Source organism: Vibrio sp. V04_P4A5T148, assembly GCF_963875605.1.
GTDB lineage: Bacteria > Pseudomonadota > Gammaproteobacteria > Enterobacterales > Vibrionaceae > Vibrio > Vibrio anguillarum.
The window spans coordinates 1-49,802 of sequence record NZ_CAWNMS010000034.1; the positions used below are offsets into that span (position 1 = coordinate 1).

General features: G+C 45.2%; 46 protein-coding genes and 1 riboswitch. Of the genes, 19 read left to right on the top strand and 27 right to left on the bottom strand.

The window, feature by feature from the left end; genetic code table 11:
- Positions 1-216 precede the first annotated feature (216 nt).
- The 3 genes from tsaB to AACT18_RS06635 form a co-directional block, all read right to left on the bottom strand.
- Positions 217-918 carry a tRNA (adenosine(37)-N6)-threonylcarbamoyltransferase complex dimerization subunit type 1 TsaB gene (gene tsaB, locus AACT18_RS06625; RefSeq protein WP_017047797.1) on the bottom strand — a complete coding sequence of 234 codons (702 nt, stop codon included), beginning with the start codon at positions 916-918 and terminating at the stop codon, positions 217-219.
- Between the two features lie 8 nt (positions 919-926).
- Positions 927-2,870: an ATP-dependent DNA helicase gene (locus AACT18_RS06630; RefSeq protein WP_038170106.1), complete on the bottom strand. Its 1,944-nt coding sequence runs from the start codon at positions 2,868-2,870 to the stop codon at positions 927-929.
- Positions 2,871-2,964: 94 nt separating this feature from the next.
- Positions 2,965-3,165: a hypothetical protein gene (locus AACT18_RS06635; RefSeq protein ID WP_013857222.1), complete on the bottom strand. Its 201-nt coding sequence runs from the start codon at positions 3,163-3,165 to the stop codon at positions 2,965-2,967.
- A gap of 187 nt (positions 3,166-3,352) precedes the next feature.
- Here AACT18_RS06635 and purU point away from each other — a divergent pair, with 187 nt between their 5' ends.
- Entirely contained in the window at positions 3,353-4,186 is an 834-nt protein-coding gene (gene purU, locus AACT18_RS06640; protein ID WP_010317194.1) for a formyltetrahydrofolate deformylase, read from the top strand.
- Positions 4,187-4,311: 125 nt separating this feature from the next.
- Here purU and AACT18_RS06645 read toward each other — a convergent pair whose 3' ends face one another.
- The gene (locus AACT18_RS06645; protein WP_094125715.1) at positions 4,312-6,315 is read right to left on the bottom strand and encodes an NADPH-dependent 2,4-dienoyl-CoA reductase; all 2,004 of its coding nucleotides are present in this window, start codon (positions 6,313-6,315) and stop codon (positions 4,312-4,314) included.
- A 212-nt stretch (positions 6,316-6,527) separates the two neighbouring features.
- Between AACT18_RS06645 and sppA the strand changes: the two genes are divergently transcribed.
- Both sppA and ansA read left to right on the top strand, forming a co-directional pair.
- On the top strand, positions 6,528-8,378 hold the full coding sequence (gene sppA, locus AACT18_RS06650) for a signal peptide peptidase SppA (protein ID WP_094125716.1): 1,851 nt from the start codon (positions 6,528-6,530) through the stop codon (positions 8,376-8,378).
- Between the two features lie 120 nt (positions 8,379-8,498).
- Positions 8,499-9,512, top strand: a complete 1,014-nt coding sequence (ansA, locus tag AACT18_RS06655) for an asparaginase (RefSeq protein ID WP_017044568.1) — start codon at positions 8,499-8,501, stop codon at positions 9,510-9,512.
- Positions 9,513-9,604: 92 nt separating this feature from the next.
- Here ansA and AACT18_RS06660 read toward each other — a convergent pair whose 3' ends face one another.
- The gene (locus AACT18_RS06660) at positions 9,605-9,889 is read right to left on the bottom strand and encodes a YeaC family protein (RefSeq protein WP_013857226.1); all 285 of its coding nucleotides are present in this window, start codon (positions 9,887-9,889) and stop codon (positions 9,605-9,607) included.
- A 101-nt stretch (positions 9,890-9,990) separates the two neighbouring features.
- Here AACT18_RS06660 and AACT18_RS06665 point away from each other — a divergent pair, with 101 nt between their 5' ends.
- Complete coding sequence (locus tag AACT18_RS06665; protein ID WP_013857227.1) at positions 9,991-10,815, top strand: DUF2989 domain-containing protein; 825 nt, start codon at positions 9,991-9,993, stop codon at positions 10,813-10,815.
- Positions 10,816-10,862: 47 nt separating this feature from the next.
- On the opposite strand, the gene msrB is transcribed toward AACT18_RS06665, so the two are convergent.
- Positions 10,863-11,267: a peptide-methionine (R)-S-oxide reductase MsrB gene (gene msrB, locus AACT18_RS06670; protein ID WP_094125717.1), complete on the bottom strand. Its 405-nt coding sequence runs from the start codon at positions 11,265-11,267 to the stop codon at positions 10,863-10,865.
- 337 nt (positions 11,268-11,604) lie between these two features.
- On the opposite strand from msrB, the gene gap reads away from it, so the two are divergent.
- The 5 genes from gap to AACT18_RS06695 all read left to right on the top strand — a co-directional run bounded on the left by gap (position 11,605) and on the right by AACT18_RS06695 (position 16,076).
- Positions 11,605-12,600, top strand: coding sequence for a type I glyceraldehyde-3-phosphate dehydrogenase (gene gap, locus AACT18_RS06675; RefSeq protein WP_010317219.1), 996 nt, complete (start codon positions 11,605-11,607; stop codon positions 12,598-12,600).
- Positions 12,601-12,755: 155 nt separating this feature from the next.
- Entirely contained in the window at positions 12,756-13,640 is an 885-nt protein-coding gene (locus AACT18_RS06680; protein WP_094125885.1) for a D-hexose-6-phosphate mutarotase, read from the top strand.
- Between the two features lie 119 nt (positions 13,641-13,759).
- Positions 13,760-14,581 carry a 23S rRNA (guanine(745)-N(1))-methyltransferase gene (rlmA, locus tag AACT18_RS06685; protein ID WP_094125884.1) on the top strand — a complete coding sequence of 274 codons (822 nt, stop codon included), beginning with the start codon at positions 13,760-13,762 and terminating at the stop codon, positions 14,579-14,581.
- 70 nt (positions 14,582-14,651) lie between these two features.
- Positions 14,652-15,575, top strand: a complete 924-nt coding sequence (locus AACT18_RS06690; protein ID WP_217898001.1) for a ChaN family lipoprotein — start codon at positions 14,652-14,654, stop codon at positions 15,573-15,575.
- Positions 15,576-15,725: 150 nt separating this feature from the next.
- On the top strand, positions 15,726-16,076 hold the full coding sequence (locus AACT18_RS06695) for a hypothetical protein (protein WP_017044563.1): 351 nt from the start codon (positions 15,726-15,728) through the stop codon (positions 16,074-16,076).
- Between the two features lie 22 nt (positions 16,077-16,098).
- Here AACT18_RS06695 and AACT18_RS06700 read toward each other — a convergent pair whose 3' ends face one another.
- Entirely contained in the window at positions 16,099-16,539 is a 441-nt protein-coding gene (locus tag AACT18_RS06700) for a YcgN family cysteine cluster protein (protein WP_017047805.1), read from the bottom strand.
- Positions 16,540-16,697: 158 nt separating this feature from the next.
- Here AACT18_RS06700 and AACT18_RS06705 point away from each other — a divergent pair, with 158 nt between their 5' ends.
- Positions 16,698-16,946: a YkgJ family cysteine cluster protein gene (locus AACT18_RS06705; RefSeq protein WP_013857235.1), complete on the top strand. Its 249-nt coding sequence runs from the start codon at positions 16,698-16,700 to the stop codon at positions 16,944-16,946.
- A 78-nt stretch (positions 16,947-17,024) separates the two neighbouring features.
- Here AACT18_RS06705 and recR read toward each other — a convergent pair whose 3' ends face one another.
- The 6 genes from recR to AACT18_RS06735 form a co-directional block, all read right to left on the bottom strand.
- Positions 17,025-17,624, bottom strand: coding sequence for a recombination mediator RecR (gene recR / locus AACT18_RS06710; RefSeq protein WP_013857236.1), 600 nt, complete (start codon positions 17,622-17,624; stop codon positions 17,025-17,027).
- Positions 17,625-17,659: 35 nt separating this feature from the next.
- Complete coding sequence (locus AACT18_RS06715) at positions 17,660-17,989, bottom strand: YbaB/EbfC family nucleoid-associated protein (RefSeq protein ID WP_013857237.1); 330 nt, start codon at positions 17,987-17,989, stop codon at positions 17,660-17,662.
- Positions 17,990-18,071: 82 nt separating this feature from the next.
- On the bottom strand, positions 18,072-20,216 hold the full coding sequence (dnaX, locus tag AACT18_RS06720) for a DNA polymerase III subunit gamma/tau (protein WP_094125882.1): 2,145 nt from the start codon (positions 20,214-20,216) through the stop codon (positions 18,072-18,074).
- 21 nt (positions 20,217-20,237) lie between these two features.
- Positions 20,238-20,783: an adenine phosphoribosyltransferase gene (apt, locus tag AACT18_RS06725; RefSeq protein WP_013857239.1), complete on the bottom strand. Its 546-nt coding sequence runs from the start codon at positions 20,781-20,783 to the stop codon at positions 20,238-20,240.
- Between the two features lie 157 nt (positions 20,784-20,940).
- A complete protein-coding gene (locus AACT18_RS06730; protein ID WP_094125881.1) occupies positions 20,941-21,306 on the bottom strand; it encodes a YbaN family protein in 366 nt (121 codons plus the stop codon).
- Between the two features lie 332 nt (positions 21,307-21,638).
- Positions 21,639-22,757, bottom strand: a complete 1,119-nt coding sequence (locus AACT18_RS06735; protein WP_094125879.1) for a response regulator — start codon at positions 22,755-22,757, stop codon at positions 21,639-21,641.
- Between the two features lie 265 nt (positions 22,758-23,022).
- On the opposite strand from AACT18_RS06735, the gene AACT18_RS06740 reads away from it, so the two are divergent.
- Positions 23,023-23,898 carry a LysR family transcriptional regulator gene (locus AACT18_RS06740; RefSeq protein ID WP_026027659.1) on the top strand — a complete coding sequence of 292 codons (876 nt, stop codon included), beginning with the start codon at positions 23,023-23,025 and terminating at the stop codon, positions 23,896-23,898.
- A gap of 61 nt (positions 23,899-23,959) precedes the next feature.
- On the opposite strand, the gene AACT18_RS06745 is transcribed toward AACT18_RS06740, so the two are convergent.
- The 3 genes from AACT18_RS06745 to fadI all read right to left on the bottom strand — a co-directional run bounded on the left by AACT18_RS06745 (position 23,960) and on the right by fadI (position 28,090).
- On the bottom strand, positions 23,960-24,508 hold the full coding sequence (locus tag AACT18_RS06745) for an NAD(P)H nitroreductase (RefSeq protein ID WP_094124687.1): 549 nt from the start codon (positions 24,506-24,508) through the stop codon (positions 23,960-23,962).
- A gap of 151 nt (positions 24,509-24,659) precedes the next feature.
- Positions 24,660-26,783 (bottom strand): fatty acid oxidation complex subunit alpha FadJ, encoded by a 2,124-nt coding sequence (gene fadJ / locus AACT18_RS06750; protein ID WP_094124688.1) that lies wholly within the window; start codon positions 26,781-26,783, stop codon positions 24,660-24,662.
- Positions 26,783-28,090: an acetyl-CoA C-acyltransferase FadI gene (gene fadI / locus AACT18_RS06755; RefSeq protein ID WP_019283104.1), complete on the bottom strand. Its 1,308-nt coding sequence runs from the start codon at positions 28,088-28,090 to the stop codon at positions 26,783-26,785. The genes fadJ and fadI overlap by 1 nt, the downstream gene beginning before the upstream one ends.
- Before the next feature lie 676 nt (positions 28,091-28,766).
- Between fadI and AACT18_RS06760 the strand changes: the two genes are divergently transcribed.
- From AACT18_RS06760 to cobO, 5 genes are all read left to right on the top strand, one after another.
- Positions 28,767-29,315 carry a sigma-70 family RNA polymerase sigma factor gene (locus AACT18_RS06760; RefSeq protein WP_094125258.1) on the top strand — a complete coding sequence of 183 codons (549 nt, stop codon included), beginning with the start codon at positions 28,767-28,769 and terminating at the stop codon, positions 29,313-29,315.
- Positions 29,308-30,033 (top strand): DUF3379 domain-containing protein, encoded by a 726-nt coding sequence (locus AACT18_RS06765; RefSeq protein ID WP_094125257.1) that lies wholly within the window; start codon positions 29,308-29,310, stop codon positions 30,031-30,033. The genes AACT18_RS06760 and AACT18_RS06765 overlap by 8 nt, the downstream gene beginning before the upstream one ends.
- A 221-nt stretch (positions 30,034-30,254) precedes the next feature.
- On the top strand, positions 30,255-31,553 hold the full coding sequence (locus tag AACT18_RS06770; protein ID WP_017050593.1) for an outer membrane protein transport protein: 1,299 nt from the start codon (positions 30,255-30,257) through the stop codon (positions 31,551-31,553).
- A 301-nt stretch (positions 31,554-31,854) separates the two neighbouring features.
- Positions 31,855-33,126, top strand: a complete 1,272-nt coding sequence (locus AACT18_RS06775; RefSeq protein ID WP_094125256.1) for an outer membrane protein transport protein — start codon at positions 31,855-31,857, stop codon at positions 33,124-33,126.
- 129 nt (positions 33,127-33,255) lie between these two features.
- Positions 33,256-33,861, top strand: coding sequence for a cob(I)yrinic acid a,c-diamide adenosyltransferase (cobO, locus tag AACT18_RS06780; RefSeq protein ID WP_026028813.1), 606 nt, complete (start codon positions 33,256-33,258; stop codon positions 33,859-33,861).
- Between the two features lie 61 nt (positions 33,862-33,922).
- On the opposite strand, the gene AACT18_RS06785 is transcribed toward cobO, so the two are convergent.
- The 3 genes from AACT18_RS06785 to apbC all read right to left on the bottom strand — a co-directional run bounded on the left by AACT18_RS06785 (position 33,923) and on the right by apbC (position 38,041).
- Complete coding sequence (locus AACT18_RS06785) at positions 33,923-36,049, bottom strand: AsmA family protein (RefSeq protein WP_094125255.1); 2,127 nt, start codon at positions 36,047-36,049, stop codon at positions 33,923-33,925.
- An 81-nt stretch (positions 36,050-36,130) separates the two neighbouring features.
- Positions 36,131-36,772: a uridine kinase gene (udk, locus tag AACT18_RS06790; RefSeq protein ID WP_010320672.1), complete on the bottom strand. Its 642-nt coding sequence runs from the start codon at positions 36,770-36,772 to the stop codon at positions 36,131-36,133.
- A gap of 192 nt (positions 36,773-36,964) precedes the next feature.
- On the bottom strand, positions 36,965-38,041 hold the full coding sequence (gene apbC / locus AACT18_RS06795) for an iron-sulfur cluster carrier protein ApbC (RefSeq protein ID WP_094125254.1): 1,077 nt from the start codon (positions 38,039-38,041) through the stop codon (positions 36,965-36,967).
- 155 nt (positions 38,042-38,196) lie between these two features.
- Here apbC and metG point away from each other — a divergent pair, with 155 nt between their 5' ends.
- Positions 38,197-40,263 (top strand): methionine--tRNA ligase, encoded by a 2,067-nt coding sequence (gene metG / locus AACT18_RS06800; protein ID WP_088721086.1) that lies wholly within the window; start codon positions 38,197-38,199, stop codon positions 40,261-40,263.
- Between the two features lie 216 nt (positions 40,264-40,479).
- Positions 40,480-41,292 (top strand): hypothetical protein, encoded by an 813-nt coding sequence (locus AACT18_RS06805; protein ID WP_017044551.1) that lies wholly within the window; start codon positions 40,480-40,482, stop codon positions 41,290-41,292.
- Positions 41,293-41,419: 127 nt separating this feature from the next.
- Here the strand turns inward: AACT18_RS06805 and udp are convergent, their stop codons facing one another.
- The 3 genes from udp to AACT18_RS06820 form a co-directional block, all read right to left on the bottom strand.
- Positions 41,420-42,178 carry a uridine phosphorylase gene (udp, locus tag AACT18_RS06810; RefSeq protein WP_010320675.1) on the bottom strand — a complete coding sequence of 253 codons (759 nt, stop codon included), beginning with the start codon at positions 42,176-42,178 and terminating at the stop codon, positions 41,420-41,422.
- 341 nt (positions 42,179-42,519) lie between these two features.
- Positions 42,520-44,814: a zinc/cadmium/mercury/lead-transporting ATPase gene (locus tag AACT18_RS06815; RefSeq protein ID WP_094125253.1), complete on the bottom strand. Its 2,295-nt coding sequence runs from the start codon at positions 44,812-44,814 to the stop codon at positions 42,520-42,522.
- Positions 44,815-45,100: 286 nt separating this feature from the next.
- Entirely contained in the window at positions 45,101-45,517 is a 417-nt protein-coding gene (locus tag AACT18_RS06820) for a CBS domain-containing protein (protein WP_013857256.1), read from the bottom strand.
- Between the two features lie 274 nt (positions 45,518-45,791).
- Here AACT18_RS06820 and AACT18_RS06825 point away from each other — a divergent pair, with 274 nt between their 5' ends.
- The gene (locus AACT18_RS06825) at positions 45,792-46,757 is read left to right on the top strand and encodes a sensor domain-containing diguanylate cyclase (protein ID WP_013857257.1); all 966 of its coding nucleotides are present in this window, start codon (positions 45,792-45,794) and stop codon (positions 46,755-46,757) included.
- Here the strand turns inward: AACT18_RS06825 and moaE are convergent.
- From moaE to moaA, 5 genes are all read right to left on the bottom strand, one after another.
- Positions 46,754-47,224, bottom strand: a complete 471-nt coding sequence (gene moaE / locus AACT18_RS06830; protein ID WP_038148363.1) for a molybdopterin synthase catalytic subunit MoaE — start codon at positions 47,222-47,224, stop codon at positions 46,754-46,756. The genes AACT18_RS06825 and moaE overlap by 4 nt on opposite strands.
- A 2-nt stretch (positions 47,225-47,226) precedes the next feature.
- Positions 47,227-47,472, bottom strand: coding sequence for a molybdopterin synthase sulfur carrier subunit (gene moaD, locus AACT18_RS06835; RefSeq protein ID WP_017050147.1), 246 nt, complete (start codon positions 47,470-47,472; stop codon positions 47,227-47,229).
- A complete protein-coding gene (moaC, locus tag AACT18_RS06840) occupies positions 47,465-47,965 on the bottom strand; it encodes a cyclic pyranopterin monophosphate synthase MoaC (protein WP_010320681.1) in 501 nt (166 codons plus the stop codon). The genes moaD and moaC overlap by 8 nt, the downstream gene beginning before the upstream one ends.
- A gap of 10 nt (positions 47,966-47,975) precedes the next feature.
- Positions 47,976-48,488: a molybdenum cofactor biosynthesis protein B gene (moaB, locus tag AACT18_RS06845; RefSeq protein WP_010320682.1), complete on the bottom strand. Its 513-nt coding sequence runs from the start codon at positions 48,486-48,488 to the stop codon at positions 47,976-47,978.
- Between the two features lie 66 nt (positions 48,489-48,554).
- Entirely contained in the window at positions 48,555-49,544 is a 990-nt protein-coding gene (gene moaA, locus AACT18_RS06850; RefSeq protein ID WP_026028246.1) for a GTP 3',8-cyclase MoaA, read from the bottom strand.
- A riboswitch (molybdenum cofactor riboswitch) is annotated at positions 49,533-49,676 on the bottom strand. It overlaps the preceding gene by 12 nt.
- Positions 49,677-49,802 lie beyond the last annotated feature (126 nt).

A 49,802-nucleotide genomic window follows, 5' to 3' on the forward strand; every position in this document is an offset into this window, starting at 1 on the left:
ATCGCGTGTGCGCTAAGCTCTTTTCGTCCCCCATTGGGACCCCCTTTCAATTCTTAATTAACTCTTGCAGTTGCCAGACCACAAGACGTTTTTATCAAATTGAAAGGGGTTATATAACTGACTTATAGCTGTAAGCTTTACGGAACCCCCAGCCTAGCTGGGGGTTTTCTCGATACAATTAGAGCAAGACGAATGCAACGCCTTGCCTTTCACTGATTATTCTCGGCCCGGTAACTTCTTCCAAGCCACGTTATCACGCAGGTAAACAGGGCTCGACTCTTCGACTGTTAGCGTGTTTCCTTTAGCAAACTCATACTGAGCAAGAAACACCATATCCTGTGCATCTGGGTACAATACTTCCCCCATTTGACACGAGATAGGCAACGTATCTAACTCTTCTTTATAAGCCGCCCAACCCGTTCCAGCGCAGCCCCAAGTGATGCTGTCAGCTTTGATTTGCTCAGCAAGAGTATTAGGAGCAATGACGCACTCTGCATCTATCTCTTGCCAAGAGCCATCTTCTTGACGTGTATAACGACCCCAGTAAATCTCACTCATTCTGGCGTCAATTGCACACGCCACCTGCTGGTAACCCTGTAAACGATAGCTGCCTTGCGCCATCGCTGCCAGGGTCGAAATACCTATCATAGGTAAATCAGCGCCGAATGCTAAACCTTGTGCAATTCCAATGCCAATCCGTACTCCGGTAAAACTGCCCGGACCACGGCCAAAGGCTAGCGCGTCTAGTTCCTGTAAGGTGATGCCCGCTTCTTTGAGGACGGAATCCACCATGGGTAGAATTTTCTTGGTGTGATCGCGAGGGGCAACTTCACTGCGAACGTACAGTTTGCCGTTCATCATTAAAGCAACAGAACAGTTCTCTGTTGCTGTGTCTAAGGCAAGGATCTTTGCGCTCATTACTGTCTCTAATTGTTGTTAATAGTTACGGGTGTCGTGACTGAAATTTGACTTAAGAAATCTTTTACTTTGTCCAAATCCCGCGTACGTGGAATGGGCGGTAAACTGGCAAGAAATAGCCCACCGTAGTCACGGGTGACTAAACGGTTATCACAAATGATCAGTACACCTTTGTCATGTTTATCGCGGATCAAACGCCCGACCCCTTGTTTTAAGGTGATGACGGCATCGGGTAGTTGTACTTGCGCAAATGGATCCCCACCGCGCATTCGGCAATCTTCAATTCGCGCTTTCAACAGCGGATCATCCGGTGCGGTAAATGGAAGTTTGTCGATAATAACACAGCTTAATGCGTCACCTCTAACATCTATCCCTTCCCAAAACGCCCCTGTCGCGACCAATAAGGCATTACCTAATTCCATAAATTCGGCCAACGTTTTTTGTTTACTCGTCTCCCCTTGCATCAGCACTGGCACGGTTAACACTTCTCGAAAACGTTCACCTAACTCGCGCATCATGCTGTGGGAAGTACACAAAAAGAAGCAGCGGCCTTGGTTTTGCTCAATCACTGGCGACAAAATACGCACCAATTTATCGGCAAGGCCTGGGCTATTGGGTTCAGGTAAATAGCGTGGTACACACAGCCGCGCCTGCTGCTGATAGTCAAACGGGCTTGGCAATGAAAACTGAGCTTGGGGCTTTAGTCCTAAACGCTGAGTGAAATGGCTAAAATCGTCGTTTACGGCCAAAGTAGCGGAGGTGAAAATCCATGCGCCCTGCTTTTGTTGCACCTGTTCGTGAAATTTATCGGCCACCGAAAGTGGGGTGATGTGTAAACTAAAATGACGCGGCGTGGTGTCATACCAATAGGAATAACCAGTAATAGAGACATCACACACTCGATCAATTCGTCCTTTGATTAAGTTGGCGCGCTCAAATGCGGTATCCAATAACTGGCTGCGACCTAACGCGAGTTTTAACACATCGATAGCAAAATCTAAGCTGTCTCGCAAACGCGCTAATTCTCGCGAAATCGATGGTGAAGCTAACGCCTCACGCCAGTTGCCTCGAAAACTGGGTTCACCCAACACAATGCGTAAATCCATCGCTGACTGCACCAGTTTATCGCCCACTTTCTGCAATTGGCGCATATCTTTTGCTTCAGTGCGATAGCCGATTTCAATATCTTTCGCCAGCTCTTGGACTTGGCGACTGGAGACTGATTGACCAAAATATTGGCTGGCGATATCCGGTAACTGATGCGCTTCGTCGAAGATAAAGACCTCGGCTTCGGGGATCAACTCACCAAACCCGGTTTCTTTGATCGCCAGATCGGCTAGAAAAAGGTGATGGTTGACCACGACAACGTCGGCATCCATCGCCTTTTTGCGCGCTTTAGAGACAAAACAGTCGACGTAACTTGGGCACTCTTTGCCAAGGCAATTGTCGTTGGTTGAGGTGATGGTTGGAATGACAGCACTGTCTTCAGGCAACTCTTCACATTCGCCTAAATCACCGCTTTTGGTTTCCGATGACCAACGACGCACTTTCACCAATTGAGTCAATAGCTGTGGATCAGATTGGTTGGTGTGGCTTTCCACCATTTGGCGGCTTAGCCTATCAAGGCACAGATAGTTTGCTCGACCTTTTAATAGCGCAACATTGCCATAGAAACCGAGCGCATCAATCATCAAGGGTAAATCACGATGAAAAAGCTGCTCTTGTAGGTTTTTAGAACCCGTACTGATAATGACTTTTTTACCACTGAGCAGCGCAGGCACCAGATACGCAAAGGTTTTGCCTGTACCAGTCCCTGCTTCAACCACTAATTGCGATTGTTGGGAAATCGCCTTAGCGACCGCTTCAGCCATGTCAATTTGCGCCTGCCGCGCTTGAAAACCGGCAATGGCTTTACCTAATGCGCCTTGTGAAGAGAAGGTTTTTGCAATCATCAAAAAGTGGAGGTAAGTGTTCGTTGCGGGGCATTATGTCAGGTTTGATGAGCTGGCGCGAATCCAAGTGCAACCCGCGCCAGTTAGGTGTGTTCTATTTGCGATTGAGGTAACGAGATAACCAAGCTGGTCCTTCGTACCCATTCTCCGTTTGGGTCATTGCTTTTGCCGCCTCGGCGGGTGACGCTCGGTTCTCCCACATGTCTTCCAAAATGATTTCGTCAATTTGATGGTCTCCCATCAATGCACTCACTCTTTCCATATACAGCTTTCGTGCGAGGAGTTCTCTATCCATAAATACCGCCTTAAGACACTCTGTGAGGAAGAAAATTAGTAAAAGCCTAACGGTGAACCCGTTTATATATTGAAACCAACTTAATAATAGATTAATTATAGCCCTTATATTGCGGGGCGCCTCACCGTTCACACGCTCACGAATTAGTTTTTAGAACGAAAAAAATCATGCACGGAAGTAATTAATAATGGAAAGAAAAACACTGCTCACTCATTGTAGTGATGCGCCTGGACTTATCTCTAAAATCACGAACATTTGTTATAAACATCAACTCAATATTATTCATAACAATGAGTATGTTGATAACATCAGTGGTCACTTTTTTATGCGTACTGAATTGGAAGGCTACTTTAACGACACCACCCTTCTAGCCGACCTTGACCAAGCCTTGCCTGCACACGCAAAGCGTAAACTGATTGATTCTTCGCGCAAACGCATCGTTATTTTGGTGACTAAAGAAGCACATTGCTTGGGCGATATTTTGATTAAGAATTATGATGGCAGCTTGGATGTCGATATTGCTGCAGTGATTGGCAATTACGATACGCTGCAAAATCTGACCGAAAAGTTTGATATCCCGTATCACCATGTTTCTCATGAAGGGCTAAACCGCGAGGAACATGAGCAGAAATTGTTAGAAGTGCTGGACCAATATCACGCCGACTATTTGGTCCTCGCCAAATACATGCGGGTACTCACTCCTGGTTTTGTCGATAAGTACCATCACAAAATTATTAATATTCACCACAGCTTTTTACCGGCATTCATTGGTGCAAAACCTTACCAGCAAGCATACGAGCGCGGTGTAAAAATCATTGGTGCGACGGCGCACTTTGTCACTAATGATTTAGATGAAGGCCCGATTATTAAGCAAGATGTGATCCCGGTTGATCACACATTCAGCGCGCAAAACATGGCGCAAGCTGGACGGGATGTTGAGAAAAATGTGCTGAGTAAAGCCTTGAACAAAGTCATCAACGATCACGTTTTTGTTTATGGCAACAAAACGGTCATTTTATAGCAAAGCGAAGAGTGTTCTTCACGAACATAGGAAAGACAAAAGGCGCGATTTGCGCCTTTTGTTGTTTTACGATTGCTGGCTGATCACTCCAAGTGATAACACCACCGACTAGCTTGGACCATAGATTATAACTTAATCGCCAGCTCTACCCCTTGACGAATCGCACGCACAGCATCAAGCTCACCAGCATAATCGGCACCACCAATCACATGCATCTTCTCACCCAATGATGCCCATTTATCTTCAAAAGGACGTACCGATTCTTGCCCAGCACAAATCACAATTTTATCGGCGTCTAACAGCAAAGGATTACCGTCAAGCGTGATATGTAAACCGTCAGCGGCAATTTTTTCATAACCGACACCACCCAGTATATTCACTCCACGCTTTTCTAAGGTGCGTTTATGGATCCAACCTGTGGTCTTACCGGGGCCTTTACCTACTCGTCCTTTGCGACGCTGCAATAGCCACACCGTTTTTTCACTCATACAATCGGGAAATGGGTACAAACCTCCGGGATAAGCAATCTCTTTATCGATGCCCCAATCATGCAGCCAATCATCAAGCGTATGCTCTGTCGGCTCAGTCAACATAGTGGCGACGTCGACACCAATTCCGCCAGCACCAACAATCGCGACTTTTTCGCCAACGGGTGTTTTTTCACGGATCAGCGTTTGGTAATCCACCACCTTTTCTAGGTTATCAATACCATCAATTTTTACTTTTCTCGGCTCGACACCCGACGCCATCACCACTTCATCGTACGGTTCGAGCATCTCAAAATTGATGTCAGTATCTAAATGCAGATGTACACCGGTTTGATCAATACGATTTGCAAAGTAGCGAATGGTTTCTCGAAACTCTTCTTTGCCGGGAATTTGCATCGCCAAACGGAACTGACCACCAATGCGATCATTTTTTTCAAACAGATCAACATGATGCCCACGCTCAGCCAATGTAGTCGCACAAGCAAGCCCCGCCGGACCTGCGCCAATCACCGCCATTTTTTTCGGCTGGGCTGCTGGGCGAATAACCATTTCCGTTTCATAGCAGGCCCGCGGATTGACGAGACAACTGGCTCGTTTGCCTTTAAATACGTTATCTAAACAAGCTTGGTTACAGCCGATACACGTATTGATCAGCGCAGCTTTTCCTTGCTCGGCTTTGGCAACAAATTCTGGATCGGCAAGAAACGGACGCGCCATCGACACCATATCCGCTTGACCCGTTGCTAATATTTTTTCTGCTTCTTCTGGAGTGTTGATGCGATTACAGGTCACGACGGGCACAGAAAGATGTGGGCGGATTTTTTCCGTTACCCAAGTAAAAGCAGCACGGGGTACTTGAGTCGCTATCGTTGGAACGCGCGCTTCATGCCAACCGATGCCCGTATTGATAATGGTCACGCCAGCTTGTTCAAGTGCCTTAGCGAGCATTAAAACCTCTTCAAAAGTACTGCCCTCTTCGACTAAATCCAGCATTGAAAGGCGGAAAATGATGATGAACTCTTTACCAACCACTGCGCGAATCGCTTTCACTATCTCAATGGGTAAACGGATACGATTTTCGTAGCTACCGCCCCAATCGTCGTAACGCATGTTGGTACGTTTACAGATAAATTGGTTGATCAAATACCCTTCCGAGCCCATCACTTCCACACCATCGTATCCTGCAAGGTGAGCTAATTCAGCACTACTGGCAAAGGCATCAATGGTTTTTTTTATCTGACGGGCACTCATTTCACTCGGTGCAAAACGCGCAATAGGTGCTTTAATCGCCGAAGCACTTTGAGCAAAAGGGTGCATTGCGTATCGGCCTGCGTGCAGCAATTGCAAGGCGATTTTTCCACCTTGGCGATGCACTGCCTCAGTTACAACTTGGTGTGCACGCGCATGTTTTGCCTTGCTAAATTCGGCACTGAAAGGGTGAAGTCGACCGCGCAAATTAGGCGAAAACCCGCCCGTCACAATCAGCCCAACCCCACCTTTTGCACGCTCTTCATAAAAAGCGGCCAGCTTATGGAGCCCTTCCTTGTGCTCTTCTAATCCCGTGTGCATTGATCCCATCAATACACGGTTGCGTAACTGAGTAAATCCTAAATCCAAAGGCTCTAACAGATGTGGGTACATGGCGACTTCACTTTTATAATTATGCGTTATGGTCTGACCAGAATATTATTGCCCACAAAAAAAATCAAACAAGTGTTTACATTTTTGTAACACCGATCAATCTTGCGGTTGTTTGGGTATACTAGATCACGTAGGATGTAAGCCATTAATATCTCAAGGTTAATCCCTTGATTCATTTAAACACGCTTGCGAATAGCCGCAGTGGAGAAACAATGAAATCACTATTTCGATTTATCGGTTTGATATTTAAAGGTTTTTGGAAAATCATTACCTTTATTCGTTTAGCCTTAACCAACCTGTTCTTTTTGCTCAGTATTGCACTGATTTATTTCTTGTATGTGCATGCCGATTCTCCCCTGCCTACCATAGAAAAAGAGTCCGCATTAGTAATGAACTTATCGGGACCGATTGTTGAACAGAGTTCTTACATCAATCCGATGGATTCAATGACTGGTTCATTTTTTGGCAAAGACTTGCCCAAAGAAAATGTATTATTTGATGTGGTAGAGACCATTCGCCATGCGAAAGACGATGCGAAAATCACAGGCATTGTGCTCGCTCTTGGAGAAATGCCTGAAACCAACCTCACTAAGCTACGTTACATTGCTAAAGCGTTGAACGAATTTAAAGCCACGGGCAAACCCATCTACGCGGTGGGAGATTTCTATAATCAAAGCCAATATTACTTGGCAAGCTACGCCGATAAAGTCTATTTGGCACCGGATGGCGCAGTCATGCTAAAAGGCTACAGTGCCTATTCGATGTACTACAAAACTTTGTTGGAAAAGCTGGATGTCAATACGCACGTTTTCCGTGTCGGCACTTATAAATCAGCCATTGAGCCATTTATTCGTGACGATATGTCCGACGCGGCAAAAGAGTCCGCCTCTCGCTGGTTAACGCAGTTGTGGGGAGCGTACGTTGATGACGTAGCGACCAACCGTAAGATTGACGGGAAAACGTTAAACCCATCAATGGATGAATTTCTGACGCAATTAAAAGCGACCGAGGGTGATCTCGCTGCTTTATCATTAAAATTAGGGTTAGTAGATGAATTGGCCACTCGCCAACAAATGCGCCTATCGCTCGCCGAAACATTTGGCAGCAATGGAGAAGATAGCTACAACGCCGTAGGCTACTACGAATATCAAGCCACCATTAGGCCACAGTTTAACGCTGATATGGACGATGTAGCCGTGATCGTGGCTAGTGGTACCATCATGGATGGAGATCACCCACGAGGCACAGTCGGTGGTGATACCACCGCCGCATTACTTCGCCAAGCGCGTAACGATGATAAAGTCAAAGCCGTCGTATTGCGTGTGGACAGCCCAGGAGGCAGTGCCTTTGCCTCCGAAGTTATTCGTAATGAAATTCAAGCGTTAAAAGACGCAGGCAAACCGGTTGTCGTCTCAATGTCGAGCCTTGCAGCGTCTGGCGGTTATTGGATTTCAATGAGTGCGGATAAAATTGTCGCGCAGCCAACCACGTTAACCGGTTCAATTGGTATTTTTAGTGTTATCACCACATTCGAAAAAGGACTCAATAAATTAGGGGTTTATACCGATGGCGTAGGAACCTCACCTTTTTCTGGTGTCGGTGTCACCACAGGGCTAACAAAAGGCGTAGCCGACGCTCTGCAACTGGGCATTAACCATGGTTACCAGCGTTTCATCAGTTTGGTGGGAGAGAACCGTGGCCTTTCATTGGCACAAGTCGATCAGGTCGCGCAAGGCCGCGTATGGACAGGACAAGATGCCATGGTTCATGGCTTAGTCGACCAAATGGGTGACTTTGATGATGCCATTAAGCTCGCAGCACAACTGGCAAAATTAGAGACCTACAATATTTATTGGGTAGAAGAACCCCTCTCACCCGCTGAGCAATTCTTGCAAGACATCATGAATCAAGTGCAAGTTCGCTTCGGTTTTGATGTATCAACGCTAGTGCCTGCGTCGCTGCAACCTGTAGCAAAACAATGGGTGCAAGATGCCAGCTTACTCAACCATTTTAATGATCCGAAAGGGCAATATGCGTTCTGCCTAAACTGCCAAGTTCAGTAGCAATATCAATCTGTAATGACTAAAAACCATTGGGGTGCTTTGTGTTGAGCGCCCCTTTTTATATTAAGTGAATACGCTATAATCCCCCGCTCTGTTCCCCTACACGAGTGATTTCTAGCTATGGCAAGAAAACATATCTACATCGCCTACACTGGCGGTACTATCGGCATGCTAAAATCCGACCATGGTTATGTCCCTATTGCGGGCTTCATGGAAAAACAACTCGCAAGTATGCCTGAATTTCAGCGCCCTGAAATGCCTGAGTTCACCATTCATGAATATGACCCTCTGATTGACTCCTCAGACATGACGCCTGAAGATTGGCAACAAATCGCCAACGATATTCGAGATAATTATGATAAATACGATGGCTTTGTGATTTTACATGGTACGGATACCATGGCTTACACGGCATCGGCACTCTCTTTCATGTTGGAAAACTTGGGTAAACCCGTCATTGTGACAGGCTCACAAATTCCGTTGGCCGAATTGCGCTCTGACGGACAAGCGAATTTACTTAATGCGTTGCACATCGCCGCTAATTACCCCATCAATGAAGTGACGTTATTCTTCAATAATCAGTTGATGCGGGGTAACCGCAGTGTCAAATCACACGCCGATGGTTTTAATGCGTTTACCTCGCCGAACCTTCCTCCGCTGTTAGAAGCTGGGATCAATATTCAAATCAGCAGTAACGTTAAAGTTGGCGAACAGCCGCAAGGAGCCTTCCGAGTCCATAACATTACACCACAACCGATCGGTGTGATTACCATGTACCCTGGCATCTCTCACGAAGTGATCCGCAATACCTTATTACAGCCAGTCAACGCGATGATTTTGCTGACTTTTGGTGTGGGAAATGCACCTCAAAATGCGCAACTATTAGCGCATTTAAAAGAAGCCTCAGAACGTGGCGTGATCGTCATGAACTTAACTCAATGCTTAGCAGGTAAAGTCAACATGGGGGGTTACGCGACAGGCTGTGCCCTTGCAGAAGCAGGCGTGATCAGCGGCTACGACATGACACCCGAAGCCGCTTTAGCCAAGCTTCACTATTTACTGAGCCAGAATCTTTCTTATGAAGAAGTGAAGCAGAAAATGCAGGAAGTATTACGTGGTGAAATGAGCTTATAGCTTTAAGCACCCACAATATATTTTCCCTTCATTAACAAAATCCCCAACTCAATGAATTGGGGATTTTTGTATTCTGTACAAGTCAAATAGACTCATTCGTGGTTTGGATTGACTCGAACAATATCGTCTTGTCCGTTTTGAAAGCGCTTTTTAAGCTCATTTTTTGACTTAAAACTGATTTCTCCACCGGCGGCAACTGTCATATGGTCCGCTTCTACATTATGCTTAGATTGATACAACATCACAGCTTGCATGCATGAATCTCGCTGTGTTTGTGAAAGTGGTGTACCTTCGGGCCACTTACCCGTTTCAACAGCGTGCATTAATCGCTTGTAAGCTTCGGGGGTGATGGCGTTAATGAGTTGATCGGCATCCATGGTCTATCCTTAATTAACGAATTCGTCACAAACATAACTTGCCATGATATTGAGTCAAGACAAGCCCAATAAATAAGTGTATTTGATCACAAGCTAATATTATGAATTTGATAAAAGTGCCCATGATTCTCAGCCTATCACTTCTTATAAGTGGCTGCTTTGAGAATAACAGAGATACCGACAAGCTATGTGCTGATAATCCTAATTTGCGCTGTGAAAGGCTCAATATAAATGATGGGCAATGTAGAGTTCCACGTACGGACCTCATCTGGCATCGATTTGAAGTACTTAAAAATCCAAGCGATAGCAACAAGATTAAAGAATACGGATTAGTTCAAGCTTATCGAAAATGTCTCGAGCTCGCTTCACAAATTCAAGCGATTGATCAAACGGAACTCAAACAACGTCGATTTTCAGCACTCGTCAATACAGGGAAAGATTTAGAGCAGATTGAAAAAGAGCTTCAGTCATCCAGCTCCGCGGAAACCTTATACTTTCTCTGGAGTCAGATTGGTGATAAAAGTGCACAAAGAAAATTCTTACAACGTGAAGGTAAACCCGAGCTAGATACAGCAGAAATGCAATACGCTCTCGCTACTTTTTATGTTCAACGGGATCGAGAAAAAGCAATCTATTTGCTCCATCGAACCTTAGAACTCAGCCCAAAAGGCAGTATCAATCTTGATGCTATAAAATCTCTTGCCAGTACCAACCAAATTCTCAAACAGAAAGAAAAAGCTTACATTTGGGCGATGGTAGGAAAAACATTCAATGTGCCGGTCGCTTCAGAAACTGAACTCAAATTGCTGTATGGGTTTGATCAAGAAAAATTTGATGCGCTCGACGATATCGCCGAAAAAATCGTTGACGCGATCAAAAATGGACAGTTTAAACCAGAGCTCATTCCTCTCGACTTTGCCAACTAACAAAATGTAATCATAAAACAAAGAGCGGTGATAAGTTCACCGCTTTTTCACTTTTTGTTGAAAATTAACGACACTGAATTGACACAAAATCGTTCACCTGTTGTTTGAGGGCCATCAGGAAAAACATGCCCTAGATGGCTATCACACACCGCACAACGGATCTCAGTTCGAATCATTCCATGCGTTAAATCTTCAAGATAGCGGATTGCAATATCATTGATCGGTGCATCAAAACTTGGCCAACCACACCCCGAATCATACTTATTGTTGGAGACAAATAACGGGCTGCTGCAACAGGTACACGCGTACACACCTGTGTCACGATTGTGTAATAACTTGCCACTAAACGGGGCTTCTGTACCGCGTTGACGGCAAACATAAAACTCATCATCCGTTAGTCTTTCACGCCAGTATTCATCAGGTTTAACATTATTCTCAATCTTCGATTTCACTTACAAAACTTCCCTTCTTCTCAATATTGCGCTGGTACTTTTTATGCCAAAAACTTGCATACTCCACTCTTTGTAGCACATACTTTCTCACCATGAAATGGTAGGTATGTAATTTCTAACTGCCTTAGAAGGCTAAAGTATTTTACGCCAACTGAAAGTAAACAGAAGCGGTATAAAGTTTAAAATTTAATCACTTACGATTAATTGTGAAAAAAAGCGACGCTTTTTTTTGACTTTAAACAAGTTAAGTCCGATTATCTGTTGCAGACATTTACTGGATTCTGTAATTTTACTACCAGTTATCTTTAATCAGAAATTAAGTTGTGGAGCAACTATAATGACTATCAAAGTAGGTATTAACGGTTTTGGCCGTATCGGTCGTTTCGTATTCCGTGCAGCGCAAGAGCGCAACGACATCGAAGTTGTAGGTATTAACGACCTTATCGACGTAGATTATATGGCATACATGTTAAAGTATGACTCAACTCATGGCCGTTTCAACGGTACTGTTGAAGTAGAAGCTGGCAACCTAGTTGTAAACGGCAAAACTGTACGTGTAACAGCTGAGCGTAACCCAGAAGATCTAAAATGGGATGCAATCGGTGTTGACGTAGTTGCTGAAGCAACAGGTCTATTCCTAGACGATGCAACCGCTCGTAAGCACATCACTGCTGGCGCGAAAAAAGTTGTTCTAACTGGTCCTTCAAAAGACGCGACTCCAATGTTCGTAATGGGTGTTAACCACGCTTCTTACGCTGGCCAAGACATCGTTTCTAACGCTTCTTGTACTACAAACTGCCTAGCACCTATCGCTAAAGTTCTTAACGACAAGTGGGGCATCGAGTCTGGTCTTATGACTACTGTTCACGCAACTACAGCGACTCAAAAAACTGTAGATGGTCCTTCTGCGAAAGACTGGCGTGGTGGTCGTGGTGCTTCTCAAAACATCATCCCATCTTCAACTGGCGCAGCTAAAGCGGTTGGCGTTGTAATCCCAGAACTAAACGGCAAACTGACTGGTATGGCTTTCCGCGTACCTACAGCGAACGTTTCTGTAGTTGACCTAACTGTTAACCTACAAAACCCAGCATCTTACGCAGAAATTTGTGCTGAAATGAAGCGCGCTTCTGAAAACGAATTCGCTGGCGTTCTAGGTTACACTGAAGATGCAGTTGTTTCTCAAGACTTCATCGGCGAGATCAACACATCTGTATTCGATGCTAAAGCTGGTATCGCACTAACTGACAAATTCGTTAAAGTTGTATCTTGGTACGACAACGAAATCGGTTACTCAAACAAAGTTCTAGACCTAATCGCTCACGTTTCTAAATAATCGTAGTGTTTAGCGAAGAAATTCGTTGAGAACAAAAAGGCGGCCATTGTGTCGCCTTTTTAGTATCTGTCCCTTCCATTAATGGGACTGCGTTAGACAATCCGAGCCGTTCCTCACTTATTTATCCGGTAGGAATGGTATGAGGTATCGAATTTATGGATCTGCAATCTCTCCCTACCCTGACTTATCTTTCTGACAACGTCACCATCGTTGAGAAAGAGGGCGTTAAAATTGTTCGCGTTATTCATGACAAAGCGACCGCCGGAATTACACTGCATGGCGGCCATGTCATCTCATTCACTCCTAAAGGACAAGATGAGCTCATTTGGATGAGTGACACGGCCATTTTTGACGGTAAAGCCGCTCTAAGAGGCGGGATCCCTGTTTGTTGGCCATGGTTTGGCCGTATTGCTGCACCAGCCCATGGTTTCGCACGCACCAGTGAATGGGCATTGATTGAACATAGAGAAAACGAGCAGGGCGTCATTATCGTGCTAGGGCTCGACCATTCGCCCCAAACACTGGCTATTTGGCCATTTCAATTCCAAACCCGTCTTTATGTTGAAATCGGTGACAAGTTAAAAGTCACTTTAGAAACGACCAATACGGATGAGAAAGCATGGACGTTTTCTGCAGCGCTGCACAGCTACCTCAAGGTTGGTAATATTACCCAGACCACTACTACAGGTATGGGCGTTGAATATATAGACAGCTTACAAGATGCAAAAATGTGTCAAGGTGGTTCAACACTGGTCCTCACCGATACGATTGATCGCGTCTATACCGCGCCTGAAGCACAAATTCAGGTCCAAGATCCTGTTTTGAATCGCACGTTAGTGGTTGAAAACACTGGACACAACTCTGCCGTCTTGTGGAACCCATGGGCTCAAGGCGCTCAATCAATGGCAGATATGCCTGACGATGGTTATCAAACGATGCTGTGTGTTGAATCTACACTGCATGCCCCTTGCTTGTCCGCAGGAAAAACCTTGCAACCAGGTGAAAGCCATCAGCTCGTCACGACGGTTTTTTCCAACTAAGCTTTTTTGGCGAATTTTCCGTCATCATACTCATGCTGAGGGCAGTGAAATCACGCTGTCCTTTTTATTTCTAGCCGCAGACGCTAAACTGGCGCCTTTGTTTTTCAAGCGAGATTTTCATGGCGTATCTGTGCCCCCTTTGCCAGCAACCTCTGTTGCAACAGCAGCAAATATTGAAATGTGAAAATAATCATCAATTTGATATAGCCAAAGAGGGCTACGTCAATTTGATGCCTGCACATCATAAACGCTCAAAAGATCCGGGTGATAATAAAGAGATGATGCAAGCTCGTCGCCGTTTTCTTGAAGGTGGACATTACGATCTGATGCGTCAGACGGTCGCTCAGTTGTGCAGTAAGTATCTGCAAGATTCTTCTTATCAGTTTTTAGACATCGGCTGCGGCGAAGGTTACTACACCCAATTTGTCGCTCAAACGCTTGCACAACACTCGACACAATCGGTCACCTATGGGTTAGATATCTCTAAAATCGCCGTCCGTTATGCAGCAAAGCGCTACCCTATGGTCAACTTTGTCGTTGCCTCCAGCCACAGCTTGCCCTTTGACGATGTTTCCCTAGCCGGTATATTACGAATTTATGCGCCCTGTAAAGCACAAGAGCTTTACCGCTGCATTAAAAAGCAAGGAGTGGTGATTACCGTTACACCCGCGGCAAGGCACCTCTATCAGTTAAAAGAAGGGATCTATCCTAATGTTCAACTGCATGATGAAACCGCAGAAGAGATAGCTGGGTTTACATTAGTAGAGCAACAAAAACTGCACTACACCATGGCATTAAGCGGTAACGATGCTTTTGATTTATTACAGATGACGCCGTTTGCATGGCGGGCCAGTGATGAGCTAAGAGCGCAATTAAAGCAAGCTGAGCAATTTAATTGTGAGGCCGATTTTATGATCAGCGTTTATCGCAAAGTTAGTTGATAATAATTCTCATTATATTGCAAATCCACAGTGTCTCCATTATTATGCCAAATTCAAAATGGAGACACTCATGCGCTTAGTTACTTCTCTGGCTCTACTATTACCACTTTTTGGCTGTGCTTCGCACCAGCCGAAGCCCATTGCTCACTTTTATGACTACCAATTATCTACCCCTAGCGGCAAACCATTGAATCTCAATTCGCTGCCGAATGAGATAAAAAATGCCGATATCATTTTAGTCGGTGAGTGGCATACACACCCAGCCATTCATCGCTTCCAAACCGAGCTATTGGCACAACTCAGCCGCGAAAACACCCATGTAGCCTTGTCTATGGAACAATTTTCACGCGATGAACAAGAGATACTGAACCGCTATCTAGCAGGAGAAATCGGCGAACAATACCTTATTTCTCAGACCAGAGCGTGGCCAAACTACCAAAGTGACTACCGCCCACTGGTTGAATTTGCAAAATCACAGCAGTTGGATGTCATTGCCGCTAATGCGCCTAAACCTTTCGTACGTTGTATCGGCAAAGTAGGGATCAAATACCTTGATAAATTAACGCCAGTAGAGCGGGCTCAGGTTGCACACCAAATTGACACCTCAACCTCTCCCTACAAAGCGAAGTTCATGGAATCAATGCACCACGGTTCAAAAGAGCAAACTGAAAAACAGTACGCAGCTCAGGTCGCTTGGGATGAAACAATGGCAGAAAGCATGGTGGATTATTTACAAAACCACCCGACAGCTCAGGTGATGCACATCGCAGGTAAGTTCCACACCGAGCAGGGTTTAGGCACGGCGCATTCTATCCTTAGTCGAAATCCTGATTTAAAGATTGCCATCATCACGCCCGTAGAGGATACCCAGGCATCGTACCCTGATTTCCAACTCACTGTACTGCCAATTCCCACCGCCTATGTTCAAGCAGAGCATCGCATGCAAGCCTATCAACAGATAAAGAATCGCAATACAGATCTCACTTGCGACTAATTAGCGGTGAATAACGGGCCTGCTTATTCTTTTCATATAAAGTAGGCGCGTTTTTTGCTTGTACATACTTCATACAAATTGCGAATTTTTTGCACAAGTTTTTCATAAATCTGTCGATACATTAACTGATGGCATTTATAGGAGAGAAGTATGACACCGGTAGGGACAAGCTCAGCGCAACTGCATTCACTCCAGCAAGTTAAGGCTCAAGCAAATTCTACAGCGGCATCCCCCCCCTCTGCCCCGCTCAAAGTGGAGCAGAATACCGTCACTTTGTCTGATGAAGGCAAAGCCTTGCTCGCAGCGCTGCAACAACTCGACAAAGAGAGTAAGTTAGAAAACAAAGAGAAAACCGTGACTGGCAAAGTGGAATCATTTGCTCATGGTGCTTTGGGATTAGATCATCCAGATAAAAAACCAGAAGAAGATGATAGCTCCTATTCCGCAGGGAAATATTTTTCCGCCGCGGCAACAGTAGGAGGTTTGTTACTGCTTCTCTAATTTTTTAGATTTCTATTGGATATTAATTGCGGTTTGGATGATTGATGATGTGGTCCTCCCAGTCGATAACATCAATCTCATAAACGACTTTGTTGCGAACACTTTCTTGCGCGGCGTGCATCGCCTCTTTGGAGCCGGTAATCAAAGGATGCCATTGCGGCAATGTTTTGCCTTCTGACAGTACACGATAGGCACACGTATCCGGCAACCAGTTAAATTCATCAATTTTATCACGCGTCAGTTTTAAGCACTCCTCACCAGAATTGAAACGGTTTGGATAATCCTTGCATGAGCAGGTATCGCTGTTTAACCAACTGCAAGCGACATTGGTGTAATAGACCTCATCACTATCTTCATCCATTAACTTGTGTAAGCAACACTTACCGCATCCATCACAAAGCGACTCCCACTCCGATTCCGTCATTTGTTCTAATTTCTTATTTTGCCAGAATGGTGTGTTCATGAGTCTCTATCTTACTTAACGAATGGGGTGCGTGTTATACCTCCACACCAACCAAAGTTCAAGGATAAAAACGGCTGGTTAATTTAGGAAGCTATTGCTGTACACTTCGGTCACATCTGCTAGGATCGTCACCCTTTTCTTTTTACTGGTACTCAATTATGGAATGCAGACTTGGTTGTGGTGCGTGTTGTATCGCCCCTAGTATTTCTTCCTCCATCCCGGGTATGGAGCAAGGAAAGCCAGCAGGTGTACGTTGCATTCAACTTAATGACGCTAATTTGTGCAAGTTATTTGGTAAGCCTGAACGTCCAAAAGTATGCCACGAATTTAAGCCTTGCCCGATGGTCTGTGGCAACACGAACCAAGAAGCTTTGAGCAACATTACCGAACTCGAAAAAATCACTTGATGGCACTGCTTTGTTTGCCATTAATTAATGGCGTCACTCAAAATTGCCCCAGCAGCTAGGGCAATGATTCGAAAGGTGCTACAGCTTTTGTCTGCCAAGCAAAGAATGTGATAGCGTCGTGCCATCAACAAGCTCAAGCTCACCGCCAACAGGCACACCATGAGCAATACGGCTCGCAGAGACTTGATGGGCGCGACATAATTCCGCAATGTAGTGCGCGGTGGCTTCCCCTTCAACGGTTGGGTTAGTGGCAAGAATGACTTCGGCAATGCCACCACGTTGCAAACGGTAATCCAGCGTATCTAAACCAATATCACTCGGGCCGATACCATCTAAAGGTGATAAGTGCCCCATCAGCACAAAATAACGTCCAGAATATTGGCCTGTAGCTTCAATGGCCGCAATATCAGCAGGGCTTTCGACTACACAGAGTTGGCCGTTATCCTGCCGTTTAGGGTTGCTACAAATATGACAAGTTTCTTCTTCAGTGAAAGTTCGACATTCACTGCAATGTCCAATTTCTGTCATGGCTTGGCTTAAAGCATCGGCGAGCTGTAAGCCGCCTTTTCTATCGCGCTGTAACAAATGAAAGGCCATACGCTGCGCTGACTTGGGACCCACCCCAGGCAGACAACGTAAGGCCTCCATCAAATGCTCCAGCATATGACTGGTACGCATTAGTAACCTATTTTGTTTGTTAAAAAGGTCGTTCGTTAAAACGGCATTTTCATACCTGGTGGTAATTGCATGCCACCAGTGACAGAAGCCATTTTTTCTTTTTGAGTCTCTTCCACGCGGCGCGCAGCATCATTGAAAGCGGCGGCAATCAGATCTTCTAGCATCTCTTTGTCGTCTTCCATTAAGCTTTCATCAATCTCTACACGGCGTACGCTGTGGCTACCAGTAATGGTCACTTTTACCAGACCAGCACCAGACTCACCAACCACTTCCATATTCGCAATTTCTTCTTGTAGCTTTTGCATGCGCTCTTGCATTTGTTGGGCTTGCTTCATTAGGTTGCCCATACCGCCTTTACCAAACATGTTTATCTCTCTGGTTGAATTGAGTGTTTCACATAAGGTGGGGTCATAACATATAGATTCAACCCCACACTCGCTTAATTGATTAAATCGGCCGCACACTGTCGCGATCAAGTTCCGCATCAAAACGTCGCTTGAAGAACATTACGTGAGGGTCGGCCTCCAAGCTGTTCAATGCTTGCTCTAATTTGAGTTGGTAAAGACGCTCTCTAAGCTCCAATGGAGTCTCACCTTGCTCACCAATTGTCACGCTAAGGTGGCACTCTTCAGCTAATCTCTCATCGAGCGCTTCTAACAACTCGCTTTGTGCTTTATCGGTATTAAGATGGGCCTGACTTGGCCGCAGCACTAGCTCAATTGATGAGCCCGATTTGTGGTAGACAGAATTAAGTGCTAATTGTTCCACTAACTTGGCAATATCGAGCTGGTGGATCAGAGCTGCCCACTCATCTTGTTCTATCGATTCTGCAAGTAACTTTTCTGCCATCTCTGGCGTTTTAATATGTTCTAGCGCTTGCTTAATTTGTGTTGGTGTCAGCTCTGTTTTTTGTTGTTCAACCACCACAGGTTGCAGCGTTGGACGCCACTGATAAGGCTCGTTGTCCAAGGTTGGGGCGGCTTCAGGAGCGGATGTTGACAAAGGCGACACTCGAGCTGATTTTCCATGCGAGGCAACACGCTCAAGCACAGATTCAGATTTAGTCGATGCCGCATTAGGCTTTTTTGTCTCGTTGCTCTTTGTTTCATTCACTCCTTTTGCTGACTGAGCAACCCCTTGGCGCTGTGAACGCAACTGGTGTCGCAGCCCTGCAATCGGTGAGGGACGTGGAGCTGAAGAAGGTGCCGGTGGTTGAGGAACTGGTGCAGGCTCATACGATTCTGGGGCATATTCCATTGCACTGGACATGTCATCATTCATATCCGCATAACGGTTATCGTAATCTTGAACGATGCCATAATCAGGCTGAGTATCCTCATGCCTTTGTGGCTCATTAACCTGACTGTCCGATACAGGAGCCACCGACGTTTGCTTAGGTTCAGTTAGAGGCGTTGCCGCTGATGCGGGTTGTAGTGAAGGAGTGCCGTGGCTTGGCACTGCCACATCTGAACTCACTTCAGTACTGAACGTATTCACCAACGATACAGAAGCAGGACGAAACGCCATCATGCGTAGCACAATCATTTCCAGCCCCGTTCGAGCGGTTGGCGAAAGTGCTAAATCTTCACGCCCTTTTAAAGCAATTTGATAATAGAGCTGCACATCTTGTGGGCTCAGTGCTTTGCTAAGCAGTTGCACTTTCTCTGAGTCAGGTTGGGTTTTATCCAGTGTTGCAGGCAACGCTTGATACATCGCAATACGGTGCAACTGCGCAGCGAGTTGTTGTAGTAATCCATCCCAATCCACACCATTTTGTGCTAAATGTGCAACGCTATCCATCGCCGTTTGAGGCTGTTTACTGCTAATGGCTTGCAGTAAATGGAGTGCTTGATCTGTGTCTAGCGTGCCAAGCATTGGGGCGACTACATCGGCCATCACCTGGTTATTACCTAGTGCTATCGCTTGATCAGTTAAGCTAAGTGCATCACGCATACTGCCATCGGCAGCATGAGCGATCATTCTTAATGCTCTCGCTTCACAAGGGATCTGCTCTGCCGCTAAAACATGCTCAAGCTGATCGTGGATATTTTCAACACTGATCGGCTTAAGATGAAACTGTAAGCAGCGCGATAAAATCGTAACCGGCAGCTTTTGCGGATCTGTCGTAGCGAGCAAGAATTTCACATACTCAGGCGGCTCTTCCAACGTTTTAAGCAAAGCGTTAAAACTGTGGCGCGACAGCATGTGAACTTCATCGATTAAGTACACCTTGAAGCGACCGCGAGCAGGCTTGTACTGCACGTTATCAAGTAATTCGCGCGTATCTTCGACTTTGGTTCGTGATGCCGCATCTATTTCTAAAAGATCAACAAAACGGCCTTGGTCAATCTCTCGGCAAGTATCACATTGGCCACAAGGTGTGGCCGTAATACCTGTTTCACAGTTTAACCCCTTGGCAAACAAGCGACCAATCGTCGTCTTGCCGACACCACGTGTACCGCTGAATAAATACGCATGGTGCAATCTATTTTGGGCCAACGCATTTTCTAGTGCAGTTAAGACATGTGCTTGCCCCACTACCTCATTAAATTTTGTTGGTCGCCATTTTCGCGCTAAGGCAAGATAACTCATGAGTACGTCCAGTTGATTAGCTTAGTGACCTTCAAATTCACAAATACTATAAACGTTCAGGCCCAAACCTTGTAAACGTTTGTCTCCGCCAATTTCAGGTAGGTTGATGACAAAAGCCGCGTGCTCGACTTCACCACCAAGTTGGCGGATCAATTTAGTCGTCGCTTCAATCGTACCACCTGTTGCCAGTAGATCATCCACCACCAGCACTTTATCACCTTGTTTGATCGCATCAACGTGAATTTCTAATGTGTCAGTACCGTATTCCAATTCGTAAGATTGGGCTAACGTTTCGCGTGGTAACTTACCCGGCTTACGTACAGGTACAAACCCCAAACCAAGCTCTAAAGCCAATGGCGCACCAAATAGGAAACCACGCGCTTCTGTACCCACAACTTTGGTAAAGCCCATGTCTTTATATTTTTCGACTAATAAAGCAATGGTTGCTTGATAGGCTTTTGCATCCTCTAGCAGGCTAGTTACATCACGAAACAAAATGCCAGGTTTTGGGTAGTTAGGGATGCTTTGAATGCTCGATTTGATCAAAGAGATAGTTTCGGTTGTCATAACTTACATTTACTTAGATTGGCTCTTCATTTCTCACGATACATTTACGTATCAGAATGATAGAGCGTGAGCTCTCAGCAACATAGATAAGCCACAATATCTTAGCCGCTGAAAAAACAAACGCCCATTCGAAGAATGGGCACACTTCCCCATAATGCTAGTGATTTTCTTGTTGGTTAGCAACCTGCTCATGAGTGGGAAGTCGAATAAACCAAGTGATCAGGACCACAAGCATAGTAAACAACATAATTTTGAGCCAAAAGTGTGGGACAACCCAGATGGAAAAAATAAAGCTTAGAATAATCCACAAACATCCCCGTTGTTTCACTTGCCGCGAAACAGCACCATGTTGCTGCCAATTATCCAGTATTGGGCCTAGCGTCTGATGTTGATGCAACCAAGCATGAAAGCGAGGGCTACTTCGTAAGAAGCAAGCGCTAGCAAGGAGTATGAAAGGTGTTGTGGGGAGTAGCGGTAAGAATATTCCTATCAAGCCTAACAGAAGGCAGAGCCCACCAGCCACCGTAAGAAGAAAATGACGAATATTGATGGTGAACTCCCAACGTACTATCCAACTCAGAAAGTTGAATAACCATTAAACACACGGATCCAAGTCAGTATTGCTGGCAATATAGGGATCGAAAGTACGGCAATAAAGCCTAAAAAATAAAAAATGTTGTAAGGTTCTTTAAAATTCTGCTCTTCCATCATAACTTCTCTAGTGTTGGATGACTCCGTTCGTTTTTGGCACCATAAACAAAGTTAATGCAACGTAAACGAATTGGGTGATTGTTGTTCTAGACGCGAACTATACCTCAAAGAAATCACCGCAAACACCGACTAAAGATAAGGTTATTAACTGCTGCCACCTTGGTAAATATTGAGTTTGAAACTACTCGAACCTAAGCGATTAGTTGATAGCTGACAAGTTGAGTTGATCGGTAAATCTTTAGTGATAAAGTTTTTTAAACAGTTCTGCCCAAGGCTAACACCCGCGGCAATATGTTGAGTTAAGTAGCCATTTGACCATTGACTGTCGAGCCCAGCTGGCAGGATAGAGAGTGTACCTTCGCTTAAATCCGCAATACCGAATACCGCGTTAATTGGATTAGCACACTCTGAGCATTCAATACCTTTTTCCAATATGTCGGCAAGGTCTTTCAGATCGGCACTGAAGCTTTTTAAGTTGCGAAGATAATCGTGAAACAGTGCACGAACGAGCAATGTTGAAGCCACACTGTTTTCATAGTGGGCATCTGAATCAACCAAGTAAAAAGCAAACTGTCCGTTCATCAACCACCCATAGTCAAATACCAGCGGCATTACATCCGCCGATTGTAAAAGACGGTAACTACACTTCCAACTGCCTTGTGAAGTATCATTTTCTGGCAGTAATGCATGTAATAAATCTTTTGCAGTGCTTGGATTTTCACGCAAATATTCAAGATGCCAATGCAACTCTTGCTCTTCTGGAATATCACCACCATCATCAACCCGGAACCATTGTGTGGAAAAATCGCGTTGATCAGATAAACGACTAAACGTATCTTCGAGCGTACTTTTTATTGCACTACTTAAGTACTGGTGGTTACCAATCGGTTTAGGAAGAAAATCCTTAACACCAAATCGCAGCACTTTTGCAACATCAGCCATTTCATCGGTTGCAGACACCACAATCAGTGGCAGCGACGGATACTCAAGGCTCACCTCTTCAACAAACTCAATGCCGTTCAGTACTGGCATTGCTAAGTCACACACAACAAGGTCAGGCTCCGCATCTTTTAACTTGCGCAGCCCCTCTAAGCCATTTTCAGCTTCAAGCACTTTATAGCCTTGAGCTGACAAATAACCACTGGTTATTCGCCTAAAAATTGGGTCATCATCAACGAGCATGATCAGTTTTTGCTCGACGTGCTGATTATCTGAAGGTTTTTTCGCCAAGAACTCACTAGCCTGAATGTGAGATTTATACATAATCTTGCCTCACAATGCTTTTAAAAAGCAGTCATTTTATTGTTATAGGATAAATTGATAGGTTACTTTATAAAGTAGTCGCAAAATAAGATTTATACAAATGTTCCACTTTGTAACTCGGTTGCATACTATATATATGGGCTATGTATGGATTGTACCGAATGTACGGAATGTTACTTTCGTCAAACAAGTTGATATGACTCAAGATTTGACAAATGATATACATATAGATTACTCAAATTCAAAAAATAATGTGTCAGGAACAATGAAATTAGATGACCTAAACCTCTTTCGACTGGTTGTCGAAAATGGAAGCTATACCGCAACTTCTCGTAAAACAATGATCCCAGTTGCGACCATTACCCGACGCATTCAAGCATTGGAAGATTCTCTGAATCTTAGGTTGTTGAATCGCCATGCTCGAAAACTTTCGCTGACTGAAGCGGGTGAACGTTTTTTTCAAGAGTGCTCACCGTTGCTGCATCGCTTAGCGGCAACAGCAGAAGAGCTCACCGATGAATGTCGTGGCGCTTCAGGCAAACTAAGAATATCGTCACCATCTAATGTCACGAAACGCATGATGATGCCTATCTTCAATGCCTTCATGATGCAGTACCCAGATATCAACATAGAACTGACCACTAGCAATCAGGCCGATCAACTCGACCCAACCGAATGGGACGTCATTTTTAGAGTTGGCCCTCAACGAGACTCCAGTTTGATTGCGCGAAAAATTAATGAAGTGAAAGATGTGTTAGTCGCAAGCCCAGGGTATTTAGCGAAACACCCTGCACCAACTCATGCCGAAGAGCTCAGCAATCATTCATTATTGAAGGGATATCCTCTAGTAAAATGGCAGTTGACCAACAATAAAGGAGAATGCGTGGTCAATTGTGATACTGGTCGATTTCAGGCTAACGCTTTAAACGTAGTACGCAGCGCTTGCTCTGAGGGACTGGGTATCACCTTAATGCCGGATGTGATGATTAAAGAATTTATCGAAGAAGGCAGCTTAGTCAGAGTACTGGAAGACTGGGTTTCCAACCCTCGTGATATTTATATGCTGTACAACCACAAGGATCATCTACCTGAAAAAGTCAGGCTATTTATTGATTTTGTGATTGCCTATCACATCCACTAGATTTTAGGCCCAGCATTGCTGGGCCATGAGTTATCGCAGCGGTAGATAGCCAATAAACTCACTATAGAAACTCAATAAATTTGCTCAAATCACGTTCAGGCACTTTCATTGGCGTGCACCCTGCGGTTCCTAGGTATAAGAAACCAACGATTTGATCATCGCCCTTAGCACCTAATGCTTGCCGAACGTGAGAGTGGAACATCCAGCTTCCCGAACGCCAGAAACCTTGAAAACCTTGTGCTACCGCAGCCATTTGCATCGCTTGTACTGCGCATCCCGCAGAGAGATGCTGTTCAATCGCTGGTACCTTTTCATGCTCCGTTACTTTCGCGATCACTGTGATTACCATGGGTGCTCGAAACGGTGCATTTTTCGCTTTTTCTATCTCAGCATCACTGCCGTTATCCGCTCGCATAGCAGACGCCAAAATACTCGACAACTTTTGCAAACCCGCTCCCTGAGCAATCACGAAACGCCAAGGGGTTAAACCGCCATGATCGGGCGCTCGCAAGCCTGCTCTAATAATATTTTCCAAGACCAGGCCTTCAGGTGCAGGCGATGTGAGATTGGCGATTGAACGACGGTTAAGCAGCAACTCTAGTGCATCCATTTCGATTCCTTATTGATGATTTTCCATAATCTTATACCAAACTGAGAATAACTCGCATAAAGAGATGACCTCATTGGCTATAAATGAAAAAAAGCGAGGATATCCCCTCGCCTAATTTAAGCAAACATATGAATGAAAACAGCCGAGATGACTACGGATAAAAACGTGCTTCAACCCCAGCTCGAGTCAGTAGCCCATCACAAGGAGCGAATTTATCGCCATACTTCTCAGCATGTTGATTCATCATTTCCACTAATTTCTTGATACCAATTTGGTCTATGTAACGGAATGGGCCGCCCAAAAACGGCGGGAAACCGATACCGAAAATCGCACCAATATCGCCATCTCGCGCACAACGAATTACGCCCTCATCCAAACAACGTACGGCTTCATTCAGCATAAGTAGCACGCAACGCAGCGCGATCTCCTTATCACTCTGTTTGGCATCTGGCGTGATTTTCAGCAATTTATAGATAGATTTGTCGATTTCTTTTTTCTTACCTTTATAGGTATAGAATCCCTTTCCACTTTTACGCCCTTTGCGATTGTCATTGAGCAGCAAATCAAATACGTCTGGTCCTTGAAAACGTGGGCCGAGTTCTTGCACTAGAATTGGCATGATTTTCGAGCCAACATCAATGCCCACTTCGTCCAATAACGTGATAGGGCCGACTGGGAAGCCGAAATCGAGCAAAGCCGTATCTATCTTTTCAATCGACTCACCCGCCATCAGGATCTGCGCCGCTTCATTCATGTAAGGTGCAAGGATACGGTTAACATAAAAACCAGCGCAATCTTTGACCACAATCGGCGTTTTGCCCTGTTTTTTCGCCAAGGCCACCACTGTCGCTATCGTCTCTTGCGATGTGGTTTGATGAGGGATCACTTCCACCAGAGGCATTTTTTCAACAGGACTGAAATAGTGCAACCCAATCACATTCTCTGGACGCGCCGCCTTCGCTGCAATTTGCTGGATTGGAAGCGAAGAAGTATTCGTCGCAAAAATGGTGCTGGTTTTGGCATTCGCTTCAACATCAGCCACCATTTGCTGCTTAAGCGTGAGATCTTCAAATACCGCTTCAATGACAACATCGATATGCTGATAACTGGTAAAATCAATCCCGCCAGACAATTGCGCCATTTTTGTCTGCATCTGCGCTTTGGATAAAATGCGACGCTTGCACTGTTTATCGAATAATTTGTAGTTGTAATTGAGCGCGTTTAATACCCCATCATTCGAAACATCTTTGATTCGTACGGGAACCTTGGCTTTTGCAACGCTAACATGGCTGATCCCTGCCCCCATTAAACCACCGCCCAATACGCCGATACGTTTCACGGTTTGAGGTTTTGCGTCGCTGCCCGTCTCTTTTTTCATTTCTGTGGTGGCAAAGAAAATCGAGCGCAGTGCTTTGGATTCCGAGCTCATCACCAAATCACCAAATCGCTTCGCTTCAAGCTCTAACCCGGCTTTAAAACCACGATCTAAACCGTGACGAATCACCTCTAAAATCGCGTCTGCAGCTGGGTAATTACCTCGTGTTTTTTGCTTAGTTTTTTTGGCGGCCTGATCAAAAATTAATTTTCGGCCAAGCTGTGTATGAGAGATTAATTTCTCTTTGGCCGAGGTATTGACCTGATGACGTTTTTTCCCAGAATTATCGAGCACATACTTCTTGGCCACATCCAGCAAGATAGTCTCTGCTACGCAAGCATCAATAACACCCAGCTGTTTTGCTTTTTTTGCGCGCAGCTGTTTACCCGTCAAAATCAAATCAAGAGAAGGTAACAAACCAATCAAACGCGGCAACCGCTGCGTTCCACCGGAGCCTGGTAGCAAGCCTAATTGCACTTCGGGCAAACCCAAACGCGTGATATCCGCGTCGCTGCACACCCGGTAGTGACAAGCCAGCGCCAGCTCTAAACCACCACCTAAGCATGGGCCATGAATCGCGGCAACCACTGGGAATGGCAAATCCGATAAGGTTTGAAACATCTCCTGACCTTGCTTGGCCAAGGCTTGTGCTTCGCTGGCCGATTGGCAAGCGTTCAGCATACGGACATCCGCTCCAGCAATGAAATTATCTGGCTTAAGCGAGTGAATCACCATCCCCTTTAGGCTGGTTCTTTGAGCCTCCAAGGTCGCAAAAACCTCTTGCATCTCTTGGGCAAACGCCGCTTGTAGCGTATTCATTTTTTCGCCGGGAACATCAATCGCCAGCCACGCAATATTTTGTTCATCAATCGTTAAATGAAAAGCTTTCTCTGTGCTCATTATTCAACCTCCAAAATCATTGCCGCGCCCAAACCACCCGCTGCACAAGCGGTATTCAGCCCTAAACCACCACCACGTCGTTTTAGTTCACGCAGTGTTTGTGTAATCATGCGTGCACCCGTCGCCGCAAAGGGGTGACCATACGCAATAGAACCACCTAGCACATTAAATTTATCCATATCAATTTCGCCAATCGCTTTTGCTCGACCAAGATGTTCCTGTGCAAACTTATCACTGGCGAACATTTTCATATTAGAGAGGGTTTGCGCGGCAAACGCTTCATGCATGTCAATCAATGTGAGATCGGAAAGCTCAATACCTGCACGTTGTAAGGCTAACGGTGTCGCATAAGACGGCCCCATTAACATATCGTGTTCAACACCAATCGCTGAAAAAGCGTAAGAACGGATATAACCCATAATCTCCAAACCAAGCTCTTTAGCACGGCCTTCACGCATTAATAGAATAGCGGCAGCGCCATCGGTGAGTGGTGTGCTGTTGGCGGCCGTCACGCTACCATATTGTCTATCAAACGCTGGACGTAACTTGGCATAACCTTCCAGAGTCGAGTCATGACGAATATTGTTATCTTCAGCGATCCACTTTTTATAGGGCTCTGGGAATGCCGTCATGACTTCGCCTTGGATTTTGCCCTCTTTCCAAGCTTGTGAAGCTAGAGAGTGAGAACGATGTGCCAAAGCATCTTGATCCAGTCGGCTTATGTGATGAGATTTTGCCATCTGCTCAGCCGTTTGCCCCATCGAAAGGCCCGTTGAATATTCAGCGACCGCGGGGGGGACTGGCATTAAATCTTTAAAAGATAATGATTTTAAGATGTTGAGTTTCTGAGCAACGGTTTTGGTTTTACTTAAAGCGAGTAAGCTAGCGGCTAATTTTTTAGACACTCCAATCGGCAAAACGGAAGACGAATCGGCACCACCAGCCATACCAATATCAATCGTGCCAGCCATTATGCTTTCAGCCACATTCACCGCCGCCTGAAAACTGGTAGCGCACGCTCGTGTGACGCTGTACGCATCGGTATGGATGCTCATTCCTGTCCCTAAAACGATCTCACGCGCGATGTTTGGTGCCTCAGGCATTTGCACGACTTGTCCAAAGACGAGTTGTTCGATCAATTTAGGATCGAGTTCCGTTCGTGCAAGCAGTTCACTCACCACCATCTTGCCTAAATCGACTGCAGGAACTTGACTAAATTCGGTACTTTGACGCGCAAAAGGGGTACGCAACCCCGCGACGATAGCCACACGCTCACCAGAGCGCGTTTTGACTTCCTGTTTGCCCATTGTTTCTCCTTAGAATAGAGGTCTGACCTGGCACATTGTAACGAGGTTGTTAAAACAATCAAACAAGTGTTTAAATAAACGTGATATTCGCATCGAATCGAAGAAAGTAATGTAGGTAAAGGAGATGGATAATCACTTAATCTTTAAATGAATAATGGAGTTATACCCAAACAACTTGGAGTTGCAGGTAGGCGGCAAGTGAGTGAGTCCCAATAAGCATAGGCAAACGAACGAACGTAGCCAACACCGCTGCGGCTTCAAGTAGGAAGGGTATATAAGCAAAAAAAAAAACCACACAATAATGTGTGGTCGGAATATATAAAGCAATTAACTTACGCCAATTGAAATAATCAGTTTCCTGATTAGGAGAAAGTAAAGTCAGCCTTCAAAAGGAAGTGTCATCTTGCTCAACATGTTAGTCGCAATGACTAACGAGATGACAAGGTGTACTATAGCCACTTCGTGCTATGAGATTTTGAAGTAGATCAATTTTATATTGATTTATTCCATACTATGAAATTAAAAAGCCGTCGACGCTTGAATTGATATTACCGAACAACTTGAACGGATCGAAAGCGAACGAATACGCGAAGCGTTCATCGCAAGACGACCATAAATTGGCCTAAACAAAGAAGAAATCACAGAGCAAACGGAGACTCATGTGTCGATAATAACCATGTTTGGAAAGAAAAAGTCCAGCAGCCCGGTCAATAGTGATATTGACAGACAGAGAAAATATGAAACGCTTGTGCGTGCTTATCACCGAGATCTTTTTCGTTATGCCTATTGGCTATGTAAAGATAAAAGCATTGCTGAAGATTTAGTCCAAGAAACCTGCTTGAGGGCTTGGAAATCTCTCGATAGTTTGCTCGACGAGAAAGCGGCCAAATCGTGGCTTATAACGATTCTTCGTCGCGAGAACGCGCGCCGCTTTGAGCGCAAGCAGTTTGAGTTGGTCAATATTGATGACTACAGCGGTGACGTAAAAGTCAACGATGATCCTCATCATCAACAAGAGTGGTTGCAGGCACAGATAATGAAGCTGGATATTGAATACCGCGAACCTCTTTTCCTACAAGTCATTGGTGGTTTTAGTGGTGATGAAATTGGCGAGATCCTCGAACTCAATAAAAACACGGTCATGACTCGTCTGTTTCGAGCTCGTAATCAATTAAAAGAACAATTGGATTCATCAGAAGCGTATAAGGGGCAGCAAAATGGATGAATTAGAATTTCGCCGCCGAGTTATGTCCGATCCAAAACAGCATGACCAAGAGATTATCCAAGCGGTATCCACTAGTGATACTAATCGTCAGTTCCTAGAGGACATATTGAGCTTAGATGCAACGATTGCTACTGCAATGAATGTAGACGTGCCTGACGATCTCGCAGACCGTATTCTATTTAGTCAAACCACAATGGCAAGCAATGTCATCCGCCCTACTTTTGCCAAGCAAGCGATGACATTGGCTGCATCGATTGCTTTTGTGTTTGGTTTATTGGTTGGCCAAATCAATTGGCGAAATGTGCTCATTCCACCGGCGCAGGCAAGCCTAATGGACACTGCCATCAAACACGTCATTGATGAAGAAGGCTTTGTCAACCAACTGGATGAACAAGTGAATTCAACGCAGATCAACGCCAAAATGCTGCCATTCGCTTATCAGTTAAGCAGTAACTTCCCTTACCACGTTTATTACCTAAACCACTGTGGTTTTGGCAAGGCAAACGCTCTGCACATGGTTTTTCAAGGTGAAAGCGGGAAAGTGACGCTCTTTTTCACAGGCATTGCCAGTGAACAAGCCGTGAACTTTAATGAGCAAGGCATGGCAGGAATCATCGAACCCGTCGGTGATGCTAGCCTGATCCTTGTCGGTGAAAATGGCGAAGATGTCACGAACATCGCTAAAAAACTAATGCCTATGCTAAAACCTTCCCATTAAAACCATTCCTGGCCTGTATATAATGCGGGCCAGGTTCCCTAGACAAAAGTAGAGCTTAAACTCTATAAATAAGCATTTTCCGCCTTTTTCCTGCCAAATAGACATCATTTCTGCAATTTTATCATTCAATTAGACAATGGTCGGATTTCTATCTTCTATACTTGCCTCTAGTATCAGCCACCAATTGAGCATTTGCTCAAAAACAACGTCCATTAGAGGCGATGAAATCAAAAAGGAAAAGCACCATGAACAAGACGCGTCTGTTTAAAAAATCGTTACTTGCCGTAACGGTAGCTCTCGCTTCACAACAAGCACTGGCAGCGGGCTTTCAGCTCAATGCACAATCTGCGACTGGCCTAGGTCGTGCATTTGCTGGTGATGCTGTTATTGCCGATAACGCATCGGTGATGGCTCGTAACCCTGCCGCAATGGCGTTGTTTGATGAAACCTCACTCTCTTTAGGCTTTGAATCCATAACGACAAAAATTAAAGTCAAGGATGCGAAATACTGTGGTACAACTTGCCAAGTTGCACCACAGCTATCGGCTCCCAAAAACGCAAATTATGATGAAGCAGGCGGTACATCTATTGCTCCAAATATCCATCTCATTGTCCCTCTCAATGATAAGTTTGCGTGGGGCGTCAATGCCTATTCTAACTTTGGTACAAAAACTGAATTTTCAGATAGTTACTCTGCTAGTGAATATGGCGGTTTAACAGACGTCAAGAGCTTTAACTTAGGCCTTGCTGGTTCTTACAGAATAGACTCTCAATGGAGTGTTGGCGCTGGACTAGATTTAATCTATGGTAAAGGAACCATGAAACGTACGGCTAGTTCTGATGTCGCAAGTTTGGGTGGTAAAGATTTAGTCAATGTAGATGGTGCTGATGTTTGGGCTATCGGATTCAACTTTGGTACTGTCTTTGAGCTAGACGAAAATAACCGTTTCGGTGCCGCATATCATTACAGTCCTGAAATGGAAGCAAAAGATGATAAAGGACAAAAAATCAATTTACCATTGCCTGACCTTTTTGAGTTTTCTGGATTCCATAAAATAAAAGATACCAATTTTGCAGTTCATTACAGCGTACAATGGATCGGCTGGAGCACATTTGATCAAATTGAATTTAGTGACCTCAAAAACTCCCCACTAGGTTCTACTTACAACAAACCATATAAATGGCAAGATGGATGGCATTATGCTATTGGCGGAACGTATTATTTAAATACAGATTGGACTTTACGTGCTGGTTATATGTATGACACCAGCGCTCAAGATTCATTAACGTCAGTATCAGTACCTGACTCTGACCGCCAATGGTTCTCTGCTGGCTTTACTTATAACCTAGATGAAAAATCAAATATTGATTTTGGTTTCACCTACTTACTGGGTGATGATGTACAAGTATCTGAAGGAACACCTAATCCTCTTGGTTCACCTCAATATCTTTCAACTCTGACGGCAACGACTCACGCAGATGCAATCCTAGTCGGCTTACAATATAGCCGCAGCTTCTAAGCGCAACGTTTATTAGCATAGCGTCAATAAAGGGCTGGTTTTCCAGCCCTTTTTAATGCTTGTAATATCGTCTCCTCGCCTAATTCAGCTAACAACTGTACCTTTTGGGCCTTAAACCACACTACAAGTGTTCGCCAAAAATCAGAAACACTTTCATAACAAGCAGAGTATTCCGCTTATAATTAAACCTTTAATGGATTTTAATTTCAAAAACAACAAATTCACTGCTTTATATTTTTAAAGCATTAGCTCTAACCTTAAAATCCCCACACCGAATTCAAATATTTCAGCGAACATTATAATGAAATCAAATAAAACCCTTCTTTCACTTGCAGTGGCATGTGGACTATTCAGCGTATCAAACGCATCTCAAGCCGCCGGTTTCCAATTGGCAGAATACTCTGCAACGGGCCTTGGGCGTGCTTACGCCGGTGAAGCGGCTATGGCTGATAACGCCAGTGCACAATGGCGTAACCCTGCCATGCTGACTTATTTGAAAGGTACGCAAATTTCTGTTGGTGCAATTTACGTTAATCCGAATGTTGATGTGAATGGCACCGTGAGCCACTCATTACTTGGCACAACGCAAGCAAGCGCAAAAGACTTTGCTCATGATGCGGTTATTCCTAATTTTTACTTATCTCATCAGTTGAATGAACAACTAGTGCTGGGCTTTGCGCTAGGAACAAACTATGGGATGGAAACTGAACTGGGTAATGATTTTGCTGCCTCACACTTTGGCAATCAAGCAAGCGTTATTACTAAAGAAGCGAATCTCAATGTCGCTTATCAAGTAACCACTGAATTTAGTATTGGTGGCGGCGTACGCTATGTGATGGGAGAAGGCCATTTTGGTGCCACCGCTCCAGCAAAAAATGCACTGGCGCTTCCGCAAGGTACAACCCTAAAATATATGGAAGGCGAAGATAACTCTTGGGGATGGCAAGTCGGTACAGCTTGGCAGATCAATGAAACAAACCGTATTGGCGCAAGCTATAAATCCGAAGTGATGATGGATTTTGATGGGCATGCTAAAGGCATTACTTACGGTGCTTACAAACCTGGGATGATGTCTGTTGCCTTGCCCGCCACAGCAGAGCTTGCTAGTTACCATCAATTGAATGAGAAACTGGCACTGCATGCCAGCGTGAACTGGACAGACTGGAGCTCATTCAAGGAACTGACTGCCGTATTCCCAGAGAAATCAGATCTGATCAAATCAGAAAACTGGGAAGATAACTACCGCTTTGCCTTAGGTGCGACTTACCAATACGACGCTAAGATCGCTCTGCGTACAGGTATTGCGTACGACACATCAGCAGTGGACGATAAAAACCGCACAGCAACAATCCCAGAGACTGACCGAACTTGGCTTAGTATCGGTGCAAGTTACGTTGCCACACCACAGCTAACACTGGACGCTGGCTTTACCTATATTTTTGCAAAAGATGCCACGATCAACGAACCAAGAGATTCCTCTGATGCCACTTCAGCACAAATTGGTGGTGCATTTAATGGTGAAGTAACGGGCAATGTTTGGCTTATCGGCGCACAAGCCAATTATCGCTTCTAAACTCATTAGAGATACTCCCAGAGGCCAGAGCACTGCTCTGGCTTTTTTATTCCTTGTAATTTCGATGGTTTTTGCTGCCGAGTAGTTGAGCTATGATAACGGCAACGCTATTAATGAACAGGATTGAGCATGTCGACTGAAGAGATTAAAAATGAACGCCATAAGGCGAGGCAGCAGAAAGTAAAAGAGCAAGTCGATGCACGAATTGCCGCGGCCCAGCAAGAGAAAGGGTTGTTATTGATCATTACTGGCAATGGCAAAGGGAAATCTACCTCAGGTTTTGGCACCATTGCGCGCGCTGTCGGTCACGGTTTGAAATGTTCGGTAGCCCAGTTCATTAAAGGAACCTGGGAAAACGGTGAACGTAATCTGCTTGAAAAACTGGGCGTCGAATTTCAAGTCATGGCGACGGGCTTTACTTGGGAAACGCAAAACAAAGAAGCCGATACCGCAGCGGCGCAAGGGGTTTGGCAAGAGTGCAAACGCATGCTCAAAGATGAGTCGATTGATGTGGTGTTGTTTGATGAGCTGACCTACATGGTGAGCTATGGCTATATCGAATTAGACGAAGTGATTGAAGCCTTAACAACACGGCCAACAATGCAGTCGGTGGTGATCACGGGCCGAGGAGCACACCGCAGCTTGATTGAAATCGCCGATACGGTGTCGGAAGTCAAAAATGTGAAACACGCCTTTGAGTCGGGCATCAAAGCACGAAAAGGCATCGACTGGTGATAAAAAAGCCTCCTCTAAATTGAGGAGGCTTGATCAATCATAATGAAATCAACCCTGTAAATTACTTAAAAAGACTTTTTAATAAACCATCAACCGCTTTCTTGGTTTTCTCGTCTTTTATCTCAACGCCGAGCTTTTCCAAGCCACGGTCAATCTCTTTTTCCGCTTTTTGTCTTAACACATCATCAAAAACCAATTTGAATTTAGGATCGCTCCATTGCCCTGAAATGTTGATAGGAATCGTGACGTCTCGCAGCTCATCGATGTCTTTGCCACCTTGCCCCTCTAGCGTTCCCACCACAGAAGTGCTCACCAAAAAATCAACCGTTTGTTGCAGATAATTCGCTTTCCCCTCGCCACGAATACGCAACAGTGGTGATTGCATGGCGAGGTTATTGGTGGTGACTTCCCCTTTGTTCAATTTCAGCGTAGCGGTCATGGCGCTAAAATCGGTTTTCTTCACTGGGTCGTCATCAACTTTCTTACCTTTAATTTTGGCGTAATTGCTACGGATAAGGTGAGCAACGTTAATACCATTGACTGCACCATCGGCAAAGTTGATGTTCACGGTTCCTACAAGGTTTTGTTGAATGCCCGTTGGCGTCAAACTGCGCCCTTTTACGTCCACATCGATGTTACCCGTGCCTTGTAACATCTCATTATTGAGTACATCTTTTAATAGCGGCAGCACCTGTACTCCCTTAACGCTTTTTTTAGCGCTATAAGTGGCAGGTACTTTGGTTGCATCCAGTTGAGCGGTCGCCTGAATCGTACCTTGGTAAAGGTTGGCACTGAATGAGGTTAAATTCACGATTCCACGATCGACGCTAAAGCTGGTTTGCACATTCTGTAATCGAGCATTATTAGCTTTGAACTTGTCTATGGTGACCTTGCCTTGCACATCCAACGTTTTTAATGCACTGAGATCCGGTTCCACTTCAGCGCTCACCGTAGCAGGCGCTGCTGACGTTGAGCCTGACGATGCCTTACTTTCACTCACGGCAATGCTTGCCGTTGCTGGATTCGCAAGCCCTAAAAATTCATCCAAATCGATATTTGGGCTATGCATATTGAAGCGGATTTTAGGGATCTCAGCCAACGTCACTTTGACATCACCATCAAATTCTAATGCATTTGCGGTTAATTTACTGAGTAAGACATCCAGTTGGTTTTTAGAGAGATCAAAACGAATGTTCGAAGTTAAACCGATCTGCATTGGGCTTTGTGGCAAACTGGTTCCTTCTAGATTGGTATCCAGCACCAGCGTATCAATCTTCACCAAGCTCATGGCTTTATCGAGAGTCAGTTGCGCACTCCCCTTCGCATCGAGTTTTAGATCAGCCGCCTTTCCTTTCAGGCTGAATGACAGCGCATTCTTCTTATCAAACTCGAACGTGGCTAATTCAATCTTCGCAGAATCAATCTGGTTTGATGGATCACTAAAGCTCGCATCAAGCACAACGTTCTTCAGCGCATAATCTTTGAAACCAGCGGCTAATTTGAATTCAGCTCGCCCTTCTGCGGCAAAGCTTTGTTGGTTATTTTTACCTTTGGCGGCAAAAGTTGCTGACGTCCATTTATCCACCGCAAACTCTGAAAGATTGACCGCCACGTCATACAGCTTGGTATGTGTACCGGCTTTGCGGTCTTGTATTTCCAGTAATGCGTTTTCGACGCTGACGCCCGCTAAGTTAATCGTCCACTCTTGAACAGGGTTGCTCGCATTGACGCTGCTTGTCTCTTCTTGTGCTGGTTTTGTTTCGTTTACGGCGGAAGAGGCGGCTGGTTGAGGCGCGGCTTGAGTTAAGCTATCTAAGTTTGAACGGCCATCTTTAAGGGTTTCAAGATGGAACTCAGCACCATTTAGGCGGATGTTGCCAATTTCCAGTTGCTTATCCAGCAATGGCATCACCGAAATTTCAATACCAACTTGATCGACTTTAAACAGGTTTGGAGCGCTGAAACCTTGTGGATTTCTGAGTTCAGTTTTGCCCAGCTCAAAGCCAAGCGAAGGGAAGAAACTCCAACTGATATCTCCTTCAATGACTAAGTCCAACCCCGTTTTCTGTTTGGCTTGTTCTACAATCAAGGGCTTAAATTGGTTAGGATTGACCAACAGAACAAGTGCGAGCGCGGCAGCGATTAACGCACCGATAATAATGGCAATGAAAAGAAACAGTTTTTTCATCAGCTTTTTCCTTGCTTAATTAGAAAAAGAAAGTGGCACCTAAAGTGCCACTTGTCTGCTTAAAAATAAAGACCACAAAAGTTAAGATTTCAACAATTTCGCGATGTGGGCTTTTAATACATCAATGGCGATACGGTTTTTACCGCCACGAGGAACGATAATGTCCGCGTACTGTTTTGACGGTTCGATAAACTGCATAAACATAGGGCGAACCGTTTTTTGGTATTGCTTCAATACCGAATCCATGGTGCGGCCACGCTCTTCTACATCACGCTTCACTCGGCGTAATAAACAGATATCAAGCGGAGTGTCCATAAATACGGTCGCATGCATTAAGTCACGTAAACGTGGGTCTGTCAGCAGTAAAATACCTTCTAAAATAATCACTTTCTTGGGTGTTAATAGCGTTGTATTCGCGGTGCGAGTATGCTCAGTGTAGCTGTACTCTGGCACTTCAACCGCTTCGCCACGGGTTAATTGTTCTAAATGTTGGCAAAGTAGATCATGGTCAAGTGCATTCGGGTGGTCGTAGTTTGTCTTAACGCGCTCTTCCATACTGAGATGGCTTTGGTCGTTGTAATAGCAATCTTCCGTAATCACACCAATTTGGTGGTCGCCTACTTTGGCACGAAGTTCGTTATAAATCGTGCTCGCAATCAGGCTTTTTCCAGAAGCTGAAGCGCCAGCAATACCTACGATGACGCATTGATTATTCTCAGACATTATTTTTGCACCCGGTGATGGTTTGGTGATGAAAATAGATAAACTGCCCGATTATAGGGACTTCAACCACCTGATACCAGCCTCGATTTAGACTTTGGAAAAGGTTTGAATAACAAACTACCAAGCAAACGTTTTCGTCGTATTTCAGAAGAGATCACCACAGTGCTACTTTCACAGCACTGTGGACCAACACTAGTCTACCAATGTAAAACTGATTGCATCTGGCTTAGGCTTTCCTTGCCAATATAGGCTTGAACAGACTCGTTCCGCCAGTTGAAGATAACGCTGTGTATGCTCACTTTCTGGTTGAGCAACCACGGTAGGACGACCTTGGTCGATGTCTTCACGCAGGGCAATGTGCAGAGGAATTTGTGCAAGCAGCGTCAACCCATATTCACTGGCCAGTTTCTGCGCGCCACCGACACCAAAGATATGCTCTTTCTCTCCACAATGACTGCAGATGTGATAGCTCATATTTTCAATAAGCCCGATAACCGGAACGTCGACTTTTTCGAACATGGCCGCCCCTTTGCGCGCATCCGCTAGTGCCAGATCTTGCGGAGTGGTGACGATCACCGCGCCCGTTACCGGAATTTGTTGTGACAAGGTGAGTTGAATATCACCTGTCCCCGGTGGCATGTCGATGACCAGATAATCCACATCTGGCCACTCGGTTTCATTGAGCAATTGCGCCAGTGCTTTCGATGCCATCGGCCCGCGCCAAATCGCCGCTTCAGATTTATCAACCAGATAGCCAATCGAATGACTGAAAATGCCAAATGCCTCAACGGGCTGCATCCACTTATTATCACGCACATCTGGCTTTGCTTCTTGCTTGCCAAGCATCATTGGCACTGAAGGGCCATAAATATCCGCATCCAACAAGCCAACTTTCGCCCCAGATTGAGCAATGGCTAGAGCAAGATTGACGGCGGTGGTTGATTTGCCGACGCCCCCTTTGGCTGAAGTCACCGCAATAATATTTTTAACACCATTAACACTATGAGCGACCGTCGTCGCTAGCGCTTTCGGCGCAATGATTATCTCAACACTGAATGGAGCAAGCGCATCGGTTTGCTGCTTGGAGACGACCCATTCGGAAAGCTCATTCAGCAGATTTTTAGCGGCAAATGGAATATGAACCGTCAAACGTCCCGCTGTTGTAACCGAAACCCAATGCGGTTGGTTTGCCCACCCCGCAATAAGATGAGGGTGTTCAAATTGGTTTAACCAATCGCAAAAATCTTGTTTAGATGTGAACGGCTGCATAGCTTCTCCTTTTTGCTCATGCTATCACTCTCTATTGTCAGACTGAACCCCAAAAAAGTTGCGGGATTCCTTAGGCTCACGCCTTGGAGTCGCTCGCTGCATAAGGTAGTATTGGTCTCTATTTTTCATACCTATCAAAAAAGCGAATATTAAGTATGGCGACTGACCCAAGAAACGTTTCTTCAAGGAAACTGCTGGTAACTTGTGCCCTTCCGTACGCTAACGGTTCGATCCACCTTGGTCATATGCTTGAGCATATCCAAGCTGACATTTGGGTTCGTTACCAACGCCTACGCGGCAACACTGTAAACTTCATCTGTGCAGACGATGCTCACGGCACGCCAATTATGCTTAAAGCACAACAGATGGGTATTACACCTGAAGAGATGATCGCCGCAGTAAGTGAAGAGCACCAAAAAGATTTTGCAGGTTTTGATATCAGCTTTGACAATTATCACAGCACTCACAGCGAAGAGAATCGCGAACTGGCTTCTCACATTTATCTTGAGCTGAAAAAAAATGGCTTCATTTCAAGCCGCACCATTTCTCAGCTGTTTGACCCAGAAAAAGAGATGTTCTTGCCCGATCGCTTCGTGAAAGGCACTTGCCCAAAATGTAAGTCAGAAGATCAATACGGTGATAACTGCGATGCGTGTGGCGAAACCTATAGCCCAACAGAGCTTATCAACCCGAAATCGGCCGTTTCTGGCGCGACACCAGTAATGAAGGATTCCGAGCATTTCTTCTTTGACCTTCCTCAATTTGAAAGCATGCTCAAAGAGTGGACTCGCTCTGGCTCGCTACAAACAGAAACCGCCAATAAAATGCAAGAGTGGTTCGAAGGCGGCCTGCAACAGTGGGATATTTCACGTGATGCGCCATACTTTGGCTTTGAAATCCCCGGCGAAAAGAACAAATTCTTCTACGTGTGGTTAGACGCGCCTATCGGCTACATGGGTTCATTTAAAAACCTATGTAACAAACGCGATGACTTAGACTTTGACGAATACTGGAATAAAGAAAGTAAAACCGAACTGTACCATTTCATCGGTAAAGATATTGTTTACTTCCACAGCCTATTCTGGCCAGCGATGCTTGATGGCAGTGGTTTCCGTAAGCCTAATAACGTCTTCGTGCACGGTTATGTCACTGTCAATGGCGCAAAGATGTCGAAGTCTAAAGGAACGTTTGTCAAAGCAAGCACTTACTTAAACCACCTAGACCCAGAATGCTTACGCTACTACTACGCCGCAAAACTCAATAGCCGCATCGACGATCTTGATTTGAACCTTGAGGATTTCACCCAACGTGTGAACGCCGATGTGGTCAATAAAATCGTCAACCTGGCATCGCGTAATGCAGGCTTCATCACCAAACGTTTTGAAAATCAGTTGTCTGCAACCTTTGCCGAACCAGAGCTGTACGCAGAATTTGCCGCAGCAGCGGATCGCATTGCTGATCTTTACGAAAGCCGTGAATTTAACCGTGCTATTCGTGAAATCACCGCATTGGCGGACAAAGCGAACCAATACGTGGATGAAAAAGCGCCTTGGGTTGTGGCTAAACAAGAAGGTCAAGAGCAAGAGCTACAAGACATTTGCTCAGTGGGTATCAACCTATTCCGCGTGTTAATGACTTACTTAAAACCTGTAATGCCAGCACTAGCGGCGCGCACCGAAGCATTCTTAAACCAAGAACTCACTTGGGAAGGCGTACAAACACCATTAACAAGCCATACACTCACGCCATTCAAAGCGCTGTTTAATCGCATTGATCCGAAACACGTTGAAGCGATGATTGAAGCGTCTAAAGAAGAAGCGGCAGCAGAAAAAGCTGCGATTGAGAGCGCGCAACCAACCACAGTTGAAACTGAGCTAAGTAAAGACCCTATTGCTGCTGAAATCGAATTTGATGATTTTGCCAAAGTGGACTTACGCGTTGCTAAGATCATCGCTTGCGAAGCGGTGCCAAAAGCGGACAAATTGCTCAAATTCCAATTGGATATTGGTGGCGAAACTCGCCAAGTGTTTTCAGGTATTAAAGCCGCTTATTCACCCGAAGAGTTAGTAGGCAAGTACACTGTCATGGTAGCGAACCTCAAACCGCGTAAAATGAAGTTTGGTATGTCAGAAGGCATGATCTTAGCCGCAGGCCCTGGTGGCAGCGAGCTATGGATTCTTGAGCCACATGAAGGTGCTCAAGCTGGCATGCGCATCCTGTAATACATCAATCTTCACGATAGCATCCCCAACACGCTCTGTGTTGGGGATTTTTTATCACCATACTGCTCAAAATCGATCCAGCTCACACTTTTAGTTCAAAATGCACCAATAAGATGCATCACTTCAACGCGAAAATACATAACCCATTGAATTTAAACAAATAAAAAACTGGCATTAACCCTGCTAACTCTAGATTGGTATAACCTTAACAAGGAGTTGGTTATGTTTGTTTTTATCTCAATGCTTATCTCTATCGGTATATTGTGGCTGATGTTTTATCTGGCAAAACAGCGTGAATCCACATTACAACGTAAATATCAACTGCTGATCGACCTTCGCCAGCTACTGTTTTTATGCCGTCAGCACCGTAACATTACCCATCAAACACTAGCCTCTGGTCAAAGACGCGACACTGAGTTGAATGAATTGCAAGATACGCTATACGAAAAAAGTAATCACTTAATTGCTATCGCACACTTTGACAACAAACCAATGTACCGTGTGCTGCAAATTAAGCTTAAAGCACTCATGAAGGAGTGGCCAGAGCGCTCTGTGGCTCGTAACCAAATGATGCATGGTAAAATAATTCGTCACTGTATGTTCTTAATGGATGAGGTGATACTGGCTTGGTTGGTGGAATCCAACCGCGAAGATCTCAGCGATGAATACCATGTTAATTGGCAACAGGTCATTGATGCGATGGACGCGCTAACTCAGTTGCGCATCAGCATTGATGAAATGGATACTCAAGATGGCCGCATACGCTTGCAGCATTATAGTGAGGTTGTCAGGCGTAGGATGAATCAACTCGCCTTAATCAGCCCTTTAACGGTAGCTTCGCCAAGCTGCTCAGCCGCGCTGCATAGCCTGAGCGAACTGCATGATCATCCTGCCTTTCAAATAGAAGCTGGCGCGATGTACCAAATCACTTCGGATATTTCACTCAGCATCTCCCACGTTTACGACCAGATGCTCAGCGACTTAACCGAGAGCTTGTACATTCCGTTGCCTAAATTGGCGATTGCTTAGTGAGTAATTGTTTAGCTGGTGACTGTTTGACTGGTGATTATTTAGAAAGTAAAAAGGCCACTTTATTCAAAAGTGGCCTAATCACTCACCGTGTACATAGATACATCAGTGTAAATTCAGAACTCAATTACAGCATTTTACGCGCAGCTTCGACAACCACTTTGATTGAACGAGCCTCGGTCTCTTTGAGTGTCGCGTGATCTGGGATCTCTTTTTGAGTACGGTTGATGATCACACCAGCCACACAACCTGCTTTCAAACCTGAGCTCGCACACATGGTTAGCAAAGTGGCGGATTCCATCTCAAAGTTCAATACGCCCATGTCTTGCCACTCTTTCATCGAGCCTTGGAAACGACGCACAACACGACCAGTGAAGGTGTCATAACGCTCTTGGCCTGGGTAGAAGGTATCACTTGATGCGGTGACGCCCATGTGCACGGTTGCACCACTTTCAACTACAGCCGCTTTCATTGCAGTGGCGACATCGAAATCAGCCACAGCAGGGAATTCCATTGGCGCAAAGTGCAAACTTGCACCGTCAAGGCGAACCGAACCTGTGCTGACAATCATATCACCCACATTGACATGAGGTTGGATTGCACCAGTAGTACCTACGCGTAGGAAAGTACGCACGCCAAGTTGAGCAAGCTCTTCAACCGCAATAGACGTAGAAGGGCCACCGATACCAGTAGAACAAACAACGACTGGCTTACCGTCTAACTCTGCGCGGTACACAGTGTATTCACGGTGGCTAGCAAGAAAGACTGGATTTTCCATCTCTTCAGCGATTTTTTGTACGCGGGCTGGATCCCCAGGGATAATGGCCAAAGTAGCACCATTCAGATCGGCTTCGGTAACACCTAGATGGAAAACGGCTTGAGACATAAGTGACTCCTTATTGCGGCTTGTTCAGCTCATAGATATACATCGGGTATGCAGCTACTCTAGCGGACCACGCACCAACAAAGAGTGATCAAATTCACAATGAATGACGCAATGTAACGAACACATTCTCATAAAAACGGTTTGCATCACAAAAAACAGCAATATTGATGAAATAACACCCAACCCTAAAAGATGATTTCCAACACTGCATAACAAAATACAAGCGCAATATCGACGCATTTCACACTATTACCACAATAGGGTGCAAACCCAACAGGCATGAGAGATAACGACCCGCCATGCCTTGCTGAGCTTTTTGGTTTTTAGTTTTTAGTCTCGGACTATTTTTTAAATTTCAATAGACGCAACGCATTGAGCGTCACTAACGCGGTAGCTCCACTATCGGCCAGCACCGCTACCCATAAGCCCGTAATACCGAGTAAACTCGTGACTAAAAAGATACTTTTTAAGCCTAGCGCTAGCGTGACATTCTGGCGAATATTGGCGAGGGTTGCTTGTGATAGCTCGATCATGGTGGCGAGCTCGACCAATCGATTATGAGTAATTGCCGCATCGGCCGTTTCCAACGCAACATCGGTACCACCCCCCATCGCAATACCAATGCTGGCTGCTTTCATTGCAGGCGCATCATTAATGCCATCCCCGACCATCGCCACCTGTTTTCTCTGCGCCAACTGTTGAATGTATTCCACTTTATCTTGCGGTAATAAACTGGCTTTGAAATCTATCCCTAATTGAGCACTCATCGTCGCAGCGCTTCTAGGGTTATCGCCAGTGAGCATAATAGTGTCGATCCCCAAACGGCGCAGTGCTTCAATGGCGGCTTTGGCATCTTCACGCAAGGTATCTTGCCATGCGATTAAACCGACAATGTTCTCTTGCTCAAAAACCACCACCACTGTTTTGCCTTGCATCTCTAGCGCTTCCACTTGCGCGCTAAATGCATCAGAAAACGGAACATTCGCTTTGCTTGGCGCTAATACGCGCAGTGATTTCCCCTCCACAACCCCCGAAACCCCACTGCCAACTAACGCTCGCTTCTCTATCGCTTCTGGAATGGGCAAAGCCATCGCTTGCACTTTTTTCACTAAAGAGGTTGCCAGAGGATGGCTCGAGCCCATTTCAACCGCTGCGACATAGCGCAACAATTGCTCTTCATCCCAGCCATTGAGCGCAACCACATCCGTAACTTCCGGTTTACCTTTGGTCAAAGTACCCGTTTTATCAAAAGCAATACTCTCTATTTTTCCAAGTTGTTCGAGCGCCGCGCCCCCTTTGATCAGTGCACCACGACGCGCCGCTGCGGCAAGACCAGAAGTAATGGCCGCCGGAGTTGAGATAACCAACGCACATGGACAAGCAATCAGCAGTAAGGCTAAGCCACGGTAAACCCATGTTTCCCATGGCTGCGCAAACAGTGTCGGCGGTATCACAACCACGGCCAATGAAACCAACATCATTAATGGGGTATACCAACGACTAAATTTATCAAGAAAACGTTCTAACGGCGCTTTGCGAGATTCCGCTTCTTCAATCAGATGCAAAATGCGGTCAATCGCGTTTTCACCCTGTTTGGAGGTGATGGTGAAACGCACCACCTGATCCGCGACCACAGCACCCGCCATGACACTGTCACCTTGATAACGTTCGACAGGCAGTGATTCGCCCGTTAACGCGCTCTCATCAAAACTGGCCGACGCTTCGTGCAATTGACCATCCGCAGGTAGCCGAGAGCCGGGAGAAACTTCCACTACATCCCCCGGTTTTAGCTCATGTGCCGCCACCGTGATGCGTTCTCCTGCCACAATTTTTGTTGCCGTTTCAGGCACCAGTGCCATTAAAGCTTGTACACCGCTACGCGCTTTAGAAGCGGCAAAAGCTTCTAGCCGCTCTCCGATGAGGAAGAGTAATAGCACCATCGCTGCTTCAACCGTTTCACCAAGATAGAGCGCTCCGAGCGCCGCAACGCTCATTAAGGTTTCAATCGCAAAAGGTGTGCCTGAGCGTGCCAGTTGAATCGCTTTTTTACCGATAGGATACAAACCGGCAAGGCAGGTCAAAATGAACATCCCATCGCTGATTTGAGGGAAATAAGGCTGCACAATAGCGGCGAGTATCATAGCGCCAGCAATGGAGAGGATCTGCGCGTTCTGTTTTATGACTGACTTCCAATCACTACGAATGGGGGCAGAAACTGGATTAGCCGCATCAATGCGGTGAGCCGTAAAACCCGCGTTACGAACCGCTTGCTCTATTTCAAGCGCTGCCTCTTCGGTATTAAACTTGACCACCAATTTTTCAGTGGCAAACAGCACTTTGGCGTCGATCACATTACCCACTTTTTTAAGCGCCGTTTCAACCTTACGTGCGCAAGATGGGCAATCCATCCCTTCAATTTTCCAGCTTTGGTTAAACTGTGTTTTAACGGATGTGAGCTGCGCTGGTTCATCATCAGGATCATTGCTTGCGCACTCTTGTGACCCGCAGCACCCCTCTTCATTTGAAGCAACACCCGCAGCCCTAATCGCGGTAATTTTAAGACTAGAGCATGACACCGCCTGCGGGTTTGCCATGCTATTTTTTGTAGTACTGCAAGCTTCATGTTTTGTGCACATAGGATTCTCCTTCTCTGATGCACAAAGCTTAAACCTTAGAGTCAACTCCAATGTCAAGCGCATTTTTATCAAACCTGCACTTAACGCACATTCACCTTGATTAGATGGAAAAGAGGTGCACTGCACCTCTAGAATTTTATTTATTACTGCTGATATACCCAAACAACTTGGAGTTGCAGGTAGGCGGCAAGTGAGTGAGTCCCCATGAGCATAGGCAAACTATGTGATTGGGGTGAACGAACGTAGCCAACACCGCTACAGCTTCAAGTAGGAAGGGTATAGTTTGCTATGTTGGTTTTTTAAAACAATGCGTTAAGTTTTTCCCTAATGCTCTCAGTACATCTCTGCGCGTAATAATGCCAACCAATTTACCTTGATCGATCACGGGATAAACTTTCGGTTTTCCTACTTTCATCATGTCAGCAAGCTCAATAATAGAGGTGTCTGATGAAACGGACAGCACTTCAGGGTGCATGCAGTCACGGACTAAATGGGTGTCTTCACAGAAATAACTCACCTTCACCAATTTATCGAGCAAATCCTGCTCTGATAGAAAGCCAATCACTTGTTCTTGGTCGTTAATAACAGGACCACCAAGATGCTCCGAACGCATCACTTTTTCTAAAGCCGCAGTCATTGGCATGTCCGGTTTGAAGGTGATGGCTTGTAATGTCATATAATCTTTAACTATTAGCGATTGCATATCTGTCTCCTTGGTTGCAACGGTATGCTGCCTTAAGTTAAGTGTTGACTAATTTCACCGTTTTACTAAATGGAAAAAATCGATTTTGCTCATCGGCACAAACTATCGATATTACAAATAGTTAATTTTTATCAAGGGTAAATGGCAAAATCTTTTATCAAAACGTCTCATTTTTGAATCAAACAACACGTTAAGAACACGATGTCTCGCAAGATTTTACAGTTAATATCATTTATATCTTAAACATTGACCGTTGTATTAATAAGGACTGGGCATGGTGAATTCGCCACTGTTTTCCGAGATTATAGAAAACCCAGCACTGATGCGCAGCTTGTTGGAGTCATTACCCGAACCCACTTTTCTGATTAACCGCGATGGCGTATATGTGGAGGCCTTAGGAGGAACGGATCGCAGCCGACACCACGACCCAAGGGTTCTCATTGGTCTCAATCTATACCAGGTATTACCCGAAAAAAAAGCCGCTTGGTTTCATCAAATTATCCAAGAAGTCATTGATAACGGACAAATGCGAGAGTTTGAATACGATCTCGACCTAAGGGTGATAGCTCAATTTAAAGGCAGCTCTGGCCCTATCGATATTCAGTTTTTTAACGCATTGGTCATCCCGCTGAAAAATACTGAGTACGTGCTATGGATTGTGAGAAATATTACCGCTTATAAGCGCACGTTAGAGCGGCTTTCTATACACCAACTTGAGTTAGAAAAACTGACCAATGTGGATCATTTAACTCAGGTCTATAACCGTTATGCGATGGACTCATTGCTGCCCAAAGCGTTAGATAAGATCAAACGTGAGCAAAGTAGTGCTGCAATTTTCATGATCGACTTAGATTGCTTCAAAGAATATAACGACCACTATGGCCATGTGAATGGCGATACTGTGCTGCGCAAGATAGCGAGCACTCTGCAGCATTGGAAACGTAAAGATGACCTCTGCTTTCGCTATGGAGGAGATGAATTTCTACTATTTATTGCGGATATTGATATTAAACAGTGCGAGCAAAAAGCATTACAACTACTTAGTGAAGTGAGAGAGCTGCAAATCCCTCACCGCTATTCTCGTGTCTCATTGTATGTATCGATTACTATCGGCATCCAATATTGCGAACACATACCGACTGGCATGACGCCAGAACAGTTTGTATCAACGGCCGATAAAGCGCTGTTTCACGCGAAGAATCAACAGCGCGGAACTATTCATATACTACACAAGGCTTAGTCGATGGTGTGATGATTAGCCCAACGTTGCGCGGCTTGGGCATCTGAATCTCGAGACTCCACCCAGCGTGTTTGTTCGGTGGTGCGCTCTTTCTTCCAAAACGGTGCTTTGGCTTTAAGGTAATCCATAACGAATTCGCACGCCTCAAAAGCCGCACCACGATGTGAGCTCGACACGCCTACAAACACGATTTGATCGCCAATATCTAAATCACCGATTCGGTGGATCACACGGATTTTTTGCACCGGCCAACGTGCCTGCGCCTGATCACAAATATCACTCAAAGCTTTTTCTGTCATTCCCGGATAGTGCTCAAGCGTTAAGCCAATAACATTATCACCTAAATTCATATCACGAACTTTGCCAATAAAGGTAACCACAGCGCCAGCGGAAGTACCTTGCGACAAATCACGGTATTCTGCGTCTACCGAGAAATCTGATATTTGAACGGAAATACGGCTATCCATCACTAGCCTCCGGTTACTGGAGGAAAAAAAGCCACTTCATCACCATCACTTAACGGGTAATCAAAGGCAACGATGGTTTGATTGACTGCCACCAGCAGTTTTCCCGGTCGCAAGGCTAAATCCCATTTCCCAGGCTGCGAGGCTAAGTGGCTACGCAGTGCTTCAACCGTAGCAAACTGTGCCTTGAGTTGAATGCTGTCTTGGCCGATCAACTCACGAGTTTGAGCAAAAAAGAGGACATTAATCATGCGTGACCTTTTGTTGTGGCTGAGCGCTAAAGTAACCCGATTTCCCGCCGCTTTTTTCAAGTAAGCGCACTTGTTCAATCACGATATCTTTTTGTACTGCTTTACACATGTCGTAAATGGTTAACGCCGCCACCGATGCCGCGGTTAAGGCTTCCATTTCAACCCCTGTTTTACCGGTTAATTTACACAATGATTCAATTCGAACTTTGCTTTGTGCTTCGATGGCTTCAAGCTGCACTTCTACTTTAGTAAGCAGCAATGGGTGGCACAGTGGGATTAAATCCCACGTTTTCTTCGCCGCTTGAATGCCCGCAATTCTTGCGGTGGCAAACACATCACCTTTGTGGTGTTGCCCAGAAAGGATCAGTTGCAGCGTTTGTGGTGACATCTTCACAAAGGCTTCCGCACGTGCTTCACGTACGGTTTCAGCCTTGGCAGAGACATCGACCATATTGGCTTCGCCTGAGGCATTAATATGAGTAAATTCGCTCATTGAAACCCCGTTAAACCGAAAGATGTGGCATAAAGTTGCATGGGCGATGGCTGGCATCTAACTGCTGTTTGATGATTTTTGTCCAACCGGTTTTGCACGCTCCTGTTGAACCTGGCATGGCAAAAATAACCGTATGGTTGGCAAAACCTGCAATGGCGCGAGACTGAATGGTTGAAGTGCCAATTTCATCGTAAGAGACCAATCGGAACAGCTCGCCAAAACCTTCAACTTCTTTATCAAACAAGGGCTTTAATGCCTCTGGTGTGCTGTCGCGTGAGGTAAAACCCGTTCCACCCGTGATCAGCACGGCTTGCACGTTTTCATCCGCGATCCACTGAGAAACAATCGCGCGAATTTTATACTGATCATCAATAACAATCTGCTTATCGGCCAAAATGTGTCCCGCTTGTTGAAGTTGCTCAGCTAAGTAACCGCCTGAAGTATCGTTTTCTTCAGTACGAGTATCGGAAACCGTCAGTACGGCAATATGTGCTGGTTGAAATGCGCTTTCTGCGTGACCCATGTGTTCACCTACTGTTCAAATGTGTACCACATCACCCGCTAAACAATAGCCAGTGACAAAAAGAATTTAGCCGCCAATGGAGGCGAGATTAGGCGTCATACCCGTATTGCCATCTTGTAAAAAATGGCTGACCGACTTGGTCTGTAATTGCGCTTGAATGCGCTCAATTAAGGCTTGCTGTTGATTATCTTGGGCAAGCAGATCGCGTAATTCAACGCCTTGCTCACCGAAAAGGCACAGGTGTAACTTCCCCTTTGCCGAAACACGTAAGCGGTTGCAGCTATGGCAAAAGTTTTTCTCATACGGCATGATAAGACCGATTTCACCTTGGTAATCGGCATGAACAAATACTTGCGCTGGCCCATCATTGTGAGCTCGGGTTTTCAGCACCCAACCATTGGCAATCAGTTGATTACGAATGGCAACACCTGAAATATGGTGACGCTCAAACAGCGAGTCCATTTCACCAGTTTGCATTAGTTCAATAAAACGAAGTTGAATAGGGCGATGTTTAATCCAATCTAAAAAAGCAGGTAACTGCTGATGATTAAGGTCTTTTAGCAGCACAACGTTGACTTTAACTTGCTGGTAACCGACTTCAAAAGCGCGATCAATCCCCGCCATCACTTGCGTAAATTTGTTTTCACCCGTGATTTGGTGGAACATTCTTGGATCAAGACTATCGACACTGACATTGATATGCGTTAACCCGGCCGATTGCCAACCTTCTACTTGTTTGGCCATACGGTAACCGTTGGTGGTGGTCGCCACTTTCTCTATACCAGCGGTATTCGCCACACAAGCAATAATGTCGTTAAAGTCTTTACGCAAAGTTGGCTCCCCCCCTGTGATGCGTACTTTCGACGTACCACAGTCGGCAAAGGCTCGCACGACGCGTTGTATTTCAGGAAGGGTTAAAAAAGACGAGTTTTTCTGCCCCGAAGGTTGATAACCATCAGGCAGGCAATATGTGCATTTAAAGTTACAGACATCTGTAACAGATAAACGTAAATAATAAAATTTACGTTGGAATCTATCTTCGAACTGTTGCGCCACGGAACACCTTTCCAAATACGGGAGGCATAATCATTTCCAATTATGCCCTTGTGGTATTAGACCACTGGCTTAACCACCCTATCTCACAAAAATGAGACTTAGCCAGTTAAGCTCGGAGCTATGGCAGCCGTTGAGGTAGTATAATTAACTATCTCTACAGCAGCTGATAAGTAAAATACTTAATATTAGTAAGTGATTCTACCCTTATCGTAAAAAAAAAGAGTCCATTACCCAATTTACCTCCTAATGAGTATGGGT

Excerpts from the sequence above, each read along its gene's own strand:
- metG (WP_088721086.1), top strand. The coding sequence starts at position 38,197 with ATGGCGACTGACCCAAGAAACGTTTCTTCAAGGAAACTGCTGGTAACT.
- moaB (WP_010320682.1), bottom strand. The coding sequence starts at position 48,488 with ATGGGTCACGCAGAAAGCGCATTTCAACCAGCACATATTGCCGTACTG.
- AACT18_RS06630 (WP_038170106.1), bottom strand. The coding sequence starts at position 2,870 with ATGATTGCAAAAACCTTCTCTTCACAAGGCGCATTAGGTAAAGCCATT.
- AACT18_RS06740 (WP_026027659.1), top strand. The coding sequence starts at position 23,023 with ATGAAATTAGATGACCTAAACCTCTTTCGACTGGTTGTCGAAAATGGA.
- AACT18_RS06645 (WP_094125715.1), bottom strand. The coding sequence starts at position 6,315 with ATGTACCCACATCTGTTAGAGCCTTTGGATTTAGGATTTACTCAGTTA.
- AACT18_RS06745 (WP_094124687.1), bottom strand. The coding sequence starts at position 24,508 with ATGGATGCACTAGAGTTGCTGCTTAACCGTCGTTCAATCGCCAATCTC.
- purU (WP_010317194.1), top strand. The coding sequence starts at position 3,353 with ATGGAAAGAAAAACACTGCTCACTCATTGTAGTGATGCGCCTGGACTT.
- fadJ (WP_094124688.1), bottom strand. The coding sequence starts at position 26,783 with ATGAGCACAGAGAAAGCTTTTCATTTAACGATTGATGAACAAAATATT.
- AACT18_RS06660 (WP_013857226.1), bottom strand. The coding sequence starts at position 9,889 with ATGGATGCCGATCAACTCATTAACGCCATCACCCCCGAAGCTTACAAG.
- AACT18_RS06695 (WP_017044563.1), top strand. The coding sequence starts at position 15,726 with ATGACACCGGTAGGGACAAGCTCAGCGCAACTGCATTCACTCCAGCAA.
- AACT18_RS06760 (WP_094125258.1), top strand. The coding sequence starts at position 28,767 with ATGTTTGGAAAGAAAAAGTCCAGCAGCCCGGTCAATAGTGATATTGAC.
- apt (WP_013857239.1), bottom strand. The coding sequence starts at position 20,783 with ATGACAACCGAAACTATCTCTTTGATCAAATCGAGCATTCAAAGCATC.
- AACT18_RS06735 (WP_094125879.1), bottom strand. The coding sequence starts at position 22,757 with ATGTATAAATCTCACATTCAGGCTAGTGAGTTCTTGGCGAAAAAACCT.
- AACT18_RS06705 (WP_013857235.1), top strand. The coding sequence starts at position 16,698 with ATGGAATGCAGACTTGGTTGTGGTGCGTGTTGTATCGCCCCTAGTATT.
- AACT18_RS06665 (WP_013857227.1), top strand. The coding sequence starts at position 9,991 with ATGAATTTGATAAAAGTGCCCATGATTCTCAGCCTATCACTTCTTATA.
- AACT18_RS06775 (WP_094125256.1), top strand. The coding sequence starts at position 31,855 with ATGAAATCAAATAAAACCCTTCTTTCACTTGCAGTGGCATGTGGACTA.
- udk (WP_010320672.1), bottom strand. The coding sequence starts at position 36,772 with ATGTCTGAGAATAATCAATGCGTCATCGTAGGTATTGCTGGCGCTTCA.
- moaD (WP_017050147.1), bottom strand. The coding sequence starts at position 47,472 with ATGATTAATGTCCTCTTTTTTGCTCAAACTCGTGAGTTGATCGGCCAA.
- AACT18_RS06785 (WP_094125255.1), bottom strand. The coding sequence starts at position 36,049 with ATGAAAAAACTGTTTCTTTTCATTGCCATTATTATCGGTGCGTTAATC.
- cobO (WP_026028813.1), top strand. The coding sequence starts at position 33,256 with ATGTCGACTGAAGAGATTAAAAATGAACGCCATAAGGCGAGGCAGCAG.
- rlmA (WP_094125884.1), top strand. The coding sequence starts at position 13,760 with ATGGCGTATCTGTGCCCCCTTTGCCAGCAACCTCTGTTGCAACAGCAG.
- ansA (WP_017044568.1), top strand. The coding sequence starts at position 8,499 with ATGGCAAGAAAACATATCTACATCGCCTACACTGGCGGTACTATCGGC.
- fadI (WP_019283104.1), bottom strand. The coding sequence starts at position 28,090 with ATGGGCAAACAGGAAGTCAAAACGCGCTCTGGTGAGCGTGTGGCTATC.
- AACT18_RS06820 (WP_013857256.1), bottom strand. The coding sequence starts at position 45,517 with ATGCAATCGCTAATAGTTAAAGATTATATGACATTACAAGCCATCACC.
- moaC (WP_010320681.1), bottom strand. The coding sequence starts at position 47,965 with ATGAGCGAATTTACTCATATTAATGCCTCAGGCGAAGCCAATATGGTC.
- AACT18_RS06765 (WP_094125257.1), top strand. The coding sequence starts at position 29,308 with ATGGATGAATTAGAATTTCGCCGCCGAGTTATGTCCGATCCAAAACAG.
- AACT18_RS06770 (WP_017050593.1), top strand. The coding sequence starts at position 30,255 with ATGAAATCAAAAAGGAAAAGCACCATGAACAAGACGCGTCTGTTTAAA.
- AACT18_RS06690 (WP_217898001.1), top strand. The coding sequence starts at position 14,652 with ATGCGCTTAGTTACTTCTCTGGCTCTACTATTACCACTTTTTGGCTGT.
- dnaX (WP_094125882.1), bottom strand. The coding sequence starts at position 20,216 with ATGAGTTATCTTGCCTTAGCGCGAAAATGGCGACCAACAAAATTTAAT.
- recR (WP_013857236.1), bottom strand. The coding sequence starts at position 17,624 with ATGCGTACCAGTCATATGCTGGAGCATTTGATGGAGGCCTTACGTTGT.
- AACT18_RS06825 (WP_013857257.1), top strand. The coding sequence starts at position 45,792 with ATGGTGAATTCGCCACTGTTTTCCGAGATTATAGAAAACCCAGCACTG.
- udp (WP_010320675.1), bottom strand. The coding sequence starts at position 42,178 with ATGTCTCAAGCCGTTTTCCATCTAGGTGTTACCGAAGCCGATCTGAAT.
- AACT18_RS06815 (WP_094125253.1), bottom strand. The coding sequence starts at position 44,814 with ATGTGCACAAAACATGAAGCTTGCAGTACTACAAAAAATAGCATGGCA.
- moaE (WP_038148363.1), bottom strand. The coding sequence starts at position 47,224 with ATGGATAGCCGTATTTCCGTTCAAATATCAGATTTCTCGGTAGACGCA.
- AACT18_RS06680 (WP_094125885.1), top strand. The coding sequence starts at position 12,756 with ATGGATCTGCAATCTCTCCCTACCCTGACTTATCTTTCTGACAACGTC.
- apbC (WP_094125254.1), bottom strand. The coding sequence starts at position 38,041 with ATGCAGCCGTTCACATCTAAACAAGATTTTTGCGATTGGTTAAACCAA.
- AACT18_RS06715 (WP_013857237.1), bottom strand. The coding sequence starts at position 17,989 with ATGTTTGGTAAAGGCGGTATGGGCAACCTAATGAAGCAAGCCCAACAA.
- AACT18_RS06700 (WP_017047805.1), bottom strand. The coding sequence starts at position 16,539 with ATGAACACACCATTCTGGCAAAATAAGAAATTAGAACAAATGACGGAA.
- sppA (WP_094125716.1), top strand. The coding sequence starts at position 6,528 with ATGAAATCACTATTTCGATTTATCGGTTTGATATTTAAAGGTTTTTGG.
- tsaB (WP_017047797.1), bottom strand. The coding sequence starts at position 918 with ATGAGCGCAAAGATCCTTGCCTTAGACACAGCAACAGAGAACTGTTCT.
- gap (WP_010317219.1), top strand. The coding sequence starts at position 11,605 with ATGACTATCAAAGTAGGTATTAACGGTTTTGGCCGTATCGGTCGTTTC.
- AACT18_RS06635 (WP_013857222.1), bottom strand. The coding sequence starts at position 3,165 with ATGGATAGAGAACTCCTCGCACGAAAGCTGTATATGGAAAGAGTGAGT.